Origin of the sequence: Teichococcus aerophilus, assembly GCF_014490485.1 — a bacterium.
In the GTDB taxonomy this organism is placed as follows: domain Bacteria; phylum Pseudomonadota; class Alphaproteobacteria; order Acetobacterales; family Acetobacteraceae; genus Pseudoroseomonas; species Pseudoroseomonas aerophila.
Genome location: NZ_JACTVA010000038.1, coordinates 1 through 56211 on the forward strand (window position 1 = coordinate 1; position 56211 = coordinate 56211).

Annotated in this window: 47 protein-coding genes and 1 pseudogene; 16 read left to right on the forward strand and 32 right to left on the reverse strand. The window is 69.4% G+C overall.

Annotated features, from left to right (window positions below; translation table 11 throughout):
- Window positions 1-161: 161 nt before the first annotated feature.
- The gene (gene maiA, locus IBL26_RS17930; protein WP_187785886.1) at window positions 162-794 is read right to left on the reverse strand and encodes a maleylacetoacetate isomerase; all 633 of its coding nucleotides are present in this window, start codon (window positions 792-794) and stop codon (window positions 162-164) included.
- A gap of 245 nt (window positions 795-1039) precedes the next feature.
- Here maiA and IBL26_RS17935 point away from each other — a divergent pair, with 245 nt between their 5' ends.
- Complete coding sequence (locus tag IBL26_RS17935) at window positions 1040-1492, forward strand: Lrp/AsnC family transcriptional regulator (RefSeq protein WP_187785887.1); 453 nt, start codon at window positions 1040-1042, stop codon at window positions 1490-1492.
- Between the two features lie 314 nt (window positions 1493-1806).
- Here IBL26_RS17935 and IBL26_RS17940 read toward each other — a convergent pair whose 3' ends face one another.
- From IBL26_RS17940 to IBL26_RS17990, 12 genes are all read right to left on the reverse strand, one after another.
- Complete coding sequence (locus IBL26_RS17940) at window positions 1807-3291, reverse strand: carboxypeptidase M32 (RefSeq protein WP_187785888.1); 1485 nt, start codon at window positions 3289-3291, stop codon at window positions 1807-1809.
- A 128-nt stretch (window positions 3292-3419) separates the two neighbouring features.
- Window positions 3420-4118, reverse strand: coding sequence for an SURF1 family protein (locus tag IBL26_RS17945; RefSeq protein ID WP_187785889.1), 699 nt, complete (start codon window positions 4116-4118; stop codon window positions 3420-3422).
- 329 nt (window positions 4119-4447) lie between these two features.
- Complete coding sequence (locus IBL26_RS17950) at window positions 4448-5290, reverse strand: cytochrome c oxidase subunit 3 (protein ID WP_187785890.1); 843 nt, start codon at window positions 5288-5290, stop codon at window positions 4448-4450.
- 130 nt (window positions 5291-5420) lie between these two features.
- The gene (locus IBL26_RS17955; protein WP_187785891.1) at window positions 5421-6059 is read right to left on the reverse strand and encodes a cytochrome c oxidase assembly protein; all 639 of its coding nucleotides are present in this window, start codon (window positions 6057-6059) and stop codon (window positions 5421-5423) included.
- A 30-nt stretch (window positions 6060-6089) separates the two neighbouring features.
- Window positions 6090-6218, reverse strand: a complete 129-nt coding sequence (locus tag IBL26_RS25965) for a hypothetical protein (protein ID WP_277817335.1) — start codon at window positions 6216-6218, stop codon at window positions 6090-6092.
- A complete protein-coding gene (locus tag IBL26_RS17960; protein WP_187785892.1) occupies window positions 6215-7174 on the reverse strand; it encodes a heme o synthase in 960 nt (319 codons plus the stop codon). Before IBL26_RS17960 ends, IBL26_RS25965 begins: the two co-directional genes overlap by 4 nt.
- 85 nt (window positions 7175-7259) lie before the next feature.
- Complete coding sequence (ctaD, locus tag IBL26_RS17965; RefSeq protein WP_187785893.1) at window positions 7260-8861, reverse strand: cytochrome c oxidase subunit I; 1602 nt, start codon at window positions 8859-8861, stop codon at window positions 7260-7262.
- A gap of 137 nt (window positions 8862-8998) precedes the next feature.
- Window positions 8999-9946, reverse strand: a complete 948-nt coding sequence (gene coxB / locus IBL26_RS17970; RefSeq protein WP_187785894.1) for a cytochrome c oxidase subunit II — start codon at window positions 9944-9946, stop codon at window positions 8999-9001.
- Window positions 9947-10325: 379 nt separating this feature from the next.
- The gene (locus tag IBL26_RS17975) at window positions 10326-10691 is read right to left on the reverse strand and encodes an ArsR/SmtB family transcription factor (protein WP_187785895.1); all 366 of its coding nucleotides are present in this window, start codon (window positions 10689-10691) and stop codon (window positions 10326-10328) included.
- 16 nt (window positions 10692-10707) lie between these two features.
- Window positions 10708-11454, reverse strand: coding sequence for a class I SAM-dependent methyltransferase (locus tag IBL26_RS17980; RefSeq protein ID WP_241749525.1), 747 nt, complete (start codon window positions 11452-11454; stop codon window positions 10708-10710).
- Between the two features lie 104 nt (window positions 11455-11558).
- Window positions 11559-12458, reverse strand: coding sequence for a DMT family transporter (locus tag IBL26_RS17985; RefSeq protein WP_187785896.1), 900 nt, complete (start codon window positions 12456-12458; stop codon window positions 11559-11561).
- 491 nt (window positions 12459-12949) lie between these two features.
- Window positions 12950-13711 carry an SIMPL domain-containing protein gene (locus IBL26_RS17990; protein WP_187785897.1) on the reverse strand — a complete coding sequence of 254 codons (762 nt, stop codon included), beginning with the start codon at window positions 13709-13711 and terminating at the stop codon, window positions 12950-12952.
- Between the two features lie 321 nt (window positions 13712-14032).
- On the opposite strand from IBL26_RS17990, the gene IBL26_RS17995 reads away from it, so the two are divergent.
- From IBL26_RS17995 to IBL26_RS18025, 7 genes are all read left to right on the forward strand, one after another.
- Window positions 14033-14962, forward strand: a complete 930-nt coding sequence (locus IBL26_RS17995) for a LysR substrate-binding domain-containing protein (RefSeq protein WP_187785898.1) — start codon at window positions 14033-14035, stop codon at window positions 14960-14962.
- A gap of 438 nt (window positions 14963-15400) precedes the next feature.
- A complete protein-coding gene (locus IBL26_RS18000) occupies window positions 15401-16081 on the forward strand; it encodes an SCO family protein (protein ID WP_187785899.1) in 681 nt (226 codons plus the stop codon).
- A 91-nt stretch (window positions 16082-16172) separates the two neighbouring features.
- Window positions 16173-16463 (forward strand): hypothetical protein, encoded by a 291-nt coding sequence (locus IBL26_RS18005; protein ID WP_187785900.1) that lies wholly within the window; start codon window positions 16173-16175, stop codon window positions 16461-16463.
- Window positions 16464-16828: 365 nt separating this feature from the next.
- Complete coding sequence (locus IBL26_RS18010; protein ID WP_187785901.1) at window positions 16829-17461, forward strand: peroxiredoxin; 633 nt, start codon at window positions 16829-16831, stop codon at window positions 17459-17461.
- The gene (locus tag IBL26_RS18015; RefSeq protein WP_187785902.1) at window positions 17461-18468 is read left to right on the forward strand and encodes a cysteine synthase A; all 1008 of its coding nucleotides are present in this window, start codon (window positions 17461-17463) and stop codon (window positions 18466-18468) included. Before IBL26_RS18010 ends, IBL26_RS18015 begins: the two co-directional genes overlap by 1 nt.
- Before the next feature lie 684 nt (window positions 18469-19152).
- Complete coding sequence (locus tag IBL26_RS18020; protein WP_187785903.1) at window positions 19153-20694, forward strand: acetolactate synthase large subunit; 1542 nt, start codon at window positions 19153-19155, stop codon at window positions 20692-20694.
- A 755-nt stretch (window positions 20695-21449) separates the two neighbouring features.
- Window positions 21450-21755, forward strand: a complete 306-nt coding sequence (locus IBL26_RS18025; protein WP_187785904.1) for a YciI family protein — start codon at window positions 21450-21452, stop codon at window positions 21753-21755.
- 7 nt (window positions 21756-21762) lie between these two features.
- On the opposite strand, the gene IBL26_RS18030 is transcribed toward IBL26_RS18025, so the two are convergent.
- On the reverse strand, window positions 21763-22251 hold the full coding sequence (locus IBL26_RS18030) for a GNAT family N-acetyltransferase (RefSeq protein ID WP_187785905.1): 489 nt from the start codon (window positions 22249-22251) through the stop codon (window positions 21763-21765).
- A 194-nt stretch (window positions 22252-22445) separates the two neighbouring features.
- Here IBL26_RS18030 and IBL26_RS18035 point away from each other — a divergent pair, with 194 nt between their 5' ends.
- Together IBL26_RS18035 and IBL26_RS18040 are read left to right on the forward strand one after the other, a co-directional pair.
- A complete protein-coding gene (locus tag IBL26_RS18035; RefSeq protein WP_187785906.1) occupies window positions 22446-22901 on the forward strand; it encodes a MarR family winged helix-turn-helix transcriptional regulator in 456 nt (151 codons plus the stop codon).
- Window positions 22898-24094 (forward strand): multidrug effflux MFS transporter, encoded by a 1197-nt coding sequence (locus IBL26_RS18040; RefSeq protein WP_187785907.1) that lies wholly within the window; start codon window positions 22898-22900, stop codon window positions 24092-24094. Before IBL26_RS18035 ends, IBL26_RS18040 begins: the two co-directional genes overlap by 4 nt.
- Before the next feature lie 265 nt (window positions 24095-24359).
- Here IBL26_RS18040 and IBL26_RS18045 read toward each other — a convergent pair whose 3' ends face one another.
- Window positions 24360-26534: a GAF domain-containing hybrid sensor histidine kinase/response regulator gene (locus IBL26_RS18045; RefSeq protein ID WP_187785908.1), complete on the reverse strand. Its 2175-nt coding sequence runs from the start codon at window positions 26532-26534 to the stop codon at window positions 24360-24362.
- Window positions 26535-27193: 659 nt separating this feature from the next.
- Complete coding sequence (gene prpC, locus IBL26_RS18050; RefSeq protein ID WP_187785909.1) at window positions 27194-28351, reverse strand: bifunctional 2-methylcitrate synthase/citrate synthase; 1158 nt, start codon at window positions 28349-28351, stop codon at window positions 27194-27196.
- A gap of 157 nt (window positions 28352-28508) precedes the next feature.
- On the opposite strand from prpC, the gene ltnD reads away from it, so the two are divergent.
- Together ltnD and IBL26_RS18060 are read left to right on the forward strand one after the other, a co-directional pair.
- A complete protein-coding gene (gene ltnD / locus IBL26_RS18055; protein ID WP_187785910.1) occupies window positions 28509-29402 on the forward strand; it encodes an L-threonate dehydrogenase in 894 nt (297 codons plus the stop codon).
- 194 nt (window positions 29403-29596) lie between these two features.
- Window positions 29597-30538, forward strand: coding sequence for an arsenic resistance protein (locus tag IBL26_RS18060; RefSeq protein ID WP_187785911.1), 942 nt, complete (start codon window positions 29597-29599; stop codon window positions 30536-30538).
- A 323-nt stretch (window positions 30539-30861) separates the two neighbouring features.
- Here the strand turns inward: IBL26_RS18060 and rsmA are convergent, their stop codons facing one another.
- The 5 genes from rsmA to IBL26_RS18085 form a co-directional block, all read right to left on the reverse strand.
- A complete protein-coding gene (rsmA, locus tag IBL26_RS18065; RefSeq protein WP_187785912.1) occupies window positions 30862-31704 on the reverse strand; it encodes a 16S rRNA (adenine(1518)-N(6)/adenine(1519)-N(6))-dimethyltransferase RsmA in 843 nt (280 codons plus the stop codon).
- Window positions 31705-31714: 10 nt separating this feature from the next.
- On the reverse strand, window positions 31715-33022 hold the full coding sequence (locus IBL26_RS18070; RefSeq protein ID WP_241749527.1) for a peptidylprolyl isomerase: 1308 nt from the start codon (window positions 33020-33022) through the stop codon (window positions 31715-31717).
- Window positions 33023-33200: 178 nt separating this feature from the next.
- The gene (locus IBL26_RS18075; RefSeq protein ID WP_187785913.1) at window positions 33201-35693 is read right to left on the reverse strand and encodes an LPS-assembly protein LptD; all 2493 of its coding nucleotides are present in this window, start codon (window positions 35691-35693) and stop codon (window positions 33201-33203) included.
- Between the two features lie 59 nt (window positions 35694-35752).
- Window positions 35753-37141 (reverse strand): sensor histidine kinase, encoded by a 1389-nt coding sequence (locus tag IBL26_RS26140; protein WP_187785914.1) that lies wholly within the window; start codon window positions 37139-37141, stop codon window positions 35753-35755.
- Window positions 37138-37812 carry a response regulator transcription factor gene (locus IBL26_RS18085; RefSeq protein WP_187785915.1) on the reverse strand — a complete coding sequence of 225 codons (675 nt, stop codon included), beginning with the start codon at window positions 37810-37812 and terminating at the stop codon, window positions 37138-37140. The genes IBL26_RS26140 and IBL26_RS18085 overlap by 4 nt, the downstream gene beginning before the upstream one ends.
- A 569-nt stretch (window positions 37813-38381) precedes the next feature.
- Between IBL26_RS18085 and IBL26_RS18090 the strand changes: the two genes are divergently transcribed.
- Window positions 38382-39833, forward strand: coding sequence for a DcaP family trimeric outer membrane transporter (locus IBL26_RS18090; protein ID WP_241749529.1), 1452 nt, complete (start codon window positions 38382-38384; stop codon window positions 39831-39833).
- Between the two features lie 344 nt (window positions 39834-40177).
- Here the strand turns inward: IBL26_RS18090 and lptG are convergent, their stop codons facing one another.
- The 8 genes from lptG to IBL26_RS18130 form a co-directional block, all read right to left on the reverse strand.
- Complete coding sequence (gene lptG / locus IBL26_RS18095) at window positions 40178-41287, reverse strand: LPS export ABC transporter permease LptG (RefSeq protein ID WP_187785916.1); 1110 nt, start codon at window positions 41285-41287, stop codon at window positions 40178-40180.
- Window positions 41288-41294: 7 nt separating this feature from the next.
- Entirely contained in the window at window positions 41295-42461 is a 1167-nt protein-coding gene (gene lptF / locus IBL26_RS18100; protein ID WP_187785917.1) for an LPS export ABC transporter permease LptF, read from the reverse strand.
- 429 nt (window positions 42462-42890) lie between these two features.
- On the reverse strand, window positions 42891-43955 hold the full coding sequence (locus IBL26_RS18105; protein WP_187785918.1) for an ABC transporter ATP-binding protein: 1065 nt from the start codon (window positions 43953-43955) through the stop codon (window positions 42891-42893).
- Complete coding sequence (locus tag IBL26_RS18110; RefSeq protein WP_187785919.1) at window positions 43952-46159, reverse strand: ABC transporter permease; 2208 nt, start codon at window positions 46157-46159, stop codon at window positions 43952-43954. Before IBL26_RS18110 ends, IBL26_RS18105 begins: the two co-directional genes overlap by 4 nt.
- A 25-nt stretch (window positions 46160-46184) precedes the next feature.
- Window positions 46185-47219: an ABC transporter substrate-binding protein gene (locus IBL26_RS18115; protein WP_206684258.1), complete on the reverse strand. Its 1035-nt coding sequence runs from the start codon at window positions 47217-47219 to the stop codon at window positions 46185-46187.
- Between the two features lie 143 nt (window positions 47220-47362).
- Window positions 47363-48313 carry a DMT family transporter gene (locus tag IBL26_RS18120; RefSeq protein WP_187785920.1) on the reverse strand — a complete coding sequence of 317 codons (951 nt, stop codon included), beginning with the start codon at window positions 48311-48313 and terminating at the stop codon, window positions 47363-47365.
- On the reverse strand, window positions 48310-49197 hold the full coding sequence (locus tag IBL26_RS18125; protein ID WP_194443641.1) for a DMT family transporter: 888 nt from the start codon (window positions 49195-49197) through the stop codon (window positions 48310-48312). Before IBL26_RS18125 ends, IBL26_RS18120 begins: the two co-directional genes overlap by 4 nt.
- Window positions 49198-49406: 209 nt before the next feature.
- Window positions 49407-51041 carry a hypothetical protein gene (locus IBL26_RS18130; RefSeq protein WP_241749532.1) on the reverse strand — a complete coding sequence of 545 codons (1635 nt, stop codon included), beginning with the start codon at window positions 51039-51041 and terminating at the stop codon, window positions 49407-49409.
- Window positions 51042-51159: 118 nt separating this feature from the next.
- Here IBL26_RS18130 and IBL26_RS18135 point away from each other — a divergent pair, with 118 nt between their 5' ends.
- The 3 genes from IBL26_RS18135 to IBL26_RS18145 are packed head-to-tail and all read left to right on the forward strand — an operon-like array spanning window position 51160 to window position 53227.
- Complete coding sequence (locus IBL26_RS18135) at window positions 51160-51894, forward strand: class I SAM-dependent methyltransferase (RefSeq protein WP_194443642.1); 735 nt, start codon at window positions 51160-51162, stop codon at window positions 51892-51894.
- Window positions 51895-51917: 23 nt separating this feature from the next.
- Window positions 51918-52895 (forward strand): glycosyltransferase family 2 protein, encoded by a 978-nt coding sequence (locus IBL26_RS18140; protein WP_187785923.1) that lies wholly within the window; start codon window positions 51918-51920, stop codon window positions 52893-52895.
- Entirely contained in the window at window positions 52892-53227 is a 336-nt protein-coding gene (locus IBL26_RS18145; protein WP_187785924.1) for a DMT family transporter, read from the forward strand. Before IBL26_RS18140 ends, IBL26_RS18145 begins: the two co-directional genes overlap by 4 nt.
- A 309-nt stretch (window positions 53228-53536) precedes the next feature.
- Here the strand turns inward: IBL26_RS18145 and IBL26_RS18150 are convergent, their stop codons facing one another.
- The 3 genes and pseudogenes from IBL26_RS18150 to IBL26_RS18160 all read right to left on the reverse strand — a co-directional run.
- Window positions 53537-55204 (reverse strand): methyl-accepting chemotaxis protein, encoded by a 1668-nt coding sequence (locus IBL26_RS18150; RefSeq protein ID WP_206684259.1) that lies wholly within the window; start codon window positions 55202-55204, stop codon window positions 53537-53539.
- On the reverse strand, window positions 55201-55779 hold the full coding sequence (locus IBL26_RS18155) for a chemotaxis protein CheW (protein ID WP_187785925.1): 579 nt from the start codon (window positions 55777-55779) through the stop codon (window positions 55201-55203). Before IBL26_RS18155 ends, IBL26_RS18150 begins: the two co-directional genes overlap by 4 nt.
- Window positions 55780-55783: 4 nt before the next feature.
- Window positions 55784-56211 (reverse strand): annotated as a pseudogene (locus tag IBL26_RS18160) (CheR family methyltransferase); the annotation flags it as partial.

The window sequence follows — 56211 nt, forward strand, 5'->3', positions numbered from 1 at the left end:
CGCGGCAAGGCGGGGCGCGGCTTGGCCGCGCGGCGCCACCACCACCCCGGCCTCGGCCGGCACGGCGACGCTGCGCAGCTGCGCCGCCGCCGGCATGGGCGAAAACACAGGCACGGCCAGAGCAGGCAGGCACAGCAGGGCAGGCAGCAGGCGGGCGCGGATCATGCGGGATTCTCGACCAGGGACGGCGGCTGGGTGGCGTGGAAGGCCGGCAGGGTCAGGCAGGCGGCCTCGGCCGCCATCAGGCGCGGGAAGGCCAGCGGAAGGCCGAACTCGCGCGCCATGGCCATCTGCGGCACCAAACAGATATCGGCGAGGCCGGGCGACATGCCGAAGCAGAACGGTCCATCGGCCTCGCGCAGCAGCATTTCGCAGGCTTCCAGCCCCTCGGTCAGCGTCAGGCGCACCCAGGCGCGCACCTGCATGTCGCCCAGGCCGAGGGCACGCAGCCGCGCCAGGGCACGCGGGTTGTGCAGCGGCTGCATGTCGCAGGCGATGGCCAGGGCGAAGGCGCGCACGCGGGCGCGGGCCAGCGGGTCCGCCGGCAGCAACGCCGGGGTGGGCCACATCTCCTCCAGCCATTCCAGGATGGCGAGGGACTGGGTCAGCGGCGCGCCCTCCCCACTCTCCATCACCGGCACCAGCCCTTGCGGGTTGAGGTGGCGCAGGGCAGGCAGGCGCGCATCGGGGCCAGGTGCCGGGTGCTGCACCGCTTCCGCCCTCAAGCCCTTCAGGGCCAGGGCAATCCGCACCCGCCACGTCGAGGAGGAGTGGGCATAGCCGTGCAGGCGCATCGGAACCCTTTCTTGCTCTCAAATATGTGATCCACAAGAGGCGGAGCGTCAACCTCTTCCGTGCCATCGCTGATAGCGCGGCGTGCAGGCGGTATTCTGCGCGGGATCGTGGCAAAAATACTGCCATGCCTGCCCTGAAGCTGCGCCATAACCCAGCGCTCGGTAGACGGTCACGCTCCGCCGAGGATGGTGGCAGCCAGCCTGTCCTCCACCGCCTGCGTCACGCTTGAAAGGCCCGTCCAGCCATGGACCAGACCGACCACCGCATCCTGCGCGCCCTGGCCCGCAACGGGCGGCTGACCAATGCGGAGCTGGCTGAGGAAGTCGGCCTCTCCGCCTCCCCCTGCTGGACGCGGGTACGGCGGCTGGAGCAGGCGGGGGTGATCAAGGGCTATGTCGCGCTGCTGGACCAGGCCGAGCTGGGCCTGCCCGATACCGTCTTCGTCGAAGTCATGATGGACAAGCACGATGAGGAGGCGCTCAGCCGGTTCGAGGCCGTGGTGAATGCCATGCCGGAAGTGCTGGAATGCCACCTGACCACCGGCGAATACGACTACCTGATCAAGGCCGCCGTGAACGGCACCGCAGGCTACGAAGCCCTGCTGCGCGAGAAGCTCTACCGCCTGCCCGGCGTCCGCCACACCCGCAGCGCCTTCGCCCTGCGTTGCCTGAAGCGGAACCTCTCGCCGGTGCCTTGAGGCGGCGGGGGAGGAAGGCCGGGGAAAGAATTCCCCGGACCCCATCTTTTTTCTTGTGAGTTTGGCGTCGGGCTTCCGTCCGAGAGCGGACGCTTCTGATGATTTTAATAATGGGCCGCGCGGGCTGAACCCTCAGGCGCCGGAGGTCCTAGACCTCCGGCGCACCCAGCCGTCCCCATGACCACACGTTCAGCCATCGCGCGTGAAAACTCGAAAAAAGAAAAGAAGGGGTCCGGGGAATTCCTTCCCCGGCCTTTCTCTCCCCCAACGGACTCGCCATTCGACCTTCGGTTGCGCCTTCCCTGCCCGCCCCCTCACGCCACCAGGTAGCGGTCCCGCAGATGCGCCGTGAAGTCGGAGGGGTCGAGCGGCTTGCCGGTGGCTGCCCGCAGCAGGTCCTGGAAGCCGAGGCGGGAGCCCTGGCCGTGGACTTTGGCGCGCAGCCATTCGCGCAGCGGCGTGAAGTCGCCGCCGGACAGCCGGGTGTCCAGTTCCGGCAGGTCGGCGCGGGCGGCGCGCATCAGCTGGGCGGCCGCCATGGCGCCGAGCGTGTAGGACGGGAAGTAGCCGAAGGCGCCGTCATGCCAGTGGATGTCCTGCAGACAGCCGCGGGCATCGTCCGGCGGGGTCATGCCCAACAGGCTGGCGAAGCCTTCGTTCCAGGCGGCGGGCAGGCCTTCCACGTCCAGCTCACCGCCGATCAGGGCGCGTTCCAGGCGGAAGCGCAGGATGACGTGGGCGGGGTAGGTCATCTCGTCGGCATCGACGCGGATGAAGCCGCGTTCCACCCGGCGCCACAGGCCGGCCAGGTTGTCCGGCGCATAGGGTGCGGCGTCGCCGCCGAAGGCGGCGTGCAGCTGCGGGCCGATGAAGCGCAGGAAGGCGTCCGAGCGGCAGGCCTGCATCTCGATGATCAGGCTCTGCGATTCATGCGCGGCCATGCCGGCGGCCTCGCCCACTGGCTGGTGGGCGAAGGCACTGGGCAGCCCCCGCTCATAGAGGGCGTGGCCGGTTTCGTGCAGCACGCCGAGCAGCGCCTGGGCCACCGAGGCATCGTTGTACCGGGTGGTGATGCGGACATCGGTGGGCGTGCCGCCGCAGAACGGATGGGTGCTTTCGTCCAGCCGTGCATGGGTGAAGTCCAGACCGACGCGCTCGGCCATGTCGCGGCACAGCGCCTGCTGGGCGGCGATGGGGAATGGGCCCGGCAGCGGCACCGGGCGGGGGCGCTGCATCTGCAAGGCCTCGGCGCGCGGCAGGGCGTCGGCCAGGAAGGTCTCGTAGGCGGCGAAGATCGGCTCCACATCGGCGGCGGTGATGCCGCGCTGGTAGCCTTCCATCAACGCGTCATACGGGCTAAGGCCAGTGGCGGCGGACAGGGCCGCGGCCGTTTCCCGCTGCAGGCGGACCACTTCCTTCAGCGCGGGCGCGACCATGGCAAAATCGGCATTGGCGCGGGCGGTGCGCCAGCGCTGTTCGCAGGCGGAGTTCGCGCGGGCGGTGGCTTCCACCAGCGCCGTGGGCAGGGCGACGGCGCGGGCATGGGCGTCCCGCATCAAGGTGAGGTTGGCGTCGTCCCACGCCCCGTGTGCCTCGGCGCTGGCCAGGTCCTCCGCCACCTGCGGCGCGGTCAGCAATTCATGCGAAAGGCCGGACAGGACGGCCAACTGCTCGCCCCGGGCCTCGGCCCCGCCTGCCGGCATGACCGCTGCGGCATCCCAATGCAGCATGGATTGTGCCTGGCCCAGCAGGGCGATACGGGCGAAGCGGGCCTTCAGGCGATCGTAAGCTGCAGTCATGTGGGGTCCTTGAGAGCATCATGCTGACGGTGGCACTGGCGGGCCCGGATGGTGCGGCCGCCACAAGCCCGGGCCGGCGCCTCGCGTGATTCAGGCGTTTCGGTGTCCCCACCTCAAGCCATCACGCTCTAGCGGCGCTGATCCGGCCCCAGCCGAGTCCGGGCCCAGGCGATGAAGACGCCGAGCGCCGCCAGCGCCAGACCGTACCAGGTGATGACGTAACCCAGATGGCTGTTGGTTGGCTGCGGCATGTGCTGTGCCGGCTGCGGCAAAAGGCCCGATTGTGGCCCCATGGCCACGAGCCCGTACGGTGCCGGGGCAGCCAGCGCCACGGCTTCACCGATGGCGGCCGGGTCGAACGTATAGAAGGTACGGCTGGCGGGGCTGCCGGTGGCGCTGGTCCAGCTCGCGGTTTCGCCCGGACGAATATAGCCCTCGACGCGTACCGGGCCTTCCGGCCGGGCGATGACGCCACCCTCCATCGGCACCCAGCCGCGATCGACCAGGATGGGCGCGGCGCCTTCCCGCTGCAGCGGCGTGACGAGATGCGTGCCCAGGGTGTTGCCGCGCACTTCGGCGCCGAAGCGGGCTTCCTTGTCGTGCAGGAACTGGCCATCGGCGAAGACCTTGGCATAGGGCGCAGGCGGGTCCGCCAACGGCACGGGCGGGCCGGCCTCCGCCACGGCGAAGGCGGCCAGCAGGTCGGTCTTCCAGCGCAGGCGCTGCAGTTGCCAGGTGCCCAGGCCGACCAGAATGGCCAGCACGGGCAACAGGCACAGGACGGGCAGGATCAGGCGGCGCCAAGAAGAGGCCGGGCGGGGAGTCATGGCCGGGGTGTCTATCATGGATGGGGACGGGCCGGCAGGGCCGGAAGGGGGAGTGAAGGCCAGGGGAAGGAATTCCCCTGGACCCCTTCTTTTTTCTGCAAGTTCGGTATGGGCTAGGCGGACGTGCTTTCGATAATGGCCGCGCTGGCTGAGCGGCGGACCCTGGAGGCCTGGCGCGAACCAGACTGGTACTTCAGCAGCCACACCCAAAAAGTCGAAAAAAGAAGATGGGGTCCGGGGAATTCCTTCCCCGGCCTTCCCCTGAAACAGAAAAAGGGCCCGAGGGTGGTGACCCTCGGACCCCTTCGTTCAGGCCAACACCGGAAGCGTCAGTGCTGGGCGATCTCGCCCACGCCGAGGATGTAGACCACGACGAACAGGAACAGCCACACCACGTCCACGAAGTGCCAGTACCAGGCGGCGGCTTCGAAGCCGAAATGGCGCTGCGGGGTGAACTCGCCGCGATAGGCGCGGACCCAGCAGACGGCCAGGAAGATGGTGCCGACGATGACGTGGAAGCCGTGGAAGCCGGTCGCCAGGAAGAACACCGAGGGATAGATGCCGCCGGTGAAGGCGAACGGGGCCTCGGCATACTCGTAGGCCTGGAAGAAGCTGAAGGACATGCCCAGCAGGACCGTCAGGCCCAGGCCCTGGAGCAGGCCCTTGCGGTCATTTTCCAGCAGCGCGTGGTGCGCCCAGGTGACCGTGCAGCCCGAGAGCAGCAGGATCATGGTGTTGAGCAGCGGCAGGCCCAGCGGGTCGAACGTATGGATGCCGGCGGGGGGCCAGATGGCCTTGGCGGCACCCGAGACGTGCTCCGGGTACAGGAAGAAGTGGAAATAGGCCCAGAAGAACGCGACGAAGAACATCACCTCGGAGGCGATGAACAACACCATGCCGTAGCGCAGGCCGATGCGGACGATGGGGTTGTGGACGCCCGGCTGCTTCGATTCGCGCACGATGTCGCGGAACCAGAAGTACATGGAGGCGATGACGCCCAGCAGGCCGACGCCCAGCACCCAGTGGATGTTGTAGTGGGCGAAGACGATGATGCCGAACAGCATCAGCCCGGCCGACAGCGACGCGGTCAGCGGCCAGGGGCTGGGGTCCACCAGGTGGTAGGGGTGCTTGTTGTGGGTGGGTGTACCCACCGCGACTTCGCTGCTGGCCATCGGGCTTCCTGGACTCAAGGCGTCACGCAAGGGGTGGAACGGCGGCGGGCAGGCAGGGCCCGGCCTCCGGTCATGCGGAACGATACGACGGAGTGTATCAATCCCGAAAAGCGGGTTCGGATCAAGTCCGTCACGGCGTCGCCGTGTGGCTTGCGCCGGGCCGGATCAGCTCGGTCCGGCGGCCAACATGCTCCCCGGCATTGGCCACGGCGCCTGCGCGCTCGGCATCCGCCAGGGTGCGGAAGAAGGTGTAGTTGATGGTGATCGTCCGGATGTCCCGCGTATTCGGGTCATCCGCGATCTTGGGGTCGACCCAGTAGGCGATGGGCATTTCCACCTGCTGGCCGCCAGTCAGCGTCTGCTCGTCGAAGCAGAAGCACGCGACCTTGTGGAAATAGCGGCCGGCCACTTCCGGCGTCACGTTGTAGGTGGCGATGCCGGTGACCGGCCCCTGGGCGAGGTTCTGCGCGGTGTAGAAGGCCATGCCCTCCTGGCCCAGCGGCAGGTTCTCGCTGCCCTGCCCGGCGGCGAAGCGCCAGGGCAGGTTGGGATGGGTATTGGCATTGAAGCGGACGGTGATGCTCTTGTCCGTGGCGCCGGGCGCGGTACCACCGATCATCGGCGTGCCGTTATAGCCGGTGACGGCGCAGAAGATGGCGTAGAGCGGCACCGAGGCGAAGGCGAGGCCGAGCATGCCGGCCACCACCCCGCCCGCGATAGTCGCGGTACGGCGGTTGCGGCGGGCGAGTTCCGGGTCCTGAACGGTCATGGCGTGGCTCCCTTCCCTGCTCTGCCGGTGTCAGCTTTGGGCCATGCGGGCCATGGCGATGAAGTAGAACAGCGCCACCAGGCCCAGAAGCGCGATCAGGATGGCCCAGTTGCGGCTGCGGCGGCGGCGCTCGAACGCCGCCAGCTCCTCGGGCGTCATGCGCCGAACACCAGCTTGTCGGCCGCCAGGGCGGTGAACAGGGCGAACAGGTACAGGATGGAGAAGCGGAAGGCGGCGCGGGCCGGGGCATCGTTGCTGCGGCTGACGCCGGCCTCGTCCTGCTCATCGCGCTTCACGCGCCACATATAGTGCAGGAAGAAACCGCCCAGCACGAGCGCGGCGCCGCCATAGGCCAGGCCGGACATGCCGATCACGGTAGGGGCCAGGCTGACCGGCACCAGCAGCAGCGAGTACAGCCAGATCTGCCGGCGGGTTTCCTTGGCGCCGGAGACGACGGGCAGCATCGGCACGCCGGCACGTTGGTAGTCGCCCGAGGCGTAGAGGGACAGCGCCCAGAAATGCGGCGGGGTCCAGACGAAGATGATGGCGAACATCACCAGCGCCTCGATCGAGACGTGGCCGGTGACCGCGGCCCAGCCGATCATCGGCGGGAAGGCGCCGGCGGCACCGCCGATGACGATGTTCTGCGGCGTCCGGCGCTTCAGCCACATCGTGTAGATGAAGACATAGAAGGCGATGGAGCCGGCCAGCACGGCGGCGGCCACCATGTTGGTGGCCAGGCCCATCATGACGACCGAGGCCACGGCCAGGAACACGCCGAAGCTCAGCGCCGCCTGCGGGCGGATGCGGCCGGCCGGGATGGGGCGGTTGGCGGTGCGGCGCATGATCGCGTCGATATCGCGGTCGTACCACATGTTGATGGCGCCCGAGGCACCGGCGGCGACGGCCACGCAGAGGATGGCGGTGACGGCCAGCACCGGGTGGATGCCACCCGGCGCGACCAGCAACCCGACGAGGCCGGAGAACACGACGAGCGACATGACACGCGGCTTCAGCAGCGCGATCCAGTCGCGCGCCTCGCTCAGGTCCAGGTCGTCAGACGTGCCGAGGGGGGCAGAAGCCCCCCCCGTCTGACGGAACGTACTGTCGCTCATCAGCCGGCCTCCATGCCCGGAGGATGCGGCGTCCACCAAAATGCGCGCCGCATGCCCCGAGCCTTAGTGTGATCGCGCCCCGCGCTTAGCGGATACGGGGCAGTTCGTCGAAGGTGTGGAACGGCGGCGGGCTCGACACCTGCCATTCCAGTGTGGTGGCACCCTCGCCCCACGGGTTCGCGGGCACGGGCTCCTTGCTCGTGAAGGTGCGGTAGCAGACATAGAAGAAGAACAGGAACGAAGCCACCGACACATAGGCACCCAGGCTGGCGATCAGGTTCCAGCCAGCGAAGGCCTCCGGGTAGTCCGGGTAGCGGCGCGGCATGCCCTGGGCGCCCAGGAAGTGCATCGGGAAGAAGGTCAGGTTCACGCCGATGAAGGTCAGCCAGAAATGGATCTGGCCCAGCCGCTCGGGGTACTGCTTCCCGCTCATCTTGCCGATCCAGTAGTAGAAGCCGGCATAGATGCCGAAGACGGCGCCCAGCGACAGCACGTAGTGGAAGTGCGCGATGACGTAGTACGTGTTGTGCAGGATGACGTCCACGGAGGCGTTGGAGAGCTTCACGCCCGTCACGCCCCCCATGGTGAACAGGAAGATGAAGCCGATGGCGAACAGCATCGGCGTCTTGAAGGTGAGCGAGCCGCCCCACATCGTGGCGATCCAGGAGAAGATCTTGATGCCCGTGGGCACCGCGATGATCATCGTGGCGGCCATGAAGTAGGCCCGCGTGTCCACCGAGATACCGGAGGTGAACATGTGGTGCGCCCACACCACGAAGCCGACGACGCCGATGGCCACCATGGCGTAGGCCATGCCGAGATAGCCGAAGATCGGCTTGCGGCTGAAGGTGGACAGGATGTGGCTGATGATGCCGAAGGCCGGCAGGATCATGATGTAGACTTCGGGGTGGCCAAAGAACCAGAACAGGTGCTGGAACAGCACCGGGTCGCCGCCGCCGGCCGGGTCGAAGAAGGCCGTGCCGAAGTTACGGTCGGTGATCAGCATGGTGATGGCGCCGCCCAGCACGGGCACGGACAGCAGCAGCAGGAAGGCCGTCACCAGCATGCCCCACACGAACAGCGGCATCTTGTGCAGCGTCATGCCCGGGGCGCGCATGTTGAAGATGGTGGTGATGAAGTTCACCGCACCCAGGATGGAGCTGGCACCCGCGAGGTGGAGCGCGAACAGCACCATGTCCAGGCCCATGCCAGCCTGGTACTGGCTGTTGGACAGGGGCGGATACAGCGTCCAGCCCGTGCCGGTCCCGCCGACGAACAGGCTGCCGACGCCCAGCACCAGCGCCGGGAACAGCAGCCAGAGGCTGATGTTGTTCAGGCGCGGGAAGGCCATGTCCGGCGCGCCGATCATGATCGGCACGAAGTAGTTGCCGAAGCCGCCGATCAGCGCTGGCATGATGACGAAGAACACCATGATCACGCCATGCGCGGTCACGGCCACGTTCCAGGCCTGGCCATCGGCGAAGATCTGCATGCCCGGCGTCTGCAGCTCGATCCGCATCAGCAGGCTGAGGCCGATGCCGACGAAGGCCGCAAGCACAGCGAAGATCAGGTAGAGGATCCCGATGTCCTTGTGGCTGGTGCTGAAGAACCAGCGCTTGAAGAACCCAGGCGCGTGGTCGTGCCCGTGGTCGTTGTGGTCGTCATGCGTATGTGACGCGGTCGCCATTCTGTGTCCGTCCCGCTCTCGAACCGTCCGTGGTCACCGCAGCAGGCGGCGCCTCTGTTATTCATCCTGGCCGCCAGGGGCGGCACCGGACCTGTCTCTCTCAACAGAACCGCCCGGGGGCGGCTCCGTTCGCCGTCTTAGCGGCTGAGTTCCGCCACCGTCGTCACGCCGCCGGGCTGCGTCACGCCAGACTGCGCCACCACCGGGGCGGGGGCGCCCTGGTCGGCGGCGAAGCGCTGGCGCGCCTGCTCCAGCCACGCATCGTACTCGGCCTGCGGCACGGCCTTCACCACGATCGGCATGAACCAGTGGTTCTGGCCGCAGATCTGGTTGCACTGGCCGTAGAAGGTGCCGGCACGGTCGGCCCGGAACCAGGTTTCCAGCGTGCGGCCCGGGATGGTGTATTTCTGCACGCCCAGGCTCGGCACGAAGAAGCTGTGGATCACGTCCTGCCCGGTGGTCAGCACGCGGATATTCTTGCCCACCGGGATGACCAGGGGGTTATCGACGTCCAGGTTGCGCAACTGGCCCGGCTGCAGGTCCGCCGTGGCGACAGGGTAGCTGTCGAAGGCCAGGTTGCCGGCGTCGGGGTAGGCGTAGTGCCAGTACCACTGGCGGCCGGTGACGTTGATCGTCATGTCCGCGTCCACCGCCCGGTCCTGGTAGTAGATCAGGCGGAAGGAGGGGATGGCGATCACGATGAGGATCAGCACCGGCACCACCGTCCAGGCCACTTCCAGCAGCGTGTGGTGGCTAGTGCGGGACGGCACGGGGTTCTTCGAGGCCCGGAAGCGCCACATCACGTAGAGCAGCAGCACACCGACGAAGATGGTGATCGCGGTGATGATCCAGAGCACCAGCTGGTTGAAGTCGTGGATCGCGTCCTTCACCGGACCGGCCGCGGCCTGCAGGCCCATGGCCCAGTCGATGGGGGCGATGACCTCCGGCGAGGGCGAGGTGCCGGGCGCAACGGCACCGGAGGCCTGGGCGAAGGCCGAGGCAGAGGTCAGGCCGAGGCCCAGCCCCGTTGCGAGCCCAGCCAATGCCAGGAAACCCGCGAAGCGCGAAACGTTCGACCGCCGCATTCCCAATCCCGTCCGCCCGTATCTCAAGCGCAGCGCCTCCATCCCCTCAAAGCCGAGGCGATGGCCACGTCTGCGCCACTCCCAATCCCTGACCGTCGCCGCACCGTACGACCCGGCCCTCATCCCCCCACCCTGCGATAGGGAGGGATGAGCTTTTGCCGGACCATAGTCGCCCCCCACCCGCCAGCACAAGTGAGGCTGGGCCATGCAGGCGGAGGAACGAGCCCGGCACACCGATATTTCGTTGCGTACAGAAGGCCCCGGGCCGGCGCCATACGTATAAGAAGCAGCCCTTGGGGCCCCGCGCATCAAGGCGACGGACTGGTGCCGGGCCCGACAGGCCGCCGGCGGTACCCCGCATCGGCGGGGCCGCCCCGTGTCAGGCCGGCGGGGCCGGGGTGGGCTCGATATCCGATTCGCCCTCGGCCACGTGGTCCACCATGTCAGCCAGCATGGAGCGGATATGCGGGTCGGTGACGGCGTAGAGCACTTGGCGGCCTCGCCGCTCCGCCTGCAGCAGCCGGGCGGCGCGCAGCAGGCGCAGATGGTGGGAAGCCAGGCTGGCGGAGATGCCGATTCGCTCGGCCATTTCGCCCACCGGCGCGGGCTCGGCCAGGCAGGCGAGGATGATGCGCAGGCGGGTCGGGTCGCTCATCAGCCAGAACATGCCGGCGAGCTCGACGACCTCGTCGTCATTCACCCGGCCGAGGGCGCCGGGGCCGTTGGGAAAGCGGGCGGAAGGCATGGCCGCCCGCCCCGCTTCAGGCCGCCGGGGCGGTGTGCTGCACGGCCGCGGCGATCTGCGCGGACGGCGTATCGACGTTACGGACCTGCACCAGGGTGAACAGGCCGGCCGGCTGGCAGGGCTGCACCGAGTCGAGCTGCACCGCCTTCGGGTCCAGCAGGTCCGTCAGCTCGAAGTCCGGATGCCAGCCGAGGATGCGGGAGAGCGGCGCCATCGCGCGCTCCACCCACCAGCGGGGCCCGGCCTCGGCGGCGAAGTGGTTGACGAACAGCAGGTGGCCGCCCGGGCGCACCACGCGGCGCATTTCGCCGAACAGCTTCTTGGCGTCCGGCACCACGCTGGCGGTGAACATCGCCACCGCGATATCGAAGGAATCGTCGCGGAAGGCCATCGACTCCGCGTCCATCTCCAGAAGCCCGTCCACGTTGGGCAGCTTCTCGTTCCGGACGCGCTCATCCGCCTTCATCAACATTTCGCGCGACAGGTCGATACCGGTCACGCGCTTGTCGGCGCGGTAACGCGGCAGGGCCAGGCCGGTGCCGACACCGACCTCCAGCACCCGGTTGCCCGGCAGGCTGTTGACGGCCGCGACCGCGCGCCGGCGCCCGAAGGCGGAGACGCCGCCGAAGACCGCGTCATACATGTTGGCCCAGCGCCGATAGGCGTCGCGGACCGACTCCGCGTCCAGCGCCGCGCGCTTGTGGTCACGCAGCGTGCCGTCCGCCGTTCCCTGGTTCCGGGGTGCCTGAGTGATGCTGGCCATGTCCTGTCCTCGCGCCGGCCATCCGCTAGCGCCTGCGGCCGATGGGCGCAAGCATGACTGTTGTTCGGCATCCCTGCCATGGGCGGTGGGGGGAAGGCTTGCGGTCATGGCGGGGCACCTTGCGGGCGTCGTTGCGGCAACGCTACCAGAACGCCGCCGGAGGCGATAATGGCTGCACCGGCAAGCGTGAATCGATCCGGATCCTGCCCGAACACCAGGGCGGAGACGATGATGGCCCAAAGCAGCTGGGTGTAGGTGATCGGCGCCAGGACGCTGGCCTGGGCCCGGCTGAACGCCATGACCAGCAACCCGTGCCCGGCCGCCCCCAGGAACCCCAGCGCCACCAGCCCGGCCCAGACCCAGCCCGCCGAATGCGGCCCCGCCGTGCCAGGCCACTGCCAGATGAAGGGCTGCACCAGCGCCAGCAGCACCGCGCCGGCGACGCCTGTGTAAAGAATGGTCGTCCGCGGGTCGTCCACCGCCGCCAGCTTGCGCGTCAGGATCTGATAGACGGCATACAGCACCGCATTGGCCAGCGGCAGCAGGATGGTCCAGTGCGGCAGCGGCCCACCGGTCAGGAACGGCGGCCGCAACGCCACCAGCACCCCCAGCAACCCGATGCTGACGCCGATCCAACGCCGGGCGCTGACCTTCTCCTTCAACCAGACCGCCGCCAAGGCCACCGTCATCATCGGCGCGGCGAAGCCCACCGCCGTGGCATCTGCCAGCGGCATGTGGGCCAGAGCGGCGATGAAGAACAGGCTGGAGATGGCCAGGCAGGCCGAGCGCACCGCCTGCGCGATGGGCGCCCGGGTGCGCCAGGGCACGCTGCCCGTCAGCACCTTCAGGGCCAGCGCCACGAAGGCAATGTGGAAGATAAACCGCACGAAGACCAACTGCGGCACGGGGTAATCCGCCGCCAGCAGCTTCCCGGTGGTGTCCATCGCGATAAAAAAGAAGAGGGCGACAAAGTTGAGGACGATGCCGGTGACGGTGGCGGACATGTTGGCGCCATCTTGCACCCCGCCGCCGACGACGCCAGGGCGACCACGCGGAATTCATCCGGGAAGAAGGGATTGTTTCGCGGCGCGACCCGGGCGGGTTGGCGCAGCGTTCGTTCGGCAACGGCACCCTTTGCATTGAGCAGCTAGGGCTTGGCGCAGGTGGCGTGGAGGCCGGGGAAAGAAATCCCCGGACCCCTTCTTTTGTTTGCGAGTCTTGCCGGCGTGGCTGTTGAAGCGGGTGAGCTTGAGAGACGGCTGGGTGCGCCGGAGGTCCTAGACCTCCGGCGACTGACGGTTCAGCCCTCGTGGCTCATTGCGAACATCAGCAGCAGCGTGCGCTCTCAGCCATGAAGCGCTTCACCAAACTCGCAGAAAAAAGAAGGGGTCCGGGGAATTCTTTCCCCGGCCTTCCCTCCCTCCCCGCCCCGCAAGCCACGAAGCCAAGGGAGGAAGCGGCAAGGTCCCCCTCCCCCGAAGGCGTCGCACACCCATCAGCGGCGGGCGCGCAGCACCACTTCGCCCATGGCGGTCGAGCTCACGGTGACGTCTTCCGGTGCGCTGGCCGGGGCTGGGCTGCTCATCGAGGAGGCGGAGGCGCGCATCATGGCCAGGCGGGGCATGGCGACCGGGGGCGCGTCCAGCTGCAACTTGCGGATGCCGGCGACGTCCATGCCCAGTTGCTCGGCCACGGCGGCGGCGCGGCGGCGGAGGCTGTCGATGGCCAGCCGGCCGGCCTCCTCGCGCGCCGCCTGCTCGACGGAGCGGGAAAGGCTCCAGTCCAGCCCGTCCAGCGCCAGGCCCTGGGTCTGCAGGGCGCCGGCCAGTTCCAGCAGCCTGGCCGGCTCGGTGCCGCGCAGCACCAGGCGCTGGCTGGCGTTCCACTGGCGGGACTGCGGGTCGCGGTTGGTCCAGTAGCCACCGGTGGTGACCTGCACGCCCTGGGCCTCCCGCGCCCGGGTCAGGGCGGCCTGGATGGCGCGGTTGACCTGGGCCTGCACGGCGGCGGCGTCGGTGCCGCGGGCCTCGGATTTCAGGGAGGCCTGCACCTCGTCCGGCGCGCGGCGCACCTCGGCTGTCTCGGAGAGGGTGAGGACTGTCTCGGTCAGGGCGGCTTCGGCCTGGGCGGTGGGCGGAGCGGCGGGCGGCGCGCCCTGGGCCTGCGCGGCGGAGGACAGCACGGGAGGCAGGGCGATGACGCCGCAGAGCGCCGCGAGCGGCAACAGGGCGGGACGGGCGAAACGGCGCGGGGTCATCATGGTTTTCCTTACTGGCTCCTCTGGCAGGCCACGCGGGTGCGGCGTGCCGGATTGGTCTGTTCGTCGGGTTCGGGCTTTGGGCTGATGCCTGGAAGCCGTCTCTCTCAGGTCCGGTCAGGCTGGGCGGCCGGCGTTCCAGCGCCGGGGTTCCCAACATGTCCGGCCGGGTTGTGGGCCACGTCCCGGGCTGCTGGGGCCCGAGGCGCCGTGCCGATGTGAGGAGCCGGAGGCCCGGCTTGAAGGGGCCCGGCAGCAGCCAGGGCTTGGCGCGGGGCGCCGGCATCGCCACAACAAGGGAAATCCCCTGATGAACAAGTCATGAGCCAGAGCGATCGCCTCCCTGACCTGAACCTGCTGCGCCTGTTCGTTGCGTTGATGGAAGAACGGCACGTCACCCGCGCGGGTGAGCGGCTGTTCCTCTCCCAGCCGGCGGCCTCCGGCGGGCTGAAGCGGCTGCGCGAGCAGTTCCACGACGTGCTGTTGGTGCGGGAGGGGCAGGAACTGCGCCCGACGCCGCGGGCGGAGGAACTATATGCCACCCTCGCCCCGCTGCTGGGGCAGATGATGGACGCCATCGCCGTCTCCACGCCGTTCGACCCGGCGACGGACCACCGCACCTTCGTGCTGGGGTGCAGCGATGCCATCGCCTTCGCCCTGCTACCGCCGTTGCTGGACCGCTTCCGGCAGACCGCGCCGGGTTGCTCCCTCTCCGTCCGCATGGGCGACCATCACAGCCTGCCGGCGATGCTGGCAGCCGGCGAGATTGACACCGCCCTCGGCTACATGGGCAACGAGCTGCCAGCCAATGCGCGGATGAAGGTCCTGCGGCATTCCCGCTGGATGGTGCTGCGGGACGCCGCCACGCCTTCCGTCGCCGAGATGGACGCGTATTGCGCACGGCCGCACGCACTGATCTCGGTGCGCGGTGATCTGGAGGGCAATGTCGATTCGCTGCTGCGGAGCGAGGGACGCTCCCGCCGCGTGGTGCTGGGGCTGAGTTCGTTCTTCCTGCTGGCGGCGGCGCTGCCGGGGACGCAGATGATCGCCACCGTGCCGGATTTCGTCGCGCAGCGGCTGGCGATGCGGGCGGGGCTGCTGCTGGATACCCCACCGGTCACTATCTCCCCCACCCCGAACGCGCTGGCCTGGAACGGCTCCCGCGACCAGGACCCGGCGGAGCGCTGGTTCCGGCAGGAGGTGACGGCGGCAATGGCGAATGCGCTGACTCCACCAAGGGAACTGGTGTGAGGCCGCATGCATCACGGTGCGGGATGCGCATCCAGGGCGGTTCGGTCTTGAGGTTGGGGGAAGAAGGCTGGGGACGGAATTCCCCGGATCTCTTCTTTCTTTTTGCCAGTTTTTCTGGAGCGGCGGCGGGAGCGTCGGGCTTCTCGGAGAGAGTCGCGACAAAAGCCCATCTTCGTTGGCGACGGACGGTCCGGTCCGGGTGCCCGTGACAACCTGCATGGCCCCAGTTGTGGTCACAGGTCCAACGCCAGCCGTCAGAAGCAAGATGGGGTTTCAGGAGAATTCCTTCCTTTGACCTTCCCCTCCCGCGCAAGGCCGCACGCCGACCATCCCCAACCACGCTGCTGTGGCCCGGCACCCGGCCCGTTAGTGCGATAAGGTCGCAACATTTCGGCCAGGACGGTTTCGCCGGGCTAAACCTTCGGCTAAGCATGACGCATGCAGCGCGCCATTCGAATCCTGGTCCTTGTCCTCATCGTGGGCCTCGGCGCCCTGTGGGGGGTTGCGTGGTTCGGGCGCCAGCCGGGTGAAAGCCCGGGCGATTCCTTCCTGCGACAGGTCGCGTCGCTGACCGGACGCCAGCAGGCGCCCGCCGGCCCGCAGGTCGGCATGCAGTTGCCTGCCGGCGTCACGCTGGGTGGCCCCTTCCAGATGCAGAATCAGGATGGCCGTACGGTCACGCAGGCGGATTTCAACGGCCAGCTGGTCGTTGGCTATTTCGGCTTCACCTATTGCCCGGATGTCTGCCCGACCGAGCTGGGCAGCATCGCATCCGCGCTGGACATGCTGACGCCGGAGCAGGTGGCCCGCGTCACGCCGATGCTGGTGACGGTGGACCCGGAGCGCGACACCCCGGCCCAGCTGAAGAGCTATGTCAGCAACTTCCACCCACGCATGGTGGGCCTGACCGGCACGCCGGAGCAGGTGGCTGACATGGCCAAGCGCTTCCGTGTCTACTACGCCAAGGTGACGCGGCCGGAGATGAGCGAATATCTGATGGACCATTCCTCCTTCATCTACATCATTGGTGAAGGCGGGCGGGTGCGGGCCCTGCTGCGGCCGCAGTCTTCGCCGGAAGACATCGCCGCGGCCATCCGCGCATTGTTGCCGCAGGCCTGATTCCAGGGCCTGCTCTTGCCAACCGCGGCGGACACGCCGCACCGATCGAGACGGCGCCGGTCCGCAGCCGGCACAAGGAGCCACAACGACCATGACCGAGGACGAGTTCGAGGATCTGGCAGGCCGCCCGACGCCGCGCTCCGCCGCCACAGCCCCGAGCCCCCGGTACACGCGGCGGCTCTCCGACAAGATCCTGATCGCCTTCCACCAGGCCTGCGACCAGGGCGACTACGAGATCGCCGAGGAGCTGCTGCGCATCCTGGAGCAGATCCTCACCCGCCGCCCGGTGGCCACCGATACCAACCGGCGCAAGAACCTGGAAAGCCTGGTGGCGGCGCATGAGCGCCTGTGGCTGCTGCGGCACCCAGAGAACGGGAACTAACGAACGGCCGCGCCGGAACGAGGCTTAGAGGACGGCCAGGGAGGTATTCCCCGGCAAACCTGCGGGCCTGTTCCTTCGCTGGTGGGCGGACTGGCTGCGCGGGCGCCGCTTCATCGCTGCCACAGCGGCGCCCATCGCGTTTCCGGTCAAGCTGCATCCCGCAGCCAGCCCTCATTGCCCAGCCCGTTGCTCCGGGGCCGCCGTGGCTGCCCAGCGCAACGGGTGCGTTGTTCCCGCCCCAGCGCGACCCCGACATTTCGCACGAATGTAAATCGTGAATATGCTGTGGCGGCGCTTGCGGTCCAGCTTGACGCACGATCTCGCTCTGTGATTTCCTCTCTCCCCAAAGATGAAGAGGACGCAGCATGACCATCCAGCTCGGCCAGATCGCCCCGGATTTCGAGGCACAGACGTCCCAGGGTTCCATCCGCTTCCACGAATGGGCCGGCCAGTCCTGGGTGGTTCTATTCAGCCATCCGAAGGACTTCACCCCCGTCTGCACCACCGAGCTGGGCGAGACCGCGCGGCTGAAGCCGGAATTCGACAAGCGCGGCGTCAAGGCGATCGGCCTCTCCGTCGATACGCTGGACAACCACACCACCTGGGACGCCGATATCGCGGAGACGCAGGGCACCGCCCTGAACTTCCCGGTCATCGCGGATGCGGACCGCAAGGTCTCCAGCCTCTACGGCATGGTGCACCCGGAATCGGACCCGAGCGTGACGGTGCGCACGGTCTACGTGATCGACCCGAACAAGAAGGTGCGGATGACCCTGGCCTACCCGCCCTCGGCCGGCCGCAACTTCGCCGAGATCCTGCGGGTGATCGACAGCCTGCAACTGACCGACAGGCACAAGGTGGCAACGCCGGTGAACTGGCAGCCGGGCGAGCGCGTCATCATCGTCCCCAGCGTGTCCAACGAGCAGGCGAAGGAGCAGTTCCCGCAAGGCTGGGAAACGCAGAAGCCCTACCTGCGCTGGGTGGACCTCAAGAACTGATGACCAACGCCGCAGGCCAGGTGGCCCACGGGTTCTGGGGGGCGGTGGGCAACACCCCCCTCATCCGGCTGAAGCGCGCCTCGGACGCCACGGGATGCGAGATCCTGGGCAAGGCGGAATTCATGAACCCGGGCGGCTCGGTCAAGGACCGCGCCGCCCTCGGCATCCTGCAGGACGCGGTGGACCGCGGGCTGCTGGTGCCCGGTCAGCCAGGGCTGGTGGTGGAAGGCACGGCCGGCAATACTGGCATCGGCCTCGCCCTGGCCGCCAATGCGCATGGCTGGAAAAGCGTCATCGTCGTGCCGGAAACGCAAAGCCGCGAGAAGCTGGACTACCTGCGGATGATCGGCGCCGATTTGCGGCTGGTGGCGCCGAAGCCCTTCGCCGACCCTGGCAACTACGTCCACGTCTCCCGCCGCCTGGCGGAGGAGCTGGGCGGCGTCTGGGCCAACCAGTTCGACAACCAGGCAAATGCCACCGCGCATGAGCGTACCACCGGCCCGGAGATCTGGGCGCAGACCGGCGGGCGGATCGATGCCTTCACCTGCGCCTGCGGCACCGGCGGCACCCTGGCCGGGACGGCGCGGGCGCTGAAGGCGCAGAACAAGGATATCCGCATCGTGCTGGCGGACCCGGAAGGCAGCGGGCTCGCCGCCTGGGTCAAGACCGGCACGGTGAAGGCCTCCGCCGGCAACTCCATTACCGAGGGCATCGGCCAGGCGGCGCGCGCGCCTGGCAACCTGCAAGGCGCGCCGATCGACGACGCGCTGACCATCCCGGATGCCGAAGCGTTGGAACATGTCTATTCGCTGCTGATCGACGAAGGCATCTCGGTCGGCGGCAGCGCCGGGCTGAATGTCGCGGCGGCGGTGCGGGTGGCGAAGGACCTGGGCCCCGGGCACACCATCGTCACCGTGCTGTGCGACGGTGGAGCGCGCTACCAGTCCAAGCTGTTCAATCCGGATTTCCTGCGGGAAAAGGGACTGCCGACGCCCCCCTGGCTTTGAGGGCTGAGGTCTCTGGGAGCGGAGGGTCGGGGAAGGAATTTCCCGGACCCCTTCTTCCATTCTGCGAGTTGGCGTCACGCCTCGGAGTGAGAGCGTATTCTGCTTGATGAGAGTGACGTTGGGCCAGACGGACTGAATCCTAAGGCACCGAGTTCGCATCCGACTGAGGGTGGGAAGAAAGGTCAGGGGAAAGAGTTCCCCTGAAACCCCATCTTTTTTCTGTCAGTTGGCGGAGGGGCTTCAGGACTGTGGGTGCGATCGTGAGAAAGATCGGGGCCACCTAGGCTGAACCATCGGTCCCGGCGGCTATGGACCTCCGGCGCAACCCGGATCCGGAAAGCCTGGACGCCCTTACAGCGACACCGGAAGACTCTCAAAAGGAAGATGAGGCCCGGGGAATCCCTTCGCCGGCCTTTCTTGCCCAAGCCGGATGTCGATCTGTCCCAGGGCCGCCAGCGTCTGATGGCTCCCCGCACGGCCCATTTTAGCTTCATCATGCACCGGCACTGATGTCTGCAGCGCCCAACTCGCAGAAAGAGAAGGGGACCGGAGAATTCTCTCCCCGGCCTTCCCTCCCCGCCCGCCACACCCCGGCACACCCTTCCGAATGCAAACCACCCCCCCCTTGGCGCAGAGGCGCTTTGGCGCCACGCTCCTGCCCGAGATAAGAGGAGGAGCGCCGTCATGAACGGAGCCGAAAGTCTGGTCCATACGTTGTTGGCCAGTGGGGTGGACACCTGTTTCGCCAATCCTGGCACCAGCGAGATGCACTTCGTCGCCGCGCTGGACCGGATTCCCGGCATGCGCTGCGTGCTGGGGCTGCAGGAGAACGTCGTCACCGGCATGGCGGATGGCTACTACCGGATGACCGGCAAGCCGGCGGCGACGCTGCTGCATTGCGGCCCTGGCCTGGCGAACGGCCTGGGCAACCTGCACAACGCGCGGCGCGCGCGCAGCGGCATCGTCAACATTGTGGGTGACCAGGCGACCTATCACCGCCCGTATGACGCGCAGCTGACCGCGGATACTGAGGGCTGGGCCCGCCCGGTTTCCGCCTGGACGCGCACGGCGACGGATTCGGCGACGGTGGGCCAGGATGCCGCGGTGGCGGTGCAGGCGGCACGCACGGCACCAGGGCAGATCGCGACGCTGATCCTGCCGGCCGATACCGCGTGGAACGAGGGCGGCGTGGTGGCGGATGCCCTGCCGGTGCCGGCCCCGGTGGCGCCGGACCCGCAGGCAGTGCGCAACGCCGCACGCGTGCTGCGCGAGAAGAAGAACGTGCTGATCCTGCTGGGCGGTGCCGCTCTGCGTGGACGCACGCAGGCGCTGGCCTGGCGGGCCGCTGCCGGCACCGGCCAGAAGGTGATGGGCGAGATGTCCAACGCCCGCGTCGAGCACGGCCAGGGCCGCCTGCCGCTGGACCGCGTGCCCTACCCGGTCGATGCCGCCGTGGCGGCGCTGGCGCCGTACGAGCACCTGATCCTGGTGAACGCCAAGGCGCCGGTCGGCTTCTTCGCCTACCCCGGCAAGCCCAGCAAGCACTACGCCGAGCATGCGGAAGTGCACGTGCTCAGCCGCTACGAGCAGGATGCCGAGCTGGCCCTGCTGGCGCTGGTGGAAGAGCTGGGCTCGCCCGAGGTGACGCTGCCGGATCTCGGCCCGCGCCCTGGCCTGGGCCGTGGCGCACCGACCTCGGAAGGCGTGGCGCAGACCGTGGCGGCGCTGATGCCGGAAGGCAGCATCGTGGTGGATGAGAGCGTGTCCTTCGGCCGCAGCTTCTTTTCCGGCACCCACGCGGCGGCACCGCATGACTGGCTGCAGCTGACCGGCGGCGCCATCGGCGATGGCATCCCGCTGGCCACCGGCTCGGCGATCGGCGCCGGCGGGCAGCGGCGGGTGGTGAACCTGCAGGCCGATGGCTCGGCCATGTACACCCTGCAGGGGCTGTGGACCCAGGCGCGGGAGAAGCTGCCGGTCACCACCGTCATCCTGGCCAACCGCAAGTATCAGATCCTGATCGGCGAGTACCAGAATGTCGGCGCCAACCCGGGCCCGACGGCGATGAATATGCTGGACCTGGGCAACCCGGACCTGAACTGGGTGCACCTGGCCAACGGCATGGGCGTGGAAGCCGCCCGCGCCACCAGCCTGGAGCAGCTGGGCGACCTGATGGCGCAGTCCTTCGCGCAGGACGGCCCGTTCGTGATCGAGCTCGTGATCTGAATCACGGCGGGCCGGGGTGAACCGGGGCCTGACGGCTGGGGGTATGAGCACCCCCTGCCGGACTGCAACGGTTCACCCTGCTGAGAGACCGTGGCCGCCGGGCGGCGAGCCTGCCTCCGGCGGCAAGGACCGCCGCCAATTGCGACCCGCTCGCAATTATTTTCGGCAAGGGCGTCGATTTCGTTTGACGCGGCGGGGGTGTTGGGTTCTATTGCGAATAACTCGCAGTTGCAGATGAAGACCGAAGGGGGCGGCCACCGTCCCACCGCAATCCGGGTCCCGCATTCTTCTCCCGGGCCCCTTCGGTTTTCGCCTCTGCAAACGAGATACCGGCCTCTGCCTGCAGGGGAGGCATTGGCCGGGAGCGGGCTGGAGGGATCGGGCGTGACTGCGAACCGCTCGATCCAAGTCTGATGGCGCCTGAAGGGGGATGTCATCGGGCGACTGATTTGCACACGGGCAGGGTGTGCAACTCCAGCCCGCGCCCCCTTCCTGGGGCCTGCTCCCAGGAAGCCGGCGCCGGAGCCTTCGGCTACCGTCTCTCCCTGTCCACCACCGGCTGACCGCCTTTGCGGCGAAGCAAACTTCCTGCTTTTGCTACGCTCTCGTCCCAGGCGGCCACGCACCGGGGCATGTTGCGTTCACGCAGCTTGCTTCCCGTCTCTGTTTGGTCGCGTGATTCAGGCTTTGGGTGATTCCACCTCCAGCCATCACGCTCTAACCTCCGCGCGTCACACCGCGGAAGGAAGCACCACATGCCGTTCTTGATCGAAGCCTGGGACAATCCGGACAGCCAGCCTGTGCGTGCCGGCACGCTCAAGCCGCACCTGGAATTCCTGGCCCAGAACGCCGCCAAGCTGCTGGCCGCCGGTGCCAAGCTGGAGGATGACGGCAAGACCATGCTGGGCAGCTTTTACATCGTCGATGTTGAGACGCGCGCGGAGGCCGAGGCCTTCCTGGCCGCAGACCCCTTCGCCCAGGCTGGCGTATTCGGCCGCAGCGTCATCACTCGCTGGCGCAAGGCGTATCTGGACGGCCAGTGCTACTTGCCGAAAAGCTGAGGCGCGGTCAGCGCCAATCCCCGGCCACGCCGTCCGCCCGGGCATCGTGGCCGGCGGGTGGCAGGTGGATCTCGTGCGTCGCCGTCGCATCCGCCACGGCGTGGAAGCCCAGGCGCAGGTAGAAGGCGGCGGCCGCTGCCGTATCGGTACGCAGGCGCAGCCGGTGGAAGGCGGTGCCGCGCAGCAGGTGCCGCACCAGCGCGGCGCCGACGCCACGCCCACGCGCCCCGGGCGCGACATAGAGATGCCGCAGCCTTCCCACCCCGGCCTGGCGCAAATAGGGGTCCCGGTTCAGGCCGGCGACGCCCAGCAGCCGCGCACCCTCGAAGGCGCCGACCAATTGCTCGCCGGGCTGGGCAAAGCGATTGGCGCCGCTGTCCCAGTCCCGCATCAGCCGCTCCACGAAGCCGAAGCCTTCCACCAGTGCCGCGTCGCGCAGCGCCGCCAGCCCCGGCTGGGGCAGCATCAACGGCAGCAGGCGGGGCGGCGGGGTCATGGCCGGCAGTATCGCACACGCTTGAGCGTGATGAATCGAGAAGGAATCACCGAAAGCCTGAATCGCGCGACCCAACAAAGGTGTAGAGCGTGGTGCTTGAACGAATGGGAACGCATCGTGCTCTAACAATCCTGGCTTGCCTGTCCTTGATTAGATGACATATCAACTAATGATACGTCACCTTCAGGACCGCCATGCCCCCTGCCCCCGATGCCATGCGGAACGGCTTCGCCATCCTGCTCAGCCAGACGGCCCGGCAATGGCGGCGGGCGGTGGATAGGCGGCTGCAACCCTATGGCCTCTCGGAAGCCACCTGGCGGCCGTTGCTGCACCTCGCCCGCGCCGGCGCGCCGATGCGGCAAAAGGAACTGGCGGCGTCCCTCGGGCTCGACAACTCCTCCGTCGTCCGCACGCTGGATGCCCTGCAGGCCGCCGGGCTGACCGAGCGGCGGGAAGACCAGGACGACCGCCGGGCCCGCGCCATCGTGCTGACCGAAAGCGGCCACGCCATCGTCGAGCAGGTGGAACAGGTGGCCCGTCAGGTCCGCGCCGAAACCCTGGCAGGCCTGACCGACCCCGAGCTGGAGACCGCCTACCGCGTGCTGGACCACATCTGCCAGACCCTGGCCGCGGCGGAGCAGCCCGCATGAGCACCACCGCCCCCGCCACCTACCCCCGCGTACCGCTCTGGCTGTTGGCGCTGATCACCTTCAGCGGCACGCTGGCCATGCATATCTTCGTGCCGGCGCTGCCGCAGGCGGGGGCGGATCTCGGCGCCAGCACGGCGGCGATGCAATCCACCGTCAGCCTGTACATCCTCGGCCTCGCCGTCGGCCAGCTGGCCTATGGTCCGCTGTCGGACCGCTTCGGGCGGCGGCCGGTGCTGATGGGCGGGCTGGTGCTCTACACCGTCTCCGGCCTCGCCGCCGCCATGGCGCCGGATGCGCAGGCGCTGATCGCAGCACGGCTGTTTCAGGCACTCGGCGGCTGCGCCGGGCTGGTGCTGGGGCGCGCCATCGTGCGCGATACCGCCGCGCCGCAGGAAGCCGCCCGCCGGCTGGCGCTGATGAACCTGATGGTCACCGTCGGGCCCGGCCTGGCGCCGCTGGTGGGCGGGGCGCTGGCGGCCTCCGTCGGGTGGCGCTCCATCTTCTACGTCCTGTGCGGGCTGGGCGTCGTGAATTTCCTGTTCGCCTGGAAAATGCTGCCGGAAACGGGCCATCCAGGCCCGGCACGTCCAGGCTCCGCCACCCTGGCGCAGAACTACCTCAAGCTCATCCGTTCCCGCGCCTTCCTCGGCTATTCCATCGGCGGCGGCTGCGCCACGACCTCGATGTACGCCTTCATCGCTTCCGCCCCCTTCATCTTCACGCAGGAACTGCACCGGCCGGCGCATGAGGTGGGCATCTACCTCGCCCTGCTGATCTCCGGCGTCTGGCTGGGCAGCATGCTGGCCAGCCGGCTCATTTCCCGCATGCCGATCGAGACGGTGCTGGTGCGCGCCAACTGGATCAGCGTCCTCGCCGCCTTCGTGCTGCTGGCCGGTACCCTGGCCGGGCAACTCAGCGTACCGCTGGCCGTGGGCTGCATGTTCCTGTTCACGCTGGGCGTCGGCACCGCCGCCCCGGCAGCCCTGACCCAGGCCATCAGCGTGAACCCGCAGGTCATCGGCTCCGCCTCCGGCCTCTACGGCTTCACCCAGATGGCCACAGGCGCCCTCTGCACCGCCCTGGCCGGCGTGGGCCGGGACCCGGCCCTCGCCGCCGCCATCATCCTGGCCGTCTCCGGCGTCATCGCCCAGGCCTCGTTCTGGCTGGCGTCGCGTCATCGTGCAGCGGCTTGAAGGGGGGGTGTGAAGGCTGGGGAAAGAATTCCCCAGACCCCTTCTTTTGCTTTTTCGAGTTTCTGGGCCTGGCTGCTGCTAGCGCAGTCCTGAGATACGGCTGGGTGCGCCGGAGGCTTATGACCTCCGGCGACTGACGGTTCAGCCCGCGTGGCCCATTGGTAAACATCAAGCAGCGCCCGCTCTCAGTCCTGAAGCGCGCCGCTAAACTTGCAGAAAAAAGAAGGGGTCCGGGGAATTCCTTCCCCGGCCTTCCTCAAACTCCTCAGGCCAACGCCGCCGCGATCGCCGCCTTGAGATCGGCGATCCGGAAGGGTTTGCGCAGAACGATGGCGTTGGTGCCGGCCACGTTCTCGATGCTGGCGGTATCGGCGTAGCCACTGGCGAAGAGGATGGGCAGGTCCGGCTGTTGTTGCCAGGCCAGCTTCGCCACTTCCGCGCCCGTCAGGCCCGGCATGGCGTAGTCGAGGATCATCAGGTCCGGCTGCTGCGTCCCGAGCGAAGCGAGGCCGGCGGCACCGTCCGCCGCCTCCGCCACCGCATAGCCCAGGGAGGCCAGAACTTCCGCCAGCATGGCGCGGACATCGGCGTCGTCGTCCACGACCAGGATCTTCGCGCCGGTGGGCAGCACATCGTCCTGCGGTGGCACCTGCGTCGCGTGCGGCCCGGCCGGCGTCACCGGCAGGTAGATGCGGATGGCGGTGCCAAGGCCCGGCTGGCTGTCGATCCGCACGGTGCCCCCGCCCTGGTGGGCGATGCCGTAGACCTGGCTGAGCCCGAGGCCGGTGCCCTTGCCGACGCCCTTTGTGGTGAAGAACGGGTCGAAGGCGCGCTCCAACACCTCGGGCGGCATGCCTTCGCCGGTATCCGCCACGGTGAGCACGGCGTAGCGTCCGGCGGCCAGGACGCCGTCGTCCGGCATCTCCGCCACGCTGGTGGAGATGGCGAGGTCGCCGCCCGCCGGCATGGCTTCCCGCGCATTGATGGCGAGGTTCAGCACCGCCATCTCCAGCTGCGTCGCGTCCGTCAGCACGCCGGTGGCGGGCTCCCGCAGGTCCAGCCGCAGCCGGATCATCGGCCCCAGGGTCCGCTGCAGCAGGTCCGTCATGCCTTCCACCAGCGGGGCGAGCAGCAGCGGCTTCAGCTCGATCTTCTGGGCGCGGGAGAAGGCGAGGAGCTGGGCGGTCAGCTTGGTGCCGCGCTCGGCGGCGGCCAGGCCGGTCTCGGCGAAGCGGCGCACCCGCTCCACCTGGCTGGCACCGCGCAGGATCAGGTCCAGGCAGCCCACCACGGCGGCCAGCACGTTGTTGAAGTCGTGGGCGATGCCGCCGGTCAGTTGGCCGATCGCCTCCATCTTCTGGCTCTGGCGCAGGGCGGCCTCGGTATCCTCCAGCTGCCTCGTGCGCTCGGCCACCCGTGCTTCCAGCGTGGCGTTGAATTCCTCCAGCGCCTTGGCGGCCAGCCGCAGCTCGGCATCGGCGCGCACGCGCTCGACATAAGCCCAGGAGCGCTCGGTCACGTCGCGCAGCAGGTTCAGCTCATGCTCGGACCAACGGCGCGGCGAGCGGTCGTGGACCGCCATTAGCGCGGTCAGCCGGCCGTCGCGCAGCAACGGCATGCAGATGGTCGCGGCCACGCCGAGCCGCTGAAAGGCCGTGGCTTCATGGGCCGCCAACTCGGCCGCGTTGTCGTTCACAACCAGCGGCCGGCCGGCGGAGAGATTGCGCACGGCCAGCGCGCCGAAATCCGCCAGGCTGTAGCGGCCGACGATGCTGGGCGAGCCCTCGGCTACCCAGTTGCCGCGGATGGTGAAGCCGTCCTCGTCCGCGTCCATGTCGGCATAGGCGCAGTTGGAGACGCCCAGATGCCCGGCCAGCAGCCGGGTCGTGGTGGCCATCACGCCGTCCGCATCCCGCTCCCCGGCAATGCTGCGGCCGAGCAGGTCGAGGAAGGCCAGCCGCTGGTTGGCCAGCACGGTGGCCGTGGTCTCGGTCACGGTATCCAGCATGCCGAGCACGCGGCCGCGGCCGTCGCGGATGGGGCTGTAGCAGAAGGTGAAATAGGCGTGCTCCGGCTTGTCGCCGCGCTCGATGGTGAGGGGGAAGTTCTCGATATAGGTGGCGCGGCCGGCGAAGGCGGCATCGGCGATCGGGCTGATACTCTCCCACACCTCGCTCCAGATCTCGCTGAAGGGGCGGCCCAGCGGGGCCGGCTTGTCGCCCAGGATGGGGATGAAGGCGTCGTTATAAAGCGTGATGAGGTCGGGGCCCCAGGTCAGCGCCATGGGGAAGCGGGATTCCAGCATGAGCGCGACGGTGGTCCGCAGCAGGTCGGGCCAGGCGGTCAATGGCCCCAGCGGCGTGCGTGCCCAGTCGTGGCGGGCGATGGCGGCCGCCATCGTGCCCTCCCGGGGCAGGAAACTGAGATCGTCCGCGCTCATCGGCTTATGTTTGATGCAAGCCAGGGCTGGCGGCAAGGGAAGCGGGGCGTGCGTCGGCACGAGCGGTGCTGCCGGCCATCCACCCTGTGCCAGCCTGCGTGCGGCGCCATGCGGCGGACACGGCACCGGCCAGCCTCACCGTGGCCGGACACACCCATCGTGGCGGCGCGCGGGGTCATCCCCGACGCACCGGCCGATACCGACGCCCGGCGCGGCACTGACGCGCACATGGCCGAGGATCGCCGCGGCGGACATGCGCCGGGCCACGTCAGTCACGTCTCCGCTTGATGCAGGCTGCAAGGATCGCGTCCTGAGCGCGATCCTCGCGTTCAAGAAGCCTGTGCCGGAACCGTGGCACCGATGGTGGCGTCGCCTGGAGCCGATCGATATTCAACCTGAGGCGTGGAAGACGGTCAGGGGAAGGAATTCCCCTGAAACCCCGTCATTTTTCTGTCAGTTGCGTGAGACTTCGGGACCGGCGGATGCAGCCATGAGAAAAATCCACCGAGGCTGAACCCTCAGCCTTTGGCGTGATCCCGCCCTTGGCCTGGAAAGGCCCAACGCCGCCACAGCCAAACCCGAAAGACTCGCAGAAGAAAGATGGGGCCCGGGGAATTCCTTCCCCGGCCTTCCTGCCCAAGCCCGACTGCCGATCCGGCCTAGCCGCGCTGGTCCAGCGGCACGAACTCCCGGTTCTCCGGCCCGGTATAGTTGGCGGTGGGGCGGATGATCTTGCCGTCGATCCGCTGCTCGATCACATGCGCGCTCCACCCGGCCGTGCGGGCAATGACGAAGAGCGGGGTGAACATCGCCGTCGGCACGCCCATCAGGTGGTAGGAGACGGCGCTGAACCAGTCGAGATTGGCGAACATCTTCTTGGTGTCGGCCATCACCGCCTCGATCCGGTCGGCGATGTCGAACATCTTGCGGCTGCCGACCTCGTCGGAGAGCTCGCGCGCCACGTCCTTGATGATGACGTTGCGCGGGTCGCTGATCGTGTAGACCGGGTGGCCGAAGCCGATGACGACTTCCTTGTTGGCGACGCGGGCGCGGATATCCGCCTCGGCCTCGTCGGCATCCGCGTAGCGCTTCTGGATCTCGAAGGCGACTTCGTTGGCGCCGCCATGCTTCGGCCCGCGCAGCGCGCCGATGCCGCCGGTGATGGCCGAATGCAGGTCCGCCCCCGTGCCGGCGATGACGCGGCAGGTGAAGGTGGAGGCGTTGAACTCATGCTCGGCATAGAGGTTCAGCGAGGTGTGCATGGCGCGCACCCAGCTCTCCCGCGGCGACTTGCCGTGCAGCAGGTGCAGGAAGTGGCCGCCGATGCTGTCGTCATCGGTCTCCACCTCGATCCGCCGGCCATTTAGCGCGAAATGGTGCCAGTAGAGCAGCATGGAGCCGAGCGAGGCCATCAGCCGGTCCGCGATGTCGCGCGCGCCCGCGTGGCTGTGGTCCTCCTTCTCCGGCAGCACGGTGCCGAGGACGGAGACGCCGGTACGCATCACGTCCATCGGGTGCGCGGCGGCGGGGATGGCTTCCAGCGCTTGGCGCACCGCCGCCGGCAGCCCGCGCAGGCTGCGCAGCTTGGCCTTGTAGCCACGCAGCTCCGCCTCCGTCGGCAGGGCGCCGTGGACGAGCAGGTAGGCGATCTCCTCGAACTCGCAGCGCGCCGCGATGTCGAGGATGTCGTAGCCGCGATAATGCAGGTCGTTGCCGCTGCGGCCCACGGTACAGAGCGCGGTATTGCCCGCCGTGATGCCGGAGAGCGCGACCGACTTCTTGGGCCTGGGCGCGGATACGGGCTGCGTCTCGCTCATGGAACATCCTTCCTTGTGCGGGCGGTCGGAGCATCTCCGCCGCCTTCTCTCAGTACCGGTGAGGATCGCCAATCCCGGCGCCGATGGAAAGGCCGCGCGAGGACGCTTCCCTCCATCGTCATCTGGCGCCACCCTGGCCGAAAGGGAGAGCCAGCAGATGAAGATCGGCGTGATCGGACTGGGCAGCATGGGCATGGGGGCGGCGCAATCGGCGCTGCGGGCCGGGCTGGACGTGACGGGCGTGGATACGCGGGATGTGGCCCGCGATGCCTTCGTGGCGGCCGGTGGCCAGGCAGTGGCCAGCGCCGCGCAGTTGCCGCAGGGCATCAACGCCCTGGTGGTGCTGGTGGTGAACGCCGCGCAGACCGAGGCGGCGCTGTTCGGGCCGGAGGGTGCCCTGCCACGGCTGGCACCGGGGGCCGTGGTCATCTCCTCCGCCACCATGGGGCCGGAGGATGCCAGGCGCATCGCCGCCCGGCTGGAGGAAGCGGGGATGCTGGCGCTGGACGCCCCGGTTTCCGGCGGCGCGGCCAAGGCAGCGACGGGGGAGATGACCGTCATGGCCTCCGGCACCGCCGCAGCCTTCGATGCGGCGGCGCCGGTGCTGGGAGCGATCGCCACCAAGGTCTGGCGCCTGGGCGATGCGCCAGGCATCGGCGCCACGGTGAAGGTGGTGCACCAGCTGCTGGCCGGCGTGCATATCGCCGTGGCGGCGGAAGCCATGGCGCTGGGCATCCGCGCCGGCGCGGACCCGCAGCAGCTTTACGACGTCGTCACCAGCGCCGCCGGCAATTCCTGGATGTTCGAGAACCGGATGGCCCGCGTGCTGGCGGCCGACGACGCACCGCGCAGCGCCGTGGACATCTTCGTGAAGGATCTGGGCCTGGTGGCGGAGATGGCGAAGGGGCTGGATTTCCCGGTACCGCTGGCCGCCCAGGCGCAGCAACTCTTCACCGCCGCGCATGCGATGGGGCAAGGGCAGAAGGACGACGGCTTCGTCATCCGCGTCTGGCAGGCGATGACGGGGATCAAGCTGCCGGGCGAGAGCTGAGGGAGGAAGGCCGGGGAAGGAATTCCCCAGGCCTCATCTTCTTTGTTCGAGTTTGGGGTGCGCCGGGGGAGCGGGATCGCATGAGCTGCACCGGCTGTCTTGGCCCGTCCGTCTGTGGTTCAACGCATGGGTTGTTTGAAGTGCCGCCATCGGCCTGATCGGCCCCATCATCCCGACAAGCCGAGGAACCCCATTTGGGCGGACTGAGAGACGCGCTGGAACACCGGCAGATCTGGATCTACCTGGTGGCGGTACTCGGCGCGGCGGTCGCCGCCGTCCTGCTGCCGGGCACGACGATGCTGGAAAGCGGCATCAACCCCGCGCTCGCCCTCATGCTGTTCGTCACCTTCCTGCAGGTGCCGCTGGCGGCGCTGGGGCGGGCCTTTACCCGGCTGCGCTTCCTGGCGGCGCTGGCGGTGGCCAACTTCATCGCGGTCCCGCTGCTGGTCGCGGCGCTGCTGCCGTTGCTGCCCGACCATCCCCTGGTCCGGCTGGGGGTGCTGCTGGTGCTGCTGGCCCCCTGCATCGACTACGTCGTCACCTTCTCCCATCTCGGCCAGGCGGATGCGCGCCTGCTGCTAGCCGCCACCCCTGCCCTGCTGCTGCTGCAGATGCTGCTGCTGCCCCTCTACCTGCACCTGATGCTGGGCGACGCCGCCGCCGGGCTGATCCAGCCCGGGCCGTTCCTGCACGCCTTCCTCTGGCTGATCGTCCTACCCCTGGCTCTGGCGGCCCTGCTGCAATACGCCGCTGCCCACACCCCGGCAGGGCAACGCGCCATCACCCTGCTGGGCCTGTTGCCCGTGCCGGCCACCGCCCTCGTCCTGCTGCTGGTCGTCGCCGCCGTGCTGCCCCGCATGGGAACGGACGTGCTGCAGGCCGTGCCCGTCTTCTTGGCCTTCGCCCTCCTGGCGCCGCTCCTGGGCTGGGGCATCGGACGGCTGTTCCGGCTGGAACCTGCGGCCGGCCGCGCCGTCGCCTTCAGCGCCGCTACGCGCAACTCCCTGGTGGTGCTGCCCCTGGCCTTCACCGTGCCCGGCGCCATGCCACTGCTACCGGCCATCATCGTGACGCAGACACTGGTCGAGCTGCTCAGCCAACTCTTCTACATCCGCGCGCTGCCGAAGCTGCGCTGACGGCGGTTGGGGAACTGGCGTCTTCTGGTGGTGTGGAAGGCCAAGAAAAGGAAGGCCGGGGAAGGAATTCCCCGGACCCCTTCTTTTCTGTTTTCGAGTTATTCGGGCGAGGCTGTTGAGAGGGCGGGCCTGAGGGGCTGGGTGCGCCGGAGATCCTAGACCTCCGGCGACTGACGGTTCAGCCCGCATGGCCCATTTATAAAATCATCAAGAAGCGCCTGCTCTCAGTCCTGCAGCACTACGCCAAACTTGCAGAAAAAAGATGGGGTCCGGGGAATTCCTTCCCCGGCCTTCCCTTCACCGTCCCGTAAACCCCGCTGCCCCTAGCCCCGTGCCGCCAGCAGCCGCGCCAGCCGGTCGAACTCCGCGACCGAGAGGGTTTCCGCGCGTCGGGTCGGCTCGATCTCGCCCTGCTCCAGCAGCACATTCGAGTCGCCGAGGGACTTCATGCTGCTGCGGAGCATCTTGCGGCGCTGGCCGAAGGCGGCGGCGGTCAGCTTTTCCATCGCGGCCAACAGCTCGGGCGCTGGGTCTTCGGCGTGCGGGGTCAGGTGCACCACGGCGGACCACACCTTGGGGGGCGGGGTGAAGGCGCCGGGCGGCAGGCGCATGGCCATGCGGCAATGGCAACGCCACTGGGCCAGGACGGAGAGGCGGCCATAGGCGTCGGTGTCCGGCGCGGCGCAGATGCGTTCGGCTACCTCCTGCTGGAACATCAGCGTCAGGCTCTCGAACAGCGCGGCCTGCTTCAGCCAGCCGATCAGCAGCGGGGTGCCGACATTGTAGGGCAGGTTGGCGACGACGCGGCGCGGGCCGTCCGGCATCAGCTCGGTGGTGCGCACCTTCATGGCGTCGCCCTCGATCACCGTCAGCCGGCCAGGGAAGGCGTCGGAAAGTTCGGCGAGGGCGGCGATGGCGCGGCGGTCCAGCTCCACGGCCACGACATGCGCGGCCGGGCTGGCCAGCAGGGCGCGGGTCAGGCCACCGGGGCCGGGGCCGACCTCCAGCACCTGGCGGCCATCCAGCGGGCCGGCGATGGTGGCAATGCGGGCGCAGACGGCCGGGTCCAACAGGAAATGCTGGCCGAGCGACTTGCGCGCGGCGAGCCCGTGCCGCGCGATGACGTCGCGCAGCTCCGGCAGCCCCGTCTCTGGCGGCAGGCTCATGGCGGGCCTGTCAGCCCCGCGCTTCGATGGTGGCGCGGCGGCGCAGGTCCCGCTGCATCTGGCGGGAGATCAGCTCCGCCCGCTCGCGCATGATCTGCGCCTTCGCCTGGTCCGGCGTCAGCTCGGCCAGGTTGCGCGTCTCCTTGGAGCAGACGGCGATGACCATGACGCCGTCCGGCGTGATGATCGGCTGGCTGCCACGGCCCACCGGCAGGCCAGCGATCAGCTGGCGCAGCGGCGGCGGCTGCATGGTGTCCAGCCGCACGGTGCCAGGGTCGCTCGGGCGGTTGTTGGGGCCGCCACGGCCGGCGGCGTCGATGGCCTCGCAGCTCTTGCCTTCCAGGGTGCGGGCGCGCTCGACGGCGTCGCGCTGCTGCTGGGTGGGGGCCTGCGGGTCCAGCGGCGCGCTGAACGGGTAGAAGGACTGGCGCAGCGTGACGAGGGTTGCGAGCTCGCGCCCCGTCTCCCGCTTCTGGCGCAGCGCGATGATCTGGAAGCCGCCCGGCACGCGGGTCGGGTTGGCGATGGCGCCCGGCGGCATCTGGGAGACGATGCGGCCCACGGCGGGGTCGAACTCATCGGGGCGCACCCAGCCCATGTCGCCGCCCTGCAGCGCGGTCTGGCTCTGGCTGAACTGGGTGGCGGCGGCGGGGAACGGCACGCCGCGGCGCAGCTGGGCCACCACGTCATCGACGAAGCGGCGCACATCGGCCTCGGCGCTGGCTTCGTCCACCGGGATGAAGATCTCGGAGACGAGGTATTCCGGCTCGCCGGTGCGGGCCTTGTGGGCGGCGATGAAGTCGTCCACCTCGCGCTGCGCGACCTCGCCCTGGTTGCCCAGCATGCCGCGCACCAGCCGGGCCCAGCCGATCTGGTTGCGGATCTGGTCGTACAGCGCGCGCGGCTCGATGCCCGAGTTGCGCAGCTGGGCGGCCAGGCCGCCAGCCGGCAGGCCGTTGCGCTGCTCGATATCGCCCACCGCTTCCGCCACGTCGGCGTCGGAGACCAGCACGCGGCGGCGCTGCACTTCCTGCGTCCGCAGCCGCTCATCCACCAGCAGGCGCGTCACCTGCGGGCGCAGGCGGGTCAGCACCTCGGCGCTGGCGCCCATGCCGCTGTTGAGGGCGAAGAGGCGCGACCGGTTGGTGACCTCGTTGGCGGTGATGACATCGCCATTGACCACCGAGACGATGCGGTTGGTCTGCGCCATGGCCGGGGCCGCCAGCCATGGCATCAGCGCGCCTCCGGCCGGGATGGCCAGGGGGAGAGCCAGTGCGGTGGCGAGGATCAGGGCACGGAAGGAGGTCATGGCACGCATAGTCAGTTCCTAGATCAGATCGCGCGGTGGCGACAGCGTCTTGCGGCACCGCACGTCCCCGGACGGGAAAGCCGCGCCTCCTGAAGCCGGGTCCGCGCACCGCGGTGCGCGGACCCTGCCCTTCTCTCTATCCGGGCCGCACGATCATGCCCTGCGGCGATCATGCGCCCGGCCCGCGTCAGATGGCGCGGAAGCCGAAATCCCCGATGGTCTTGAAGCCGATGCTGAACAGCAGCGTCTCGCCCGAGGGATAGTAGCTCTGGCTGGTCGTGTTCTCCGCCCAACTGCGGTTGTAGGAGGTGGAGAACACTAGGCACTCGTCCTCATAGACCAGATTGACGCCGGCGGAGACAGGCTTGCTGTTCTGCACGTCGTACCGGCCGGCGGCGCCGACGCGCCAGTACTGGCCGACGCGGGCGGAGACGCCGCCCGAGACCTCGCGGCGGGAGGCGTTGGGCGTGTTCACCAAAGCCGGGTTCGGCGTGGTGAACAGGTAGCCGGCGGAGAGGCTGACCGGGCCGAGGCCGAGGCGCGCCGACGTCTCCGTCATGCGGTTGGCCGCCGTCTCGCCATCAAAGCGGCCACGGGCGATCAGGTCGAGCCAGGAGACCGGGGAGACGCGGACGCGGCCGACATAGTCGGAGGCCTGATCCTCGAGGCCCGAGCCAGTGTAGAACACGTTCTCCTCGCTGGCGCGGAAGGAGCGGCCGCCGAGGGCCTCCACCTGCCCGCCATTCGGGAACAGCCAGGCGCCGCGCAGCGCCGCATCCACGCGGGTGCCGCCTTCCTGGCGGTCCCGCCCGGTGAAGCGGTTCAGCGCGAACAGGTTGGCGTCGGTGAACTCGAAGTCGAGGCTGTCCTCGTTCGGGATGTTGTACTGCCGCCCGGTGGAAGGGCCGGTGACGAACTGCACGCGCGGCTCGATGATCTGGCTGCCATACTCGCCGGCGCTGCGGGCGAAGGGCATGCGCCAGTCCAGCGCCACGCGGGCATTGACGTTGGCCTCGGTCAGGCTGCTATCGGTGGTCGAGTAGACAGGGCCGAGCTGCAGGTTGTCGGCCGAGCGGCCCACCAGGTCGGCCTGGCCGCGCACCGTCCAGATGCTGCCCATGCGGTCCTGCGTCGGCAGGTCGTAATGGATGCGGGAGGCGATGCGGCGGGTATCCGTGCCCTCGCTGCGCAACAGGACGTAGTTGCTGGTATCGACCGTCAGGTAGCCGCCCAGGGAATCGCGCGGGAAAGCGTAGTCGGCCTGGATGTTCGGCAGCACCAGCGGGATGAGCGAGGTGTTGTCGGTCTCGTTCAGGCTCTGATAGATGCGGCCGTCGATGCGGGCATAGCCCTCCGCGCCCCAGAAGCCTTCCAGGTAGGCGTCGGACGTCAGCTGACGCGGGGACGGGTAGCGGAAGGCGCGCAGATAGGTCTGGCTGGTGGCACGGTTGACGCTGAGGCCGGCGCGCCAGTTCTCGTCCAGCGAGAAGCGCGCGCTGCTGTAGATGTGGCCGCCCCAGCCGCGCTCATCCTGCGCGATGGTGCCGCCGCTCAGATTGCCGACCGAGCCGGTGAGGTTGATGCTGCCGGTGTTGAAGCGGCGGCGGTAGGCGATGCCTGCCGCCGGGTCCTGGTTGGCCGAGAAGGTCGGGCTGATCGTCAGGTCCTGCTGGCCGTCGATCGCCCAGTAATACGGCGTCGTGGCGAAGGGCCCGAGGAAGCGGGAGCTGCCGAAGACCGGCGTCAGGAAGCCCGAGGCGCGCGGGATCGACGGGTCGGGGTGCGACAAATACGGCGTGTAGAGCACCGGCCAGCCGCCCATCTGCAGGGTGGCGTCGCGGTAGCGGATGCGCTGCTCGTTGCGGTCATGCGTCGCCAGGCGGGCGCGCAGCTGCCACAGCGGCGGTGCCTCCGGGTCATCGGCGCACAGGTCGCAGGAGGAATAGATGACGCGCGCCATGTCGGTGATGGTGCCGTCGGTGCGGCGGCCGCCGAAGGCGACCATGCGGCCGTTCTGGGCCAGCCGGGCCTTCATGCCCTCCACCACGCCGTTCCGCATGTCGCCGGTCAGCTCGGCCCGGTCGGCGTAGGTCACCTGCCCGTCCGGCTCCAGCAACTGCACGTTGCCTTCGGCGGTGGCGATGCCGGTCTCACGGTTATAGGTGAAGGTATCGGTGCGCAGGATGCGCTCGTTCTGCCAGGCCTCGACCGAGCCGCGGGCGATGACGAGGTTGCGCTCCTGGTCGAACTCCACCTCGTCCGCCGTGAAGGTCACGGGGGCGTCGCGGTTGGGCTGGCCACGCCGGGCAGCCGCCGGGGCGGTGGAGGCCGGGGCAACAGGATTCGGCCCCGAAGCCGTCGTCGCCGAGGACGTGGCCGACGCCGCATCCGGGGCGGAGCTCATCGGGCCGCCGACATCGCCGCCAAGGCCGAGGCCGGAGCTCGGGCCGGCGGCGGTGGGGTCGGCGCCGCCGCCGAACAGCGACTGCGCCGAGCCGCCCATCGGCACCATGGCCATGGGCAACAGGGCGGCGCCGCCCAGCAGCAGCGCGCGCCAGGATGGCGGGCGCCCGAAGGCGGAAGCGCCATGGGCATGGTGAGCAACCGGGCCATGGCGGGTCCGGCGCTGCGTGGTGGTCCCGGCCGGAGCATCCCCGGCGCCGTGCGTGGCTCGGTGCATGGACCCTGCATAGCCTTTCCTGGCGACGGCGACGAGAGGGCGACGCATCCCCTTATGTTTCAGTCGCCAACCGTTGCATCGGTGCCCGGTGCCGCCGGCAAGCGCAGGCTGAACAATGCGCCACCCCCCGGCGCCTCCTCCACCGCCACGCTGCCGCCGTGGATAACGGCCGCGCGCTGCACGATGGCCAGGCCCAGGCCCACCCCCCGTCGGCGGCTGTCCTGCCGGCGCCTCGCGCGCCAGAAACGGCGGAAGATCAATTTCCGTTCATGCTCGGGAATGCCCGGCCCGGCATCGCTGACATCCAGCACGTGCAGCCCGGCGTCGGACCGCAGCGCCAGGGTCACGGCACTGCCTTCCGGCGCGTGGCCGATGGCGTTTTCCAGCAGGTTGGCGATGGCCTGGGCCAGCGCCTCCTCCTGCCCCGGCAGCGTCACCCTGGTGGCGGGCAGCCTGGTCTCGATGGTCACGTCGCGCGCCTCGGCCAACGGCCGCAGCAGGGCGGCGACGTCGTGCGCCAGTTGCCGCAGATCCACCGGCCCGGCCGGGGCCAACGCCACGTCGTCCAGTTCCGCGATCGCCAGCAGCTGGCCGACCATGCGCTCCAGCACCCAGAGGTCCTGGCCCAGCGCCGCCGCGGCCTCCCGGTCCCGCAACAGGTCCATATGCGCCTGCAGCACGGCCAGCGGCGTCCGCAGCTCATGCGCCGCATCGGCGACGAAGCCGCGCTGCTCGGCCTGCGCCGCCTCCACCCGGTCCAGCAACCCGTTCAGGCGGCGGACCAGCGGCAGCAGCTCCACCGGCACGTCCTCTTCCGGCAGCCGTTCACCCGGACGGGCGGGTGAGAGGTTCTCGGCCCGCGCGGCCAGCATCCGCAGCGGCTTGCGCACCCGCCGCAACGCCAGCATCAGGATGGCGGAGAGCGCCAGGAACACCGGTAACACCAGCCAGGCGATATCACGCGTCAGCCCGTCCGCCGCATCGTCCAGCAGCACGTCCGGGTGGCGCAGATCCTCCGCCACCTGGATGGAGAGCTGCTTACCGTCCACCGTCGCCGGCAGCGCCACACCCTGCAATTCCCGCCCGTTCCGCTCCAGCGTGAAGCCCTGCAGGGTGGGCGCGGGAATGGCCAGCGGCGCGGCGGCGCCGGCGCCCATCAGGAAATCGCCCTCCGCCGTGACGATGGCGTAGCTGGCGCGGCCATAGACGATGGAGAAGGCGGCCGCGACTTCCTGCGGCAGCTCCAGCCGCCAGTTACCGCTCTCATCCTGCTGCAGATGTTGGGCGATCATCTCCGCCCGCGCGACCAGGGACCGCGTCTCCAGCCGCTGGATGACGGCGTTGTTGCGCATCGGCAGCAGCGCCAGCAGCAGCGCCGCCGCCACGGCCAGCGAGGCCAGGAAGGCCAGCGTGGCGCCGGCGGTGATGGAGACCGGGCGGCGGGTCACGCGGCCTCTTCCTCCACCAGGCGGTAGCCGAGGCCGCGCTCGGTGCGGATGGCGGTGCCGCTGCCCGCCAGCCGGCGCCGCAGGCGGGAGACATAGACCTCCACCACGTTGCGGCCGACCTCGTTGTCGAAGCTGCCCAGCGCCTCTTCCAGCGCATCCTTGGCGACGAAGCGGTGGCGGGCGCGCAGCAGCATCTCCAACACCATCATCTCCCGCCGCGGCAGTGGCTGCACCGCCCCGGCCACCGAGAAGGTGCGGGCCGCCGGCTCCAGCTCCACCTGCCCGTGCCGCAGCGTTGCCAGCGCCGGGGCGCCGGAGCGGCGGAGCGCGGCGGCCAGCCGGGCCACCAGTTCCTCCATCGCGAAGGGCTTGATCAGGTAATCGTCGGCGCCGGTGTTCAGCCCGCGCACACGGTCCGACAGGCGGCCGCGCGCCGTCAGGATCAGCACCGGCAGGAACGGGTCGGTCTGGCGCAGCTGTTGCAGCACCTCCATCCCGTCGCCATCCGGCAGGCCGAGATCGAGCACCAGGGCCTGGTACTGCACGGCATGCAGGGCGGCCAGCGCGTCCTCCACCCCCTCCACCACATCGACCGCCCAGCCGGCGCGGGTCAGGCCCTGGGCCAGCAGGGTGGCGAGGCGCGGGTCATCCTCGGTCAGCAGCAGCCGCATCAGTCGCAGCCGCCGGCAGATGAATCGGCATGAACCGACAGCTTGACGAAAGGTTCCGCCGCGAAGCTCCGGCCTCGAACACGACCCCGTGTTCCGATCTCGCCAGAGAGGACCAGTCCGGTGCGCGACCTCGCTTCGCATCCCGCAAGCCGGATTGCCCGGCCTGCACCGCCCCCCGGATCGCAGGCCATGCCTCAGTCCCCTCTGTCGCCGGTCGTCGGCCAGTCCTGCCGCGTCACCCGCTCAGTCGGGGGACGGCCTCTTGAACCCCATCCCCCGGCCCCGCGCCAGGGGTGGATGGCGCGGCAGCCTGACCGTTCCGCGGGCGAATCCGCCCGCAGCCTGCGCGGGCATTCGCCCGGACCCACCGCGCGCATCTGCCCGGACCTTCCGCCGGCAGGTGCCGAAGCCATCCGCGGGCACCTGCCCGTGCCCTTCCGCGGGCATCCGCCCGTGCCTTTCCGCGGGCATCCGCCCGTGCCTTTCCGCGGGCATCCGCCCGTGCCTTTCCGCGGGCATCCGCCCGACACCGACCGCGGGCACCCGCCCGACCGACTGGAGACAGCCTCTTGATCAACTCCCTTCCCTTCCGGCGCGGCGCCCTGATGTGCGGGACGGCCCTGGCCGGTGCCCTGGCCCTGGCCCTGGCCGTGCCGATGGCACCCGCCCAGGCCCAGAGCACCCAGACCCTGCGGCTGGAGATCAACAACCTGCAGCAGCGCCTGCAGACGCTGGAAGCCCAGCAGGCCGAGACCCAGCGGGCGCAGCAGGCCGCCACCGTCCAGGCCGCGGACGCGCAGCGCACCGCCCAGGCCGCCGATTTGAAGGGCAGCTTCCCCGGCTCCATCCGCATCCCGGGCACCAACACCTCGGTCCGCCTCTACGGCTTCGTGCGACTGACCGGCACCTATGATTTCGAGGGTCGCAACCGCGCGCCCTTCCAGAACTCCAACGCCGTGCCGCTGACGCGCGGCCCCGCCGCCCGCCAGGGCGGCGACTTCGCCCTCTCCGCCCGCTATTCCCGCCTTGGCTTCGAAACGCGGACGGACAGCGCCTGGGGTCCGGTCCGCTCCGTCGTCGAGATGGATTTCGGCGGCGCGCAGAGCACCGCCAGCACCACCAGCCAGAACAGCTGGATCCCCCGCCTGCGCCACGCCTATGTCGAGGCCGGTGGCTTCCTGGCCGGCCAGACCACCACGCTGTTCGGCGACACCCTCGCCCTCGACATGATCGATTTCGGCACCTTCGTCGGCCTCGGCGGGCCGCGCCAGGCGCAGGTGCGCTACACCGCCCCGCTGGGCGACGACGTAACCTGGGCCTTCTCGCTGGAGAACCCGTACAGCGACTACACCTATAATGGCGGCGGCGTGCTGCCGGATTCCGAGACGACGCCCGCCGTGGCCGTCAACCGCTTCCCCGACCTGGTGACCAGCTTCCGCGTGCCGGGCAGCTGGGGCAACGTCGCCGTGCAGGGCGTGCTGCGCCGCATCGACTTCAACAATGAAGCCCCCGCCGTCGCCTCCCAGCGCTTCAGCGACGAGACGTGGGGCTACGGCCTGGCGCTGAACGGCGTGCTGAACACCTTCGGGAAGGACCGCCTGCTGGCCCGCGTGGCCTATGGCGAGGGCGTCGGCCGCTACATCGACAACATGGGCACCGGTGCCGCCAGCAATGTCGGCCTGGCCGGCGTGACCGACCCGTCGCTGGAGACCAACAAGGTCACCACCGCCATGATCGGCTACCAGCACTTCTGGGCGGATAACCTGCGCAGCACGGTGGCGGGCGGCTTCGCACGCATCACCTACCCCAGCTTCGCCCGGCAGTTCGCCGCCGGCACCCAGAACAACCAGAACCGGGACATGACCCAGGGCATCGCCAACATCATCTGGACGCCGTTCCAGAACCTGGACCTGGGCCTGGAATACAATGTCGGCACCCGCCAACTGCTCGAGCCCTCCACCGAAGGCGCGACCCGCGGCTTCGGCCAGCGCGTGACCGCCCTGGTGAAGTACAACTTCTAAACACTGGGACGAGGGGGACGGCGGTTTTCCGCTCCCCCCGTTTTCCGCCAAAGCATCTGATTTTTTTATGCCGGAGGCAGAAAGGCCGGGGGAAGGAATTCCCCGGGGCCCTTCTTTTTTCTGCGAGTTTGGCGGAGCGCTGCAGGACTAAGAGCGGACGCTTTTGATGATATTTAAAATGGGCCGCGCGGGCTGAACCCTCAGTCGCCGGAGGTCTAGGACCTCCGGCGCGCACAGCCGTCGCTCAAGCGCACTGCTTCAGCAGTCCCGACCGAAAAACTTGAAAAAGGAAGAAGGGGTCCGGGGAATTCTTTCCCCGGCCTTCCCTCCCCGCCCCACCCCGGTCAGCCGTCTTCCAGATGCAGCAGCAATGCCAGCGCCAGCATCAGCCCCGCCAGGGAGGGGGCCCAGGCGGCCAGTTCCACCGGCAGGGTGCCGGCCTGGCCGAATTCCTCGGCCACCTTGTCCAGCAGGAACAACGCGAAGCCGGCGGCGACGCCGAGGCCGAGGGTACGGGCCACGCCGCCGCGCCGCGGCTGCCCCATGGAGAAGCCGGCCGCCAGCAGCGCCATAGCCACGCAGAGCAAAGGCAGGGAGAGCAGGGAATGCAGGTGCAGGCGGTGCTTCATGGCCGAGAAGCCGGAGGATTCCAGCACCTGAATGAATTCCGGCAGCGACCAGAAGGAGAGCGTGTCCGGGCTGGCGAAGCTGTCCTCGATATTGTCCGGGGTCAGCTGGGTCGGCAGCGTCATCGCGCGCGGCAGTTGCGGCTGGCGGTTGGTGCCGAACACCACGGCGCTCTCCAGCCGCCACTCGCCGGCGACCAGGCGGGCCTGCGGCGATTCCACCCGCTCCAGTGGCCGGTCGGTGGGCGAGAGGCGCCAGAGCGAGACGTCCTTCAGCCCAAAGCCGCCCTGCCCCACTTCCGGCCGGCCGGCCAGGATGATGACGCCGCCGGGTTCCAGCGCATTGTCCGCCTGCCGCAGCCACAGCCGCCCGCCGGCCAGGGTGGCGGGGCCGGCGGCGTTGCGCAGGTAGGTGGCGTCCAGCCGCTCGGCGCGGGAGAGCATGCCGGCGGAGAGCGGGGAGAGCACGGTGACGCCCAGCGCCCCCAGGCACACCGCCACCAGCATCGGCCCGGCCAGGAAGCCCCAGGCGGAGACACCGGCAGCCCGCGCCACCACCAGTTCGGAGGCGCGGGAGAGACGCCAGAAGGCGATGATACCGCCCAGCAACACGGCGAAGGGCAGGATCTGCAGCGCTACATAGGGCAGCCGCAGCGCCGCGATCTGCAACACCAGGGCGAAGCCGGCATCGGCGCGGGTGGCGGCGCGGCGCAGCAGCTCGATGAAGTCGAACAGTGCCACCAGCAGCGTCAGCGCCAGCAGCATAATGAGGACCATGGCCGCGAAGCGCCGCGCCACATAGGCCGAGAGGGTCAGGGCTAGGGGCATGCGGTGCTCAGGCCTCGGGCGCGGCGGTCAGGTCGGATGGCAGGCGCGGCTTGCGCTTCGGCGCCCCCGGCATGCCCATCAGCACCCAGAGCGAGAGGATGGACGGCACCACCACCTGGGCCCAGATCAGCGGGATATAGGCATTGTTGCGCGCCGCCGCGTTGCCGGCGGCCAGCCCCACCGCCAGCAGGCCGACCACCAGCACGACGCCGATGATCGCCGGACGGGAATCGCCATGACGGCGGAAGCCGCTGCTCAACGCGGTGGCCAGCGCGACCAGCGCGAAGGCCAGGGTGGTCAGCGGCGAGGCCAGACGCTGGTGCGCCTCCGCCCGGAACTTGCGGATGTCACGCTCCGGCAGGTTCTCCGCCGGGTCGGGGTTCAGCAGCTCGCCGATGAAGCGCTCCCGCGAATCGCGGTTGCGGGCATTCTCCTGCTGGCTGCGGGAGGAGGTGGCGAGGTCCAGGCTGTTCTCGGCGAAGCTCAGCACCGACAGGCGCGGGCCGGGATTGGGGGAGCCCGGCGGCGCCTGCTCCATGGTCTGGCGGACGCCGTTCAGCAGCGTCACACGCGGGCCGCGCGGCGTGCTGACCAGCCGGCCACGCTCCGCCAGGATGGTGACGGGGATCTTCGGGTCCCGCGAATCGTGCACCATGATGCCGTAGAGGTCGCCATTGGCATCGCGCCGGCGGGCATAGACCGTCATGTCCTCCCCCAGCGCGCTGAAGACGCCTTCCTGCAGCAGGATGGCCGCCATCTCGTTACGGATCTCGAACTGCCACTCGCGGAAGGCGGCGTGGCTGACGGGCACCAGCCAGGTCTGCAGGAACAGGCAGATGCCGGTGGCCAGGGTGGCCAGCAGCAGCGGGGCGCGGGACAGGCGCCAGTCGGACAGGCCGGTGGAGCGCATCACCACCAGCTCCCGGTCCGAAGCCAGGCGGACATAGGTGAACAGCAGCACCACGAAGGTGGTGATGGGCAGGATGACGGCCAGGAAGCTGGGCAGCAGCAACCCTGTCAGCTCGACGAACACCGCCGGGGAAAGGCCGCGGTCCAGCACCAGCTCGATAAAGCGCAGGCTCTGCGTCAGCCAGACCAGCGCGGCCAGGCCCAGCGTCACAGCCACCAGCGTCACCGCCAGCTGGCGGAACAGATAACGGTCGAGGCGTTTCATACGGCGGGAGATTACCTTCCGGGGGGCGGCAAGGGAAATGGCTGGCCTGACGCCGTCTGTGAAGGGCCATGGCGTGTTTCTGATGGCAATGGGGCGATCGGGCCGGGGCCAAAAGGGGCTCCGCCCCTTCTGGACTTCCCCGCCGGGGTGGAAAATCCACCCCGGACCCCGCTGCCAGTTTATTGAGGCTGGGTGCCGGAGCGGTGCGCGGATTGATGCGATCCGGCGCTTTGGCATCGCGGCGCTCCGCAGGGGGGAAGCGCTTTCAAAGTATTCTAATGAAAGCCGCGCAAGCTGCGGCGTTGGTCACCAAGCCCACGGACCCGAGGCACAGCCAGGGCTTGGAGCTGCGAAAACAGATGGCGGGGTCTGGGGTGGCACTGCCACCCCAGCGGGGTCCAGGGGCCGCGCCCCTGGCCTCACTCCGCATCAGGCCGGCAGCACCGCAATGCCACGCTGGCCAAGGCCCAGCCCGACCACCTCGCCCACGCCGCGCTGGCGCTGGGTGTGGGAGTCGATGACGAACACGTCCCCGGCCTCGGTGGTCAGGGTGTATTCCATCAGCCCGCCCAGATAGGCGGCCTTGGCCACGGTGCCGCGCAGGGTGGTGGCGGGGTCGGCCACGTCCAGCAGCTCCACCGCTTCCGGCCGCACCGCCAGTTGCACCGCGCCTTCCGCCGCGCCGCGATGCGGCAGGGACAGGGTGGCAGAACCGATGGTCACCTGCGCCATGTCACCCTGGCGGTGGGAGAGCGTGGCCGGCAGCCGGTTCGCCTCACCGACGAAGCCGGCGACGAAGGCGTTGGCGGGCGCCTCGTACAGGTCCCGCGGCGTGCCTTCCTGGGCGATGACGGCCTGGTTCATGACGATGATCTTGTCGGAGATCGCCAGCGCCTCGGCCTGGTCGTGGGTGACGTAGGCGACGGTGACGCCAAGGCGCTGCTGCAGGTCGCGGATCTCCTCCCGCATCCGGCGGCGCAGCCGGGCGTCGAGGTTGGAGAGCGGCTCGTCGAACAGCAGCACCGAGGGCTCCAGCACCAGGGCGCGGGCGACGGCCACGCGCTGCTGCTGGCCGCCGGAGAGTTCGGACGGCAGGCGCTCCTCGAAGCCGGACAGGCCGACGGAGTCGAGCGCGGCGCGCGCCGCCTCCCGCACCTTCGCCTTGGGCTGGCGGGAGACGGTGAGGCCGTAGCCCACATTCTCCAGCACGTTCATGTGCGGGAACAGCGCGTAGGACTGGAACACCATGGAGACGTCGCGCTCGGCCGGCGGCAGGGCGGAGACGTCCTTGCCGCCGATCAGCACGCGGCCCTCGGTCGGGTACTCCAGCCCGGCGATCATCCGCAGCGTCGTCGTCTTGCCGCAGCCGGAGGGGCCGAGCAGCGTGCACAACGTGCCGGCCGGGATGGTGAAGGATACGTCGTTCACCGCTTTGGCGGTGCCGCCATAGCGCTTGGTAACGTTCTCGAAGCGGACTTCGGCGGCGCGGGTCATGCGACGGCTCCGGGCAGAGGGGCGGGCGAGGCGGCGGTGACGGCAACGGCCCGGCGGCCGATGCGGCGGCTGCCGACCAGCAGGTTCATGACGCCCAGCACCACCAGCATCAGCACGATCAGCACCAGGGAGGTGGAGATCGCCAGGCCGTAATCGCCATTGATGATGCGGTTGACGATGAAGACGGTGGCCAGCTCCGTCTCGGCCGTGACCAGGAAGATGACGGCGGAGACGGTGGTCATGGCCCGGACGAAGGAATAGGTGAGGCCAGCGACGATGGCCGGCCGCAGCAGCGGCAGCACCACGCGGCGGAACGCATCCATGCCGCCGCCGCCGAGGGTGTGGGAGGCCTCGTCCAGCGAGCCGTCGATCTGCGCCATCGCCGCCATGCCGGAGCGCAGCCCGACCGGCAGGTTCCGGAACACGAAGCAGGCGACGATGATGGCCCCCGTCCCCGCCAGTTCCAGCGGCGGCAGGTTGAAGGCGGCCAGGTAGGCGACGCCGATGACGGTGCCCGGTACAGCGAAGGAGAGCAGCGTGGCGAATTCCAGCGCCCCCTTCCCCGCGAAGCGCGTGCGGCTGAACAGCCACGCCGCCAGGATGCCGAGCGCCGCGGTGATGGGGGCGGAGATGGCGGCCAGTTCCAGCGTGGTCAGCACGCTATTCCAGGCGAGGCCGGTGAACTGCCCGCCCTCGATGCTGAAGGCCTTCACGAAGTGGCGCAGCGTCGGCGTGTAGTCGCGGCCCCAGACCTCGACGAAGCCCCCCAGGAAGGCCAGCGCGTAGAGGCCGATGGTCAGCGCCGCCCAGGTGCCGGCGACGGCCAGGCAGAGCCGGCGGACGCCCTTGGGCAGCGGCGGCGGCAGGCCGGCATCGCCCTTGCCGGAGATGGAGACGTAGGACTTCTTCCCGGTGGCCCGCTGCTGGAGGAAGAAGACGACCAGCGTCAACACCAGCAGGATGAGGGAGAGCGAGGCCGCGCGGCCGGCATCCGCCTGGGCGCCGACGACGGCGAAGAAGATCTCGGTGGCCAGCACGTTGAAGCTGCCGCCCAGCACCACCGCATTGCCGAAATCGGCGATGCTCTCGACGAAGCCGAGCAGGAAGGCGTTGGCCAGCCCCGGTAGCAGCAGGGGCAGCGTGACGGTGCGGAAGGTGATCTTCTCATCCGCCCGCAGGGTCTGCGAAGCCTCCTCCAGCGTCGGGGAGAGGCCCTCGACAACGCCGATCAGCACCAGGAACGCAATGGGCGTGAAGGCGAACAACTGGGCCAGAAGCAGGCCGGGAAGGCCATAGATCCAGCGCCCGAGTTCGATGCCAAACCAGGCGGAGGCCGCCTGGGAGAGCAGGCCGGAGCGGCCGAAGATCAGGATCAGGCCGAGGCCAAGGATGAAGGGCGGCGTGACGATCGGCAGCACCGTCAGCCAGCGCAGCGGCCTGGCCAGCCGCAGCCGGCCGCGCGTGACCAGCAGCGCGAAGGCGAGGCCGAGGGCGGTGGTGCCGGTGGCCGTCAGCAGCGCCAGCAGCAGGGTGTTCCACACCACGCCGCAGCGCGGGGCGCCGGCCAGGCAGCCGAGGCTCCACAGCCGGTCATCCACCAGGCGGGTGACGGCGGAGGTGGGGGCGAAGGCGCCACCGGCATCGCGGAAGGCGCCAGCCATCATCTGGAGGATCGGCAGCGCGGTGAAGACGCCGATGGCAATGGTCAGCACCACCGCCACGGTGGCGGTGAAGGCATCGCCGCGGAAGGCGCCCCGCCCGGCGAAGCCGGCGGCGAACAGCACGCACAGCGCGGCGGAGACGACGGTGCCGCCCCAGCCGATGCCGTACTGCCGGGCCTCGGTCTCGCCGAACTGGCCTTGCAGCCAGAGGATCATCCAGCCGCGCGGGCCGATGCTCCAGCCCTGTGCCGCCAGCAGCGCCAGGCCGACGCCGCCGGCCAGCAGGAACAGCCAGGACCGCGTCGGGCGCGGCAGCGGCACCAGCGCCGCCACCAGCCCCAGCACCGGCGCCAGCACCGCCGGCCACAGCCACCAGCGGCCATCCGTCAGGATCAGGCCCAGCGCGGGCGCTCCGTCCGGGTCGGTCAGCCAGCCGCCATTGGAGAAGGACAGGACCAAGATGCCGTCCTGGACCATGTACCAGGGCAGCAGCAGGGCGGCGGCCAGCGCGAGGGCGCTGGACCAGAGACCGGCGGAGCGCATGCGTTGCGTGCCTTACTGAACGGGCTTAGCGGGGCAGGCTGTTGACCTCGCGGTCCCAGCGTTCGATCAGCCGGCGGCGCTCGGCGGAGGAGCCGTAGCGGGCGAAGTCGTAGTCGATGAGGCGGATCTGCGACATCTGCGGCGCCTCGGCCGGCACCGGCGTGCTGCGGTTGGATGGCGTCTGGAACTGCTTGGTCTCGGCGCCCAGCTGCTGCGCGGCGGGGGTCAGCGCCCAGTCGTAGAAGCGCCGCGCGTTCCGCTCGTTGCGGCTGCCGGCGATGATGGACATGGAGCCGATCTCGTAGCCCGTGCCCTCACAGGGGACGACGTACTGCACGGGGAAGCCGCCCAGCCGCTCCGTCACCGCATCATGCACGAAGGAGATGGAGACACCCGTCTCGCCGCGCGCCACCGCCTTGATCGGGCCGGTGCCGGAACGCGGATAGGCATTCACGTTGCGATGCATGCCGCGCAGGAACTCGAAGGCCGGCTCCTCGCCCATCAGCTGCACGATGGTGGCGATCATCACGTAAGCCGTGCCGCTGGATTGCGGGTTGGCCATCTGGATCTCGTTACGGAAACGGGCGTCCAGCAGGTCCTTCCAGCAGGCCGGCGGCGCGATGTTGCGGCGGGCCAGCAGCTCCGGATTATAGCCGAAGCCCATGGCGCCGGCGTAGATGCCGACGGTGCGGAACTGGCTCTGCTCCGCCTGGCGGCGGGCCCAGTCATGCAGCTGGTCCAGCATGGGGGAGCGGTATTCGGCGGTCAGCTTGTCCTCGGCCGCCTGCAGGTGCGGGTCGCCGGTGCCGCCGAACCACAGATCGCCGCGCGGGTTCTGCGCCTCGGCGCGGATCTGCGCCAGCACCTCGCCGCTGCCCTTCTGGGACATGTTGACGCGGATGCCGGTTTCCTTCTGGAACGCGTTGGCAGCCGCCTGGCACCACTCGACCTGGGCCGAGCAATAGACGTTCAACGAACCCTGCGCGGCGGCCGGCAGGGCGCCCAGCGTGAAGGTGGCCGCCACGGTGGCGGCGAAGGCGAAGAGATGGCGGCGTGACATCGGGCGGCTCCTCCGGCGCGCCCCTTGAGCGGGGGCGGCGTTGTTTCGCCTCCATGCAACAAAACTGTCACATTAGCAACGGCGCTGCCCAGCCCTGGCGGGTCCGCGAGGCCACACTCCAGGCCCAGGCGGCCGCGGCCGGCTCAGGCCCGCCGCGTCCGCCGCCGCATCTCGCGGTGCAGGATGTAGAGCCCGGCCGCCACGATCATCGCCGCCCCCAGCAGCATGGTGACGCCCGGCACATCGCCCCAGATCAGCCAGCCGAACAGCGCCGCCCAGAGCAGCGCCGTATAGGTGTAGGGGCCGAGGGAGGAGACCTGGGCGCTGGAATAGGCCTCGGTGGAGAAAAGCTGGGAAATGCCGCCGACGGCGCCGATGCCGACCAGTACCAGCCACTCGCTGGCCGAGGGCGTCACCCAGACGAAGGGCAGCACCAGGCCGCTGAGCAGCGTCATCAGAATGGACTGCCACAGCACGATGGCGGTGCTGCTCTCGGTGGCCGAAAGCTGGCGCACCAGCAAGGTGGTGGAGGCCGCGCAGAAGCCATGGCAGACGGCGGCGGCATAGCCCGCCATCAGCACCCACTCGGCGATGCCGGGCGGCGGTACCCGCACCTGCCCTGTCAGCCCCGGCCCCAGCGCGATGACCAGGATGCCGGCGAACCCAACCAGCACCGCGCCCCAGCGGTGCGGCCCCGGCCGTTCCCCCAGGAAAGGGATGGCCAACAGGGTGACGAAGATGGGCGTGCCGTAGGTCAGCGCCTGCTGCTCCCCCAACGGCAGCACGGTGGCGGAGAAGAACATGCAGGTGGTCGCCGCCAGCCCGGTGCAGGCGCGGGCGACGTGGCCGGGAAAGCGGCGGGTGCGCAGCGAGACGCGGCCGCGCAGGCTGAGGAACACGACGATCGGCAGCGCGAAGAAGCTGCGGAAGAACACCATCTCCATGAACGGGATGCTGCTGCCCAGCAGCTTGGCCAGCACCGTCATCATCGAGAAGCCGAAGGTCGACATCAGGATCAGCGTGGCGCCGCGGCGGATATCGTGCCGCATGGCGTGCGGCGCGGCGGCGGCGGCCGTGGTGGCGGTGGCCTTCATGCCGCCTTGCCGCCCAGCCGGGCCTGACGTGCGCGCATCTGCTCCCGGTGCAGGTTGTACAGGCCGGCGGCGATGATGATGCCGGCGCCTGCGAAGGTGGCCGGGGCCGGCCAGTCACCCCAGATGACCAGGCCGATCGGCAGGCCCCAGATCAGCGGGCTGTACTCGAACGGCGCCAGGACGGAGACGGGGGCGGAGGCGAAGGCGCGGGCGAAGAAGAAATGCGCCAGCGCGTTGCCGCAGCCGATCCACATCAGCGCCGCCGCGACGCCGAGGGAGGGGATGAAGGCGCCCGGCGGCGGGAAAGCCGGCATCAGCAGCAGCCCGGTGGGGATATGCGCCACCATCAGCCAGAAGGTGATGACGACCGGCGCATCCGTCCGCGCCAGTACGCGCGTCCACAGCCGCGTCAGCGCCATCAGCGCCACGGCGGCCAGCAGCGCCGCCGCCTGCCAGTTCCAGAGCGAGCCACCCGGCTGCAGCATTACCATGACGCCGGAGAAGCCCACCAGGGTGCTGACCCAGCGCCGCCAGCCCACCACTTCCCCCAGCAAGGGAATGGCCAGCAGCGTCATGATGAGCGGGGAGACGGAGGAGAGCGCATAGGTCTCCGCCAGCGGCAAGCCATGCGCCCAGGCGACGTAGAAGGCCACCGTCACCACGCAATGCAGCAGGCTGCGGGTGGTGATCAGCCGCACATTCACCGGGCGGAGGGAGACGCCGCGATAGGTGGAGCGCGCCAGCACCGCCATGGTGATGGCACCGAAGATGCCGCGCCACATCATGGCGGCCCCGGTTCCCACCTGCGGCACCACCCACTTCACCGCGGCGTCCGAGAAGGCGATCAGCAGGTAGCCGACCAGGATCAGCAGGATGCCGCGCAACGTTCCGTCCACGCGGCCGGCGGGCGGAGGCGGCGCCGGCTGCGGGGACGGTACGGTCGCGGAAGCGGTGGCAGTCGTAGAAGCTGTGGCGGCGGTAGCGGCTTGGGCGGAAGGAGCAGCAGGGCCAGGCGGAAAAGGCCCGGCGGCAGGATCGGCAGGATCAGGCACGCAACGTGCCCCCGCGGGGGGATGCATGGGGTGGCACGGGCTCAGTCCTTCCGTTCAAACAACATGTAGCCGTCGGTCTCGCCCGCCTGACGATAATGCTGCCACGTCGCCGCGAACAGGGGATGGCGGGTGAAGTAGGCGATCATGTCGAAGGGCTGGCCGGCGCACCAGCTGATGTGTGCGTCCCGCGCCACCATGACGGCTTCCGGCGGGCGGGCGGCGAAGTCCCGCGCCACGGAATCGAACAGGTAGCGCTCGGCCTCGCTCATCTGCGCGGGGGCGCGGAAGCGGGCGCCGTCCTCCGGGCAGGTCTGGTACACCGCCTGCAGCAGCCAGGTGCTCATGAAGCGCAGCACCGGCTGGTTCTCCACGTAGTTGAGCGCCGGGTAGGCCGGGTAGATGTCGGGGGAGAGCACGAGCAGGCGGCCTTCCGGCGCCTCCTTTTCCAGCCACGCCGCCAGGCGGCCGACGGGGCCATTGTGGTAGTTGAACTCGCGCCACGGCGCCTCCCCCCCTCGCATCACCAGCAGGGTCAGCGCCACGGCGGAACCCGCCGCCAGCACCGGCGCAAGCCGGACCGAGGTCCCGCGCGGCAGCAGCGCGTCAACGGCGCGGGAGAGCGCGACGCCGCAGAGCAGGCCGCCGAACATCCACACGGGCACAACGTGGTAGCTCCACCCCTTGTGCTGCACCAGCGCGGCGACCAGCCCGCCCAGCATGGCGGCGGCCAGCAGGCGCGGCAGCCAGCCAAGGGTGAGCGTGCCGATGCGCGTGGTGAACAGGCACAGGCAGAAGGTCATCAACCCGGCGGTGAACAGCTGCTCGGTCAGCACGACCTGCCACCAGGAGGCGTTGCCGAGGCCGACGTAATAGCTCCACACCAGCGGCACCACCTGGCCGAAATAGGCCGGGAAGCCAAAGACGATCAGCGCCAGATACGCTGCCCACAGCCCGGCCAGCCCCCAGGGCACCGGGTCCAGCAACGCGGCGCCCAGCCGCCGGCGGCGCAGCGCGGCCAGCAGCACCACCGCCTCAACGCAAGCCGGCACGGCCAGGAAATGCGGCTTCAGCGCGAAGCCGGTGGCGGCGATCAGCGTGACCAACGCCATCATGCGGGCGCTGGTGCGCATCCCCTCCACCCGCCGTTCCGCCAGGAACAGGTAGGGAAGCGCGGCGGCGGCCATGATCTGCTCCCGCTGGCCGAAATCGTAGCCGGCCAGCAGCAGCACCAGCGGCAGCAACGCCAGCATCATGGCCCGCTCGGCCGGGCCGCGCGGCGGATGCAGCCGCAGGCACAGCCAGCTGACCGCGCCGCAGAAGACCAGCAGCAACAGCAGCAGCGCCTGCACCGCATCCAGCGGCGTCCACGCCGCCAACGCCGCCGCCGGCAGGTTCAACAGGAAGATCAGCGGTGGATTGACGTCGATGAGCTGGGTGTACAGCCCCTCCCCCGCCACCATCCGCTCGGCGAAGCTCAGCACCGCCGCGACGTCCTGGTTCAGCGGCGGGGAGACCACCAGCAGCAGGAACAGCAGCGCCGGCAGCATGGCCGGCAGCAGCGCCCACAGGCTCAACCGAGGGCCATCCCCGGGATGACCGGTGGAAGGCGCGGCGTGGCGTGGCTGCAGGCGCAGGTCACGCAAGGCGGCACGGGTCGAGGGCAGTGTGTCGGACATGCAGGCAACTCATCCCGGCCCGGAGGGAAAGAAGGGCCTTGGGCACTATCGATCGGCATTGCGGCGGAGTTCGGGCGCTGCCACAAGCGAAGCCGTGGATCTTGCAGAATACGCCCTGATGGATGCGGTCGAGGACGGGATGTGGTGGTACCGCGCCGTCCATGCCCGCATCGCCGCCGCGCTGGATGCCCGCCCGGGCGTGGACGGCCTGCCGCTGCTGGATGCCGGCTGCGGCACCGGCGGCCTGCTGCGCAGCCTGGCCCGGACCGGCCGCAATGGAAGCAGCCTGGCGGGGCTGGAATACAACCCGGACGCCGCCGCCCGTGCCGCCGCCAAGTCCGGCGCCGCGGTCTCGGCCGGGGATGTCAACGCCCTGCCCTTCGCCCCCGCCAGCTTCGGCGCGCTGGCGAGCGTGGACGTGCTGTGCCACCGCGGCGTCGACGAAGCCCGCGCCCTGGCGGAATTCCACCGCGTGCTGGCCCCTGGCGGTACGCTGGTGCTGAACCTGCCGGCCTTTGAATGGCTGCGCAGCGCGCACGATACCCGCGTGCACAATGCCCGCCGCTACACCGCCCGGGGCGCCACCGCTCTGCTGGCGGCGGCGGGCTTCGAACGCATCCAGGCCCGCTACTGGAACAGCCTGCTGCTGCCGCTGATGGTGGCCCAGCGCAAGCTGCGCTCCAACACACCGGACGCCGCCAGCGATGTCGCCCCCTTCCCGCCATGGTTGGACGCCACATTGCACACCGCCACCCGGGCGGAGGCGGCGCTGGCCGGCATCGGCCTACGCTTTCCGGCCGGTGGCTCGGTGCTGGTCGTCGCCAGCCGCGCCGATGCCGGCCCCGCCCCCTGACCGTTTCCCCCGGAACCCCGCCCATGCCTGACCTGCCGCAGCCGACCATCGGCCTTTCCATCGTCGTGCCGGTCTATCGCGGCGCCGCCACCGTGGGGCAACTCGTCGAGGCACTCTCCGCCCTGCGGCCCGAAGGCGGGCTGGAAATCGTGCTGGTCAACGACGGCAGCCCGGACAACAGCGCCGAGGTGTGCCGCGCGCTGGCGCAAACCGCCACCGTGCCGCTGACCTATGTGGAGCACGCCCGCAATTTCGGCGAGCACAACGCGGTCATGTCCGGCCTGCGCCGCGCCCGCGGCCACTACGTCATCACCATGGACGACGACCTGCAGAACCCGCCCGAGGAAGTGCTGCACCTGTACGACCATGCCCGCAACGGGCAGTGGGACGTCGTCTACACCCGCTATGCGGAGAAGAAGCACGAGGGCTGGCGCAACCTCGGCAGCCGCTTCGCCAACTGGGTGGCGGACCAGCTGATGGACAAGCCAAAGGGGCTCTACCTCTCCTCCTTCCGCTGCATGTCCGCGCTCGTGGTGCGGGAAGTCGCCCGCTACGCCGGCCCCTACCCCTATGTGGACGGGCTGATCATGCAGGTGACACAGCGCATCGACAGCATCGAGGTGATGCACCTGGCCCGCGCCGAGGGCCGCAGCAACTACACGATGCGCCGGCTGATCCGGCTGTGGCTGAACCTCGCCACCAACTTCTCCCTGCTGCCGCTGCGGCTGGCCATGCTGGCGGGCCTCGCCATGGGCAGCCTCGGCGTCATCGGCGCCATCTTCACGATCATCGAGGCACTGACGAAGGAAACTCCCTCCGGCTGGGCCTCGGTCATGACGGTCACGCTGCTGATCGCCGGCGTGCAGTTCCTCATCCTCGGCGTCATGGGCGAGTATCTCGGCCGCGCCTTCCTCTCCGCCAACGGCAAGCCGCAAGGCGTGGTGCGAGATGTGGTGCGCTCCACCACCGCGCCGAGCAACCCGGAAGGCCCGCGCGCATGATGGGCTCCTGGCTGGTGCTGGCGGCCGCCATCTGCACCTCCATGACCGGGCAGGTTCTTCTGAAGGCCGGCACGCTGGGCGAAGGCAACTTCCTAGTGCAGCTGTTCCGCTGGCAAACCATCCTGGGCCTCGGCTGCTACGGTGGCGCCGCCCTGCTCTACATCATCGCGCTGCGCAAGATCCCGATGAGCGTGGCCCTGCCCTGCACCGCCGCGTCCTACGTCGTCATCGCCCTCGTCGGCTACTTCATGTTCGGCGAATCCCTCGGCTCCCAAAAAATCGCCGCGATCGCGCTGATCTCGGTGGGGGTGGCCCTGCTGGCGACGGCCTAACGCAGAGGTAAAGCAAGGCAAGGCCGGGGAAGGAATTCCCCGGACCCCATCTTTTCTTTTTTCGAGTTTTTGGGCGAGAGCTGTCGAATGGTTGGCTCTGAGACCCGGCTGGGTGCGCCGGAGGTCTAGGACCTCCGGCGACTGCCGGTTCAGCCCGCGTGGCCGATTATTAAAATCATCAAGCGGCGCCCGCTTTCAGTCCTGAAGCGCTCCGCCAAATTCACAGAAAAGAAAGAAGGGGCCCGGGGAATTCTTTCCCCGGCCTTCTCCTTCTCCTATTCCCCTTCCGCTTCCCGACTGGATCGCCCCTCAGATCCGGTAGCGGTCCGCGATATCCACCAGTTTGGAGGAGAGCTGCGTCAGGTTGGCGGCGGCCGTATCCAGCTGGCGGGTGCCGGCGGCGGTCTGCTGGCTGGCCTGGCGGATGTTCTGCAGGGCGCCCATCACCTGTTCGATGCCCAGCTGCTGCTGGTTGGTGCTGGCGACGATCTGCTGGAAGGTGTGCACGCCTTCCTGGGCCCGGCCGGTGATCTCGGTGATGGCGGCGTGGGTCGTTTCGGTGCGCTCGCGCCCGGCGGCCACGCGCTTGACCGCTTCTTCCGTCAGCATGACGGAAGAATTGATGCCGCGCTGGATGTCGCCGAGGATCGAGCGCACCTGGCTGGTGGCGTCCTTCGCCTGGTCCGCCAGCGTCTTCATCTCGGCGGCGACGACGGCGAAGCTGCGGCCCTGCTCGCCGGCGGCGGCGGCCTCGATGGCGGCGTTCAATGCCAGCAGGTGGCTGCGTTCGGAGATGTCGTTGACGCTGGTGATAATCTCGCCGATCGCCTGCGTCTTCTCGCTGAGCGCGACGATGTTGCCGGCCACCGCTTCCGCCTGCTCGCGGATGGCGTCCATGGCCTTCACCGTCTCATCCACCGCGCGCAGCCCGGCATTGCTGGTCTGGGCGGTGGCCTGGGCGGTGGCGATCACCTCCTGCGCCCGCTTGCCGATCTGCACGCCGGAATGGGTGATCTCGTCCACCGTGGCCGCGGTTTCCTGTACGGCGGCCAGCTGTTCCTCGACGCTCGCCGCTTGTTCCTGGGTGCTGGCGCGGATCTCGGCGGCGGCGGCGTTCAGGTCGTTGGTGGCCTCGCGGCTTTGGGCGGCCAGCTGGCGCAGCCCTTCCACCATCGTGTTCAGCGTGGTGCCCAGCCGGCCCAGCTCGTCGTTGCCGGACTTGGCGGGCTCGCCGCTGAGGTCGCCATGGCCGACGCGGCCGACAAATTCCATGAAGGCGTTGAGCGGATTGACGATGGAGCGGCGGATCAGCAGCGCGATGATCAGCCCGATGAGGACGGCCCCGCCCAGCACCAGGATGACCGAGAGGCGGCTTTCCAGGTAGGTGGCGCGGCTGCTCTGCTGCCCGGCGGCCATCACGTTGTTCAGCGTCTGCGTCGCCTGCTCGATCAGCTGGGTGAAGTCACCCCGGCTGGCCAGGATGGCGCCGCCGGCGGCCAGCACGGCGTCGAGGTCATTGGCGCGGATGGCCTGGATCTGTGCCTGGCCTTGCTCCCGCAACTGCCGCAAGGGGCCGGAGGACTGGCTGACCATCTGCGCGATCTGCTGCCAGCCGGCGGCGCGGTCGCCGCTGGCGGCGGTCGCGGCGTGGCGGTTAGCCAGGGTGACGAGTTCGGCCAGCAGCAGGTCGGTGCGGTTGGCGGCGCGCTGCCAGGCCTGGAGCGGGTCCGCATCTGCCGCCGGGCGGCCGAGGCCGCGCAGCAGGAAGCGGTTCACCGACAGGCTGCGCACGTCGTACATGTCGCTCTCCGCATCCCGCAGGCCGGAGATCTGGCGCAGCATGTTGAGGTCCCGCGCCACTATGGTGTCGGTGGTGGCGGTGACGACGCTGATCTGGTTCAGGCTGTAGACGCCGAGCAGCACCAGCATGGCCACGATGGCGGCGAAGCCGAGAAGAATGCGGTTGGCGATGCTCAAGGCGTCACGCTCCCGTTGGTGGAGGAAAGAGAAGGGGCCACGGTCGCGGTTGGGGCCAGATAGGGCCGCAGCAGGCGTTCCAGGTCGATGAGGCCGAGCAGCGCGCCGCTCGGGGCCAGCGCATGGCCGGTGACGGCGCGGTGCGGCGCGGCCTCGGCCGGGGCTTCGGCGGGCAGCGCGTCGATGGCGCCGGTGGCGCGGTCCACCCGCAGGGCGAAGCGGCGCGGGCCGTGGCGCAGCAGCAGCAGGTGGCCGGTGTGCTGGGATGCCTGCGCGGCGGCACCCAGCGCCAGTGCCAGGTCCAGCACGATGAACACCTGCCCGTTGCGGCCCAGCAGCCCCAGCATGGCCGGCGGCGCCCCCGGGGTGGGCGTCAGCGGCGTGGCGGGCACCACCTGGGCAATCGCGGCCAGGGGCAGGCCGTAGGTCTCGTTGCCCAGAACGCAGGCCAGGACGGGGATCGGTGCCGGGCCGGTGGCGGCATCGCTGGCCTGCCGCATGGCGAGCTGGCGCGTGCGGGCATCCAGGATCCGATCCAGCCGGTGCGGGTCGTGGGCAGGCAGGCTGCGGGGCATGGGGTCAGCGCAGCTCCAGTTGCAGGCGGGCGGCCTCGCGCAGTTCGCCGGCGGTCATGCCGTCTCCTTCCTCCAGCGCCGCGTGGTCCGGCAGCGCGTGGACGATGCGCGCCGCCGCAGCGATGGCCTTGCGGCCGGGCATACGGCGCCCTTCCCGCAACAGCAGCAGGCCGAGCTGGTAGTGTGCCATGGCGAAGTCATCCCGCAAGGCGATGGTGCGGCGGAAAGCGCGCTCCGCCTCCGCCGCCTGCCCCTGCGCGTGGGCAAGCACGGCGTCGTAGAAGTTCAACAGCGCATTGGCCGGCTCCCGCGCCAGGGCCTCCCGGCAGGCCAGGCGGGCGCCCACGAGGTCGCCCAGGTCGGCCCGGCGGCGCACCGCTTCCAGCAGGCTGCCGTCGGCGGGCAGCGGGGCCTGTGGCGGCGGCGCGGCCG

What these genes read in the sequence shown, in the direction of transcription:
- maiA (WP_187785886.1), bottom strand. Translation starts at nt 794, where the DNA reads ATGCGCCTGCACGGCTATGCCCACTCCTCCTCGACGTGGCGGGTGCGG.
- IBL26_RS17935 (WP_187785887.1), top strand. Translation starts at nt 1,040, where the DNA reads ATGGACCAGACCGACCACCGCATCCTGCGCGCCCTGGCCCGCAACGGG.
- IBL26_RS17940 (WP_187785888.1), bottom strand. Translation starts at nt 3,291, where the DNA reads ATGACTGCAGCTTACGATCGCCTGAAGGCCCGCTTCGCCCGTATCGCC.
- IBL26_RS17945 (WP_187785889.1), bottom strand. Translation starts at nt 4,118, where the DNA reads ATGACTCCCCGCCCGGCCTCTTCTTGGCGCCGCCTGATCCTGCCCGTC.
- IBL26_RS17950 (WP_187785890.1), bottom strand. Translation starts at nt 5,290, where the DNA reads ATGGCCAGCAGCGAAGTCGCGGTGGGTACACCCACCCACAACAAGCAC.
- IBL26_RS17955 (WP_187785891.1), bottom strand. Translation starts at nt 6,059, where the DNA reads ATGACCGTTCAGGACCCGGAACTCGCCCGCCGCAACCGCCGTACCGCG.
- IBL26_RS25965 (WP_277817335.1), bottom strand. Translation starts at nt 6,218, where the DNA reads ATGACGCCCGAGGAGCTGGCGGCGTTCGAGCGCCGCCGCCGCAGCCGC.
- IBL26_RS17960 (WP_187785892.1), bottom strand. Translation starts at nt 7,174, where the DNA reads ATGAGCGACAGTACGTTCCGTCAGACGGGGGGGGCTTCTGCCCCCCTC.
- ctaD (WP_187785893.1), bottom strand. Translation starts at nt 8,861, where the DNA reads ATGGCGACCGCGTCACATACGCATGACGACCACAACGACCACGGGCAC.
- coxB (WP_187785894.1), bottom strand. Translation starts at nt 9,946, where the DNA reads ATGCGGCGGTCGAACGTTTCGCGCTTCGCGGGTTTCCTGGCATTGGCT.
- IBL26_RS17975 (WP_187785895.1), bottom strand. Translation starts at nt 10,691, where the DNA reads ATGCCTTCCGCCCGCTTTCCCAACGGCCCCGGCGCCCTCGGCCGGGTG.
- IBL26_RS17980 (WP_241749525.1), bottom strand. Translation starts at nt 11,454, where the DNA reads ATGGCCAGCATCACTCAGGCACCCCGGAACCAGGGAACGGCGGACGGC.
- IBL26_RS17985 (WP_187785896.1), bottom strand. Translation starts at nt 12,458, where the DNA reads ATGTCCGCCACCGTCACCGGCATCGTCCTCAACTTTGTCGCCCTCTTC.
- IBL26_RS17990 (WP_187785897.1), bottom strand. Translation starts at nt 13,711, where the DNA reads ATGACCCCGCGCCGTTTCGCCCGTCCCGCCCTGTTGCCGCTCGCGGCG.
- IBL26_RS17995 (WP_187785898.1), top strand. Translation starts at nt 14,033, where the DNA reads ATGAGCCAGAGCGATCGCCTCCCTGACCTGAACCTGCTGCGCCTGTTC.
- IBL26_RS18000 (WP_187785899.1), top strand. Translation starts at nt 15,401, where the DNA reads ATGCAGCGCGCCATTCGAATCCTGGTCCTTGTCCTCATCGTGGGCCTC.
- IBL26_RS18005 (WP_187785900.1), top strand. Translation starts at nt 16,173, where the DNA reads ATGACCGAGGACGAGTTCGAGGATCTGGCAGGCCGCCCGACGCCGCGC.
- IBL26_RS18010 (WP_187785901.1), top strand. Translation starts at nt 16,829, where the DNA reads ATGACCATCCAGCTCGGCCAGATCGCCCCGGATTTCGAGGCACAGACG.
- IBL26_RS18015 (WP_187785902.1), top strand. Translation starts at nt 17,461, where the DNA reads ATGACCAACGCCGCAGGCCAGGTGGCCCACGGGTTCTGGGGGGCGGTG.
- IBL26_RS18020 (WP_187785903.1), top strand. Translation starts at nt 19,153, where the DNA reads ATGAACGGAGCCGAAAGTCTGGTCCATACGTTGTTGGCCAGTGGGGTG.
- IBL26_RS18025 (WP_187785904.1), top strand. Translation starts at nt 21,450, where the DNA reads ATGCCGTTCTTGATCGAAGCCTGGGACAATCCGGACAGCCAGCCTGTG.
- IBL26_RS18030 (WP_187785905.1), bottom strand. Translation starts at nt 22,251, where the DNA reads ATGACCCCGCCGCCCCGCCTGCTGCCGTTGATGCTGCCCCAGCCGGGG.
- IBL26_RS18035 (WP_187785906.1), top strand. Translation starts at nt 22,446, where the DNA reads ATGCCCCCTGCCCCCGATGCCATGCGGAACGGCTTCGCCATCCTGCTC.
- IBL26_RS18040 (WP_187785907.1), top strand. Translation starts at nt 22,898, where the DNA reads ATGAGCACCACCGCCCCCGCCACCTACCCCCGCGTACCGCTCTGGCTG.
- IBL26_RS18045 (WP_187785908.1), bottom strand. Translation starts at nt 26,534, where the DNA reads ATGAGCGCGGACGATCTCAGTTTCCTGCCCCGGGAGGGCACGATGGCG.
- prpC (WP_187785909.1), bottom strand. Translation starts at nt 28,351, where the DNA reads ATGAGCGAGACGCAGCCCGTATCCGCGCCCAGGCCCAAGAAGTCGGTC.
- ltnD (WP_187785910.1), top strand. Translation starts at nt 28,509, where the DNA reads ATGAAGATCGGCGTGATCGGACTGGGCAGCATGGGCATGGGGGCGGCG.
- rsmA (WP_187785912.1), bottom strand. Translation starts at nt 31,704, where the DNA reads ATGAGCCTGCCGCCAGAGACGGGGCTGCCGGAGCTGCGCGACGTCATC.
- IBL26_RS18070 (WP_241749527.1), bottom strand. Translation starts at nt 33,022, where the DNA reads ATGCGTGCCATGACCTCCTTCCGTGCCCTGATCCTCGCCACCGCACTG.
- IBL26_RS18075 (WP_187785913.1), bottom strand. Translation starts at nt 35,693, where the DNA reads ATGCACCGAGCCACGCACGGCGCCGGGGATGCTCCGGCCGGGACCACC.
- IBL26_RS18085 (WP_187785915.1), bottom strand. Translation starts at nt 37,812, where the DNA reads ATGCGGCTGCTGCTGACCGAGGATGACCCGCGCCTCGCCACCCTGCTG.
- lptG (WP_187785916.1), bottom strand. Translation starts at nt 41,287, where the DNA reads ATGCCCCTAGCCCTGACCCTCTCGGCCTATGTGGCGCGGCGCTTCGCG.
- lptF (WP_187785917.1), bottom strand. Translation starts at nt 42,461, where the DNA reads ATGAAACGCCTCGACCGTTATCTGTTCCGCCAGCTGGCGGTGACGCTG.
- IBL26_RS18105 (WP_187785918.1), bottom strand. Translation starts at nt 43,955, where the DNA reads ATGACCCGCGCCGCCGAAGTCCGCTTCGAGAACGTTACCAAGCGCTAT.
- IBL26_RS18110 (WP_187785919.1), bottom strand. Translation starts at nt 46,159, where the DNA reads ATGCGCTCCGCCGGTCTCTGGTCCAGCGCCCTCGCGCTGGCCGCCGCC.
- IBL26_RS18115 (WP_206684258.1), bottom strand. Translation starts at nt 47,219, where the DNA reads ATGTCACGCCGCCATCTCTTCGCCTTCGCCGCCACCGTGGCGGCCACC.
- IBL26_RS18120 (WP_187785920.1), bottom strand. Translation starts at nt 48,313, where the DNA reads ATGAAGGCCACCGCCACCACGGCCGCCGCCGCCGCGCCGCACGCCATG.
- IBL26_RS18130 (WP_241749532.1), bottom strand. Translation starts at nt 51,041, where the DNA reads ATGTCCGACACACTGCCCTCGACCCGTGCCGCCTTGCGTGACCTGCGC.
- IBL26_RS18135 (WP_194443642.1), top strand. Translation starts at nt 51,160, where the DNA reads ATGGATGCGGTCGAGGACGGGATGTGGTGGTACCGCGCCGTCCATGCC.
- IBL26_RS18140 (WP_187785923.1), top strand. Translation starts at nt 51,918, where the DNA reads ATGCCTGACCTGCCGCAGCCGACCATCGGCCTTTCCATCGTCGTGCCG.
- IBL26_RS18145 (WP_187785924.1), top strand. Translation starts at nt 52,892, where the DNA reads ATGATGGGCTCCTGGCTGGTGCTGGCGGCCGCCATCTGCACCTCCATG.
- IBL26_RS18155 (WP_187785925.1), bottom strand. Translation starts at nt 55,779, where the DNA reads ATGCCCCGCAGCCTGCCTGCCCACGACCCGCACCGGCTGGATCGGATC.